General features: G+C 62.8%; 54 protein-coding genes and 1 pseudogene (1 of these 55 only partly in view). 32 read left to right on the plus strand and 23 right to left on the minus strand.

All coding sequences use genetic code 11. The features are described 5' to 3' along the window. Window positions 1-233 precede the first annotated feature (233 nt). The 3 genes from V8Z78_RS24410 to V8Z78_RS24420 all read left to right on the plus strand — a co-directional run bounded on the left by V8Z78_RS24410 (window position 234) and on the right by V8Z78_RS24420 (window position 3,007). Window positions 234-1,115 carry a LysR family transcriptional regulator gene (locus tag V8Z78_RS24410; RefSeq protein WP_349732313.1) on the plus strand — a complete coding sequence of 294 codons (882 nt, stop codon included), beginning with the start codon at window positions 234-236 and terminating at the stop codon, window positions 1,113-1,115. 92 nt (window positions 1,116-1,207) lie between these two features. Next, window positions 1,208-1,918, plus strand: a complete 711-nt coding sequence (locus V8Z78_RS24415) for a DsbA family oxidoreductase (protein ID WP_046460299.1) — start codon at window positions 1,208-1,210, stop codon at window positions 1,916-1,918. A 60-nt stretch (window positions 1,919-1,978) separates the two neighbouring features. Then, window positions 1,979-3,007 (plus strand): cyclase family protein, encoded by a 1,029-nt coding sequence (locus V8Z78_RS24420; protein WP_349732314.1) that lies wholly within the window; start codon window positions 1,979-1,981, stop codon window positions 3,005-3,007. A gap of 36 nt (window positions 3,008-3,043) precedes the next feature. Here the strand turns inward: V8Z78_RS24420 and V8Z78_RS24425 are convergent, their stop codons facing one another. Together V8Z78_RS24425 and V8Z78_RS24430 are read right to left on the minus strand one after the other, a co-directional pair. Then, the gene (locus V8Z78_RS24425; protein WP_349732315.1) at window positions 3,044-3,739 is read right to left on the minus strand and encodes an LrgB family protein; all 696 of its coding nucleotides are present in this window, start codon (window positions 3,737-3,739) and stop codon (window positions 3,044-3,046) included. Window positions 3,740-3,742: 3 nt separating this feature from the next. Next, complete coding sequence (locus V8Z78_RS24430) at window positions 3,743-4,219, minus strand: CidA/LrgA family protein (RefSeq protein ID WP_349732316.1); 477 nt, start codon at window positions 4,217-4,219, stop codon at window positions 3,743-3,745. Window positions 4,220-4,296: 77 nt separating this feature from the next. Here V8Z78_RS24430 and V8Z78_RS24435 point away from each other — a divergent pair, with 77 nt between their 5' ends. Then, window positions 4,297-5,211, plus strand: coding sequence for a LysR family transcriptional regulator (locus tag V8Z78_RS24435; protein WP_012836732.1), 915 nt, complete (start codon window positions 4,297-4,299; stop codon window positions 5,209-5,211). 49 nt (window positions 5,212-5,260) lie between these two features. After that, window positions 5,261-5,932 (plus strand): pseudouridine synthase, encoded by a 672-nt coding sequence (locus V8Z78_RS24440; protein ID WP_349732317.1) that lies wholly within the window; start codon window positions 5,261-5,263, stop codon window positions 5,930-5,932. Here the strand turns inward: V8Z78_RS24440 and V8Z78_RS24445 are convergent. From V8Z78_RS24445 to V8Z78_RS24455, 3 genes are all read right to left on the minus strand, one after another. Next, on the minus strand, window positions 5,929-7,014 hold the full coding sequence (locus tag V8Z78_RS24445; RefSeq protein WP_349732318.1) for a hypothetical protein: 1,086 nt from the start codon (window positions 7,012-7,014) through the stop codon (window positions 5,929-5,931). The genes V8Z78_RS24440 and V8Z78_RS24445 overlap by 4 nt on opposite strands. 125 nt (window positions 7,015-7,139) lie before the next feature. Then, window positions 7,140-7,508: a DUF3761 domain-containing protein gene (locus V8Z78_RS24450; protein WP_349732319.1), complete on the minus strand. Its 369-nt coding sequence runs from the start codon at window positions 7,506-7,508 to the stop codon at window positions 7,140-7,142. A gap of 206 nt (window positions 7,509-7,714) precedes the next feature. Then, window positions 7,715-8,353 carry an MBL fold metallo-hydrolase gene (locus tag V8Z78_RS24455; RefSeq protein ID WP_034363356.1) on the minus strand — a complete coding sequence of 213 codons (639 nt, stop codon included), beginning with the start codon at window positions 8,351-8,353 and terminating at the stop codon, window positions 7,715-7,717. 342 nt (window positions 8,354-8,695) lie between these two features. Here V8Z78_RS24455 and V8Z78_RS24460 point away from each other — a divergent pair. Both V8Z78_RS24460 and pntB read left to right on the plus strand, forming a co-directional pair. Next, window positions 8,696-10,314, plus strand: a pseudogene (locus V8Z78_RS24460) (Re/Si-specific NAD(P)(+) transhydrogenase subunit alpha). Between the two features lie 27 nt (window positions 10,315-10,341). Then, on the plus strand, window positions 10,342-11,757 hold the full coding sequence (gene pntB, locus V8Z78_RS24465; RefSeq protein ID WP_314353200.1) for a Re/Si-specific NAD(P)(+) transhydrogenase subunit beta: 1,416 nt from the start codon (window positions 10,342-10,344) through the stop codon (window positions 11,755-11,757). Window positions 11,758-11,896: 139 nt separating this feature from the next. Here the strand turns inward: pntB and V8Z78_RS24470 are convergent, their stop codons facing one another. Continuing rightward, the gene (locus V8Z78_RS24470; protein WP_349732320.1) at window positions 11,897-12,523 is read right to left on the minus strand and encodes a LysE family translocator; all 627 of its coding nucleotides are present in this window, start codon (window positions 12,521-12,523) and stop codon (window positions 11,897-11,899) included. A 105-nt stretch (window positions 12,524-12,628) separates the two neighbouring features. On the opposite strand from V8Z78_RS24470, the gene V8Z78_RS24475 reads away from it, so the two are divergent. Next, window positions 12,629-13,084 (plus strand): Lrp/AsnC family transcriptional regulator, encoded by a 456-nt coding sequence (locus tag V8Z78_RS24475; RefSeq protein WP_349732321.1) that lies wholly within the window; start codon window positions 12,629-12,631, stop codon window positions 13,082-13,084. Between the two features lie 167 nt (window positions 13,085-13,251). Here the strand turns inward: V8Z78_RS24475 and azu are convergent, their stop codons facing one another. Both azu and V8Z78_RS24485 read right to left on the minus strand, forming a co-directional pair. After that, window positions 13,252-13,707 (minus strand): azurin, encoded by a 456-nt coding sequence (gene azu / locus V8Z78_RS24480; RefSeq protein WP_046460285.1) that lies wholly within the window; start codon window positions 13,705-13,707, stop codon window positions 13,252-13,254. A 211-nt stretch (window positions 13,708-13,918) separates the two neighbouring features. Next, window positions 13,919-14,722, minus strand: a complete 804-nt coding sequence (locus tag V8Z78_RS24485) for an exodeoxyribonuclease III (protein ID WP_003070367.1) — start codon at window positions 14,720-14,722, stop codon at window positions 13,919-13,921. A 10-nt stretch (window positions 14,723-14,732) separates the two neighbouring features. On the opposite strand from V8Z78_RS24485, the gene pyrE reads away from it, so the two are divergent. Both pyrE and V8Z78_RS24495 read left to right on the plus strand, forming a co-directional pair. After that, the gene (pyrE, locus tag V8Z78_RS24490; RefSeq protein WP_045839220.1) at window positions 14,733-15,434 is read left to right on the plus strand and encodes an orotate phosphoribosyltransferase; all 702 of its coding nucleotides are present in this window, start codon (window positions 14,733-14,735) and stop codon (window positions 15,432-15,434) included. Window positions 15,435-15,442: 8 nt separating this feature from the next. After that, complete coding sequence (locus tag V8Z78_RS24495; protein WP_003070372.1) at window positions 15,443-16,114, plus strand: hypothetical protein; 672 nt, start codon at window positions 15,443-15,445, stop codon at window positions 16,112-16,114. Window positions 16,115-16,125: 11 nt separating this feature from the next. Here V8Z78_RS24495 and V8Z78_RS24500 read toward each other — a convergent pair whose 3' ends face one another. From V8Z78_RS24500 to V8Z78_RS24520, 5 genes are all read right to left on the minus strand, one after another. Further along, window positions 16,126-16,479 (minus strand): hypothetical protein, encoded by a 354-nt coding sequence (locus V8Z78_RS24500; RefSeq protein WP_349732322.1) that lies wholly within the window; start codon window positions 16,477-16,479, stop codon window positions 16,126-16,128. Window positions 16,480-16,565: 86 nt separating this feature from the next. Next, window positions 16,566-16,784: a hypothetical protein gene (locus tag V8Z78_RS24505; RefSeq protein WP_280008064.1), complete on the minus strand. Its 219-nt coding sequence runs from the start codon at window positions 16,782-16,784 to the stop codon at window positions 16,566-16,568. A gap of 90 nt (window positions 16,785-16,874) precedes the next feature. Beyond that, complete coding sequence (locus V8Z78_RS24510; protein ID WP_223305602.1) at window positions 16,875-17,996, minus strand: HPP family protein; 1,122 nt, start codon at window positions 17,994-17,996, stop codon at window positions 16,875-16,877. A gap of 133 nt (window positions 17,997-18,129) precedes the next feature. Next, window positions 18,130-18,705 (minus strand): nitroreductase family protein, encoded by a 576-nt coding sequence (locus V8Z78_RS24515; RefSeq protein WP_279087830.1) that lies wholly within the window; start codon window positions 18,703-18,705, stop codon window positions 18,130-18,132. Between the two features lie 100 nt (window positions 18,706-18,805). Then, a complete protein-coding gene (locus V8Z78_RS24520; RefSeq protein ID WP_349732323.1) occupies window positions 18,806-19,843 on the minus strand; it encodes a hypothetical protein in 1,038 nt (345 codons plus the stop codon). A 276-nt stretch (window positions 19,844-20,119) separates the two neighbouring features. Between V8Z78_RS24520 and serA the strand changes: the two genes are divergently transcribed. From serA to V8Z78_RS24540, 4 genes are all read left to right on the plus strand, one after another. Next, window positions 20,120-21,349 (plus strand): phosphoglycerate dehydrogenase, encoded by a 1,230-nt coding sequence (gene serA, locus V8Z78_RS24525; RefSeq protein ID WP_349732324.1) that lies wholly within the window; start codon window positions 20,120-20,122, stop codon window positions 21,347-21,349. Between the two features lie 158 nt (window positions 21,350-21,507). Continuing rightward, window positions 21,508-23,508 carry an OPT family oligopeptide transporter gene (locus tag V8Z78_RS24530; protein ID WP_349732325.1) on the plus strand — a complete coding sequence of 667 codons (2,001 nt, stop codon included), beginning with the start codon at window positions 21,508-21,510 and terminating at the stop codon, window positions 23,506-23,508. Continuing rightward, complete coding sequence (locus V8Z78_RS24535) at window positions 23,505-24,329, plus strand: hypothetical protein (protein ID WP_046460289.1); 825 nt, start codon at window positions 23,505-23,507, stop codon at window positions 24,327-24,329. Before V8Z78_RS24530 ends, V8Z78_RS24535 begins: the two co-directional genes overlap by 4 nt. 121 nt (window positions 24,330-24,450) lie before the next feature. Then, a complete protein-coding gene (locus V8Z78_RS24540) occupies window positions 24,451-24,789 on the plus strand; it encodes a YegP family protein (protein ID WP_012836750.1) in 339 nt (112 codons plus the stop codon). A gap of 41 nt (window positions 24,790-24,830) precedes the next feature. Here V8Z78_RS24540 and V8Z78_RS24545 read toward each other — a convergent pair whose 3' ends face one another. From V8Z78_RS24545 to gatC, 5 genes are all read right to left on the minus strand, one after another. Continuing rightward, the gene (locus V8Z78_RS24545; protein ID WP_046460290.1) at window positions 24,831-25,643 is read right to left on the minus strand and encodes an alpha/beta hydrolase; all 813 of its coding nucleotides are present in this window, start codon (window positions 25,641-25,643) and stop codon (window positions 24,831-24,833) included. Window positions 25,644-26,708: 1,065 nt separating this feature from the next. Continuing rightward, a complete protein-coding gene (locus tag V8Z78_RS24550) occupies window positions 26,709-27,404 on the minus strand; it encodes a hypothetical protein (RefSeq protein WP_046460291.1) in 696 nt (231 codons plus the stop codon). 157 nt (window positions 27,405-27,561) lie between these two features. Then, window positions 27,562-29,019, minus strand: coding sequence for an Asp-tRNA(Asn)/Glu-tRNA(Gln) amidotransferase subunit GatB (gene gatB, locus V8Z78_RS24555; RefSeq protein WP_039050962.1), 1,458 nt, complete (start codon window positions 29,017-29,019; stop codon window positions 27,562-27,564). A gap of 150 nt (window positions 29,020-29,169) precedes the next feature. Beyond that, on the minus strand, window positions 29,170-30,660 hold the full coding sequence (gene gatA / locus V8Z78_RS24560) for an Asp-tRNA(Asn)/Glu-tRNA(Gln) amidotransferase subunit GatA (RefSeq protein ID WP_349732326.1): 1,491 nt from the start codon (window positions 30,658-30,660) through the stop codon (window positions 29,170-29,172). A 20-nt stretch (window positions 30,661-30,680) separates the two neighbouring features. Beyond that, window positions 30,681-30,980 (minus strand): Asp-tRNA(Asn)/Glu-tRNA(Gln) amidotransferase subunit GatC, encoded by a 300-nt coding sequence (gatC, locus tag V8Z78_RS24565; RefSeq protein WP_003070403.1) that lies wholly within the window; start codon window positions 30,978-30,980, stop codon window positions 30,681-30,683. A 212-nt stretch (window positions 30,981-31,192) separates the two neighbouring features. Here gatC and V8Z78_RS24570 point away from each other — a divergent pair, with 212 nt between their 5' ends. From V8Z78_RS24570 to mrdA, 4 genes are all read left to right on the plus strand, one after another. Next, window positions 31,193-32,236, plus strand: coding sequence for a rod shape-determining protein (locus tag V8Z78_RS24570; RefSeq protein ID WP_003059473.1), 1,044 nt, complete (start codon window positions 31,193-31,195; stop codon window positions 32,234-32,236). Window positions 32,237-32,401: 165 nt separating this feature from the next. After that, complete coding sequence (gene mreC / locus V8Z78_RS24575; protein WP_046460293.1) at window positions 32,402-33,427, plus strand: rod shape-determining protein MreC; 1,026 nt, start codon at window positions 32,402-32,404, stop codon at window positions 33,425-33,427. After that, the gene (gene mreD, locus V8Z78_RS24580; RefSeq protein ID WP_046460294.1) at window positions 33,424-33,942 is read left to right on the plus strand and encodes a rod shape-determining protein MreD; all 519 of its coding nucleotides are present in this window, start codon (window positions 33,424-33,426) and stop codon (window positions 33,940-33,942) included. The genes mreC and mreD overlap by 4 nt, the downstream gene beginning before the upstream one ends. A gap of 123 nt (window positions 33,943-34,065) precedes the next feature. Beyond that, complete coding sequence (mrdA, locus tag V8Z78_RS24585) at window positions 34,066-36,018, plus strand: penicillin-binding protein 2 (RefSeq protein ID WP_003070410.1); 1,953 nt, start codon at window positions 34,066-34,068, stop codon at window positions 36,016-36,018. Window positions 36,019-36,054: 36 nt separating this feature from the next. On the opposite strand, the gene V8Z78_RS24590 is transcribed toward mrdA, so the two are convergent. Continuing rightward, window positions 36,055-36,813 (minus strand): sulfite exporter TauE/SafE family protein, encoded by a 759-nt coding sequence (locus V8Z78_RS24590; protein WP_003074636.1) that lies wholly within the window; start codon window positions 36,811-36,813, stop codon window positions 36,055-36,057. Between the two features lie 572 nt (window positions 36,814-37,385). Beyond that, window positions 37,386-39,053 (minus strand): GMC family oxidoreductase, encoded by a 1,668-nt coding sequence (locus tag V8Z78_RS24595; protein WP_046460296.1) that lies wholly within the window; start codon window positions 39,051-39,053, stop codon window positions 37,386-37,388. A 312-nt stretch (window positions 39,054-39,365) separates the two neighbouring features. On the opposite strand from V8Z78_RS24595, the gene V8Z78_RS24600 reads away from it, so the two are divergent. From V8Z78_RS24600 to V8Z78_RS24620, 5 genes are all read left to right on the plus strand, one after another. Beyond that, on the plus strand, window positions 39,366-40,493 hold the full coding sequence (locus V8Z78_RS24600; protein WP_003070415.1) for an MlaE family ABC transporter permease: 1,128 nt from the start codon (window positions 39,366-39,368) through the stop codon (window positions 40,491-40,493). Between the two features lie 126 nt (window positions 40,494-40,619). Beyond that, a complete protein-coding gene (locus tag V8Z78_RS24605) occupies window positions 40,620-41,480 on the plus strand; it encodes an ABC transporter ATP-binding protein (protein WP_003070417.1) in 861 nt (286 codons plus the stop codon). Continuing rightward, entirely contained in the window at window positions 41,480-42,427 is a 948-nt protein-coding gene (locus tag V8Z78_RS24610; RefSeq protein WP_057094413.1) for an MlaD family protein, read from the plus strand. The genes V8Z78_RS24605 and V8Z78_RS24610 overlap by 1 nt, the downstream gene beginning before the upstream one ends. Window positions 42,428-42,533: 106 nt before the next feature. Then, window positions 42,534-43,217 (plus strand): ABC-type transport auxiliary lipoprotein family protein, encoded by a 684-nt coding sequence (locus tag V8Z78_RS24615; RefSeq protein ID WP_003070420.1) that lies wholly within the window; start codon window positions 42,534-42,536, stop codon window positions 43,215-43,217. A gap of 172 nt (window positions 43,218-43,389) precedes the next feature. Next, window positions 43,390-43,887 (plus strand): hemerythrin domain-containing protein, encoded by a 498-nt coding sequence (locus V8Z78_RS24620; RefSeq protein WP_003070423.1) that lies wholly within the window; start codon window positions 43,390-43,392, stop codon window positions 43,885-43,887. A 96-nt stretch (window positions 43,888-43,983) separates the two neighbouring features. On the opposite strand, the gene V8Z78_RS24625 is transcribed toward V8Z78_RS24620, so the two are convergent. Next, a complete protein-coding gene (locus tag V8Z78_RS24625) occupies window positions 43,984-44,631 on the minus strand; it encodes a MarC family protein (RefSeq protein WP_003059455.1) in 648 nt (215 codons plus the stop codon). A gap of 182 nt (window positions 44,632-44,813) precedes the next feature. Here V8Z78_RS24625 and V8Z78_RS24630 point away from each other — a divergent pair, with 182 nt between their 5' ends. Continuing rightward, entirely contained in the window at window positions 44,814-45,506 is a 693-nt protein-coding gene (locus V8Z78_RS24630; protein ID WP_349732327.1) for a dienelactone hydrolase family protein, read from the plus strand. Window positions 45,507-45,672: 166 nt separating this feature from the next. Here the strand turns inward: V8Z78_RS24630 and V8Z78_RS24635 are convergent, their stop codons facing one another. Continuing rightward, window positions 45,673-46,875, minus strand: coding sequence for a magnesium transporter CorA family protein (locus tag V8Z78_RS24635; RefSeq protein WP_349732328.1), 1,203 nt, complete (start codon window positions 46,873-46,875; stop codon window positions 45,673-45,675). Window positions 46,876-47,008: 133 nt separating this feature from the next. Beyond that, window positions 47,009-48,019 (minus strand): porphobilinogen synthase, encoded by a 1,011-nt coding sequence (gene hemB, locus V8Z78_RS24640; RefSeq protein WP_046460298.1) that lies wholly within the window; start codon window positions 48,017-48,019, stop codon window positions 47,009-47,011. 144 nt (window positions 48,020-48,163) lie between these two features. Here hemB and V8Z78_RS24645 point away from each other — a divergent pair, with 144 nt between their 5' ends. The 8 genes from V8Z78_RS24645 to fusA form a co-directional block, all read left to right on the plus strand. Beyond that, a complete protein-coding gene (locus V8Z78_RS24645; protein WP_003064013.1) occupies window positions 48,164-48,580 on the plus strand; it encodes a CopD family protein in 417 nt (138 codons plus the stop codon). Window positions 48,581-48,637: 57 nt separating this feature from the next. Then, window positions 48,638-49,735, plus strand: a complete 1,098-nt coding sequence (locus V8Z78_RS24650; RefSeq protein ID WP_034357922.1) for a VanZ family protein — start codon at window positions 48,638-48,640, stop codon at window positions 49,733-49,735. 11 nt (window positions 49,736-49,746) lie between these two features. Further along, entirely contained in the window at window positions 49,747-50,103 is a 357-nt protein-coding gene (locus V8Z78_RS24655; protein ID WP_003064010.1) for a (2Fe-2S) ferredoxin domain-containing protein, read from the plus strand. Between the two features lie 161 nt (window positions 50,104-50,264). After that, complete coding sequence (locus V8Z78_RS24660; RefSeq protein WP_003064008.1) at window positions 50,265-50,903, plus strand: alpha/beta hydrolase; 639 nt, start codon at window positions 50,265-50,267, stop codon at window positions 50,901-50,903. A 151-nt stretch (window positions 50,904-51,054) separates the two neighbouring features. Beyond that, window positions 51,055-52,227: a D-alanyl-D-alanine carboxypeptidase family protein gene (locus tag V8Z78_RS24665; protein ID WP_314353208.1), complete on the plus strand. Its 1,173-nt coding sequence runs from the start codon at window positions 51,055-51,057 to the stop codon at window positions 52,225-52,227. Window positions 52,228-52,465: 238 nt separating this feature from the next. Next, window positions 52,466-52,843: a 30S ribosomal protein S12 gene (gene rpsL, locus V8Z78_RS24670; protein WP_003059441.1), complete on the plus strand. Its 378-nt coding sequence runs from the start codon at window positions 52,466-52,468 to the stop codon at window positions 52,841-52,843. A 168-nt stretch (window positions 52,844-53,011) separates the two neighbouring features. Next, window positions 53,012-53,485, plus strand: a complete 474-nt coding sequence (gene rpsG, locus V8Z78_RS24675) for a 30S ribosomal protein S7 (RefSeq protein WP_003059438.1) — start codon at window positions 53,012-53,014, stop codon at window positions 53,483-53,485. A gap of 145 nt (window positions 53,486-53,630) precedes the next feature. Continuing rightward, window positions 53,631-54,975, plus strand: the 5' portion of a protein-coding gene (gene fusA / locus V8Z78_RS24680) for an elongation factor G (protein WP_003064006.1). Its footprint extends 764 nt past the window's final position; 1,345 of the gene's 2,109 nt are visible here — the first part of the coding sequence; its start codon is at window positions 53,631-53,633; its stop codon lies off the right edge, out of view.

The raw sequence follows: 54,975 nt of genomic DNA on the forward strand, positions 1-54,975 counted from the left end.
TTTGGCGGTCGCAAGGGCTCAAGCTACGGTCCGCGCGAGCAGGGCCGCTATGCCCAGGAGTTCTACACCACGGTGAAGACGGCCTATACGCTGGCGTGATGCTTGGGGCTGTTCAAGCAAGCTGCAAAACTTGAGCGGCCCATTTTTCAGAAGAAGAGCGAGCATGCCCGGGCCGCGTCGCCCCCGCAGCGAAAGCTGCTACGCTGCGGCCCAGTTTTTCGCTCTTCTCTTCCATGGATTCGCTCACCCCTTTGCGCGCCTTCAGGCGCATTGTCGAACTGGGCAGCATTGCCAGGGCCGCCGATGCACTCGATCTTTCCTCGGCGGCTCTCAGCAAGCAGTTGCGCGCGCTGGAGGCACAGCTGGGTGCGGTGCTGATCCAGCGCACCACACGCCGCATGAGCCTGACCGATACCGGCCGGGCCTATTACGCCGAATGCTGCCGGCTGCTGGATGGCTTTGACACGCTGGAGCAATCGGTACGTGCCCAGTCCCAGCAGGTGACGGGGCGGCTGCGCGTGAACGCGCCGCTGTCGTTTGCGCTGAGCACGCTGGCGCCGCTGCTGGCGCGCTTTATGCAGCGCCATCCGCAATTGCAGATTGACCTATCCATGGAAGACCGGCTGGTGGACGCCGTGGGCCAGGGCTTTGATGTCTCCATACGCCTGAGCGCCGAGCTCGCGGATTCATCGCTGATTGCGCGGCGCCTGGCCTCGCTGTCGCAAATGTTGTGCGCGTCGCCGGCCTATTTACAGCAACACGGCCGCCCGGCCAGCGTGGCTGCGCTGCGTGGCCATGCACTGCTGAACTACAGCCTGGCACAGGTTGACGACGGCCTGCAAGTTCCGAGCGAAGCACGAGCCAGCGTCAACAACAGCCTGATGTTGCGGGAGCTGCTGGTGGCTGGCATGGGCATTGGTGCACTGCCGTCCTTTCTGGCCCGGCCCGCCATCGCCCAGGGCCAGCTGGAGGCCTTGGCCCTGCAAGACTGGGCCGAGCAGCCGCGCCATGTCTACGTGGTCTACCCCACGCAACGCCACCTGCTGCCCAAGGTGCGCGCCTTTGTGGACTTTCTGGCCGAAGAGCTGCCTGCGGCCATGGGCGGGGATTCTTGACGCTGGATTAAGAGTTTCTCAAGCGCAGGCCTCTTACTCCTGCGAGGCCTGCGTCCTACGCTTGCTGTCCATCAGCCATGAAGGACACAAGCATGACGCAATGCCATGATTTTTCCTGCGCTCTGCCCGCGCAGGTTGCAGCCCATCCAGCCCCTGCCCCGGTCCTGTCCGCGGCAGTTGAGGCTGCTCCCACCATCGATTTCTTCCATGACGTGGTTTGCGGCTGGTGTTATGTGATGTCGCCGCGCCTGCGCCAGGTGGCCCGCGAGCTGGGCTTGCGCGTACGTCAGCGCAGCTTTGTGCTGCAAGCTTCCCGCGCCGAGATGGTGGCAAGGTTTGGTTCCATGGAGCAGGCCAAGCAGACCATTCTCGGGCACTGGGCGGCCTGCGCACGGCATGACGACACCCAGCGCATCGACATCGAAGGCATGCGCCGCGAAACCTTTGAGTATCCCAGCGGACTGGCCGGCGCACTGGCCTGCCAGGCCGCCCAGATTCTGGAGGGCGACGAGGCCCACTGGAATCTGTTCGATGCCATACAGCACGCCCATATGAGTGCCCATCGCAACATAGGCGACGCCGAGGTGCTGCTGGACATCGCCACGCACACCGGCTTCGAGCGCAATGCTTTTGCACGCTGCATGGAAAGCGCCGAGGCCTTGAACATGGTTCACCAGGACCTCGCCCTGGCCCGGCGCCTGGGCCTGCGCAGCATTCCCACCTTGATCGCCCAGGGCCTGCCACCGCTGCAGACCCAGCCTCTGAACATGCTGCGTGAACGGCTGCGCGTCCTGCTGGGCTAAGTCACTACCTTTCACTTTCTCACTAGCGCCGAAAGGCGCACCGCTTCCTAGGAAACACTCATGAACTTCTCTTTCCGCGCCCGTGTCCGGCGCTTGCCCACCCTGTTGCTCGTGATGGCAGCAGCGTTCTCCGGCCTGGCTCATGCCCACGGTGGCCACACGCTCCCGGCCGGTGCCGGCCAGGATGTGGGCACCAGCCCCTGGGGGCCGGGCGACGAGATCGGCCGCCTGAACCTGATAACGCCCGCCTCGCGCGCTGCCATCCTGCAGCGCATCACAGGCGGTCAGGTCTATGACCTCGCCACCGAGTACTACGTGGGCATGCCCAGCTGGCAGGACGCCGGCGATCCGCACTACCAGTTCTGGATGACGCACACGCCACGCGGCACCGTGGTGGACGACCCCATGAACGTGGGCAAGAACATGAACACCACGCGCAGCTACACGGGCACGGCGTTCTCCATGTACAGCCACACGGGCACGCACATCGACGCACTCAACCACTTCGGCATACGCGGCAGGATCTGGAACGGCTTCAGCGCAGACGAGCATCTGGGCGACCGGGGCTGGCAGCGTACAGGCATAGAGAAATTCCCGCCACTGGTGGCGCGCGGCGTGCTGATTGACGTGGCCGCGGCCAAGGGCCTGGACATGCTGCCCGACCAGTACCGGATCACCCGGCAGGACCTCAAGGACGCGCTGGCACGCCAGAACGTGACGCTGCAAAAGGGCGATGTCGTGCTGATTCGCACGGGGCGCATGAAGCTCTACGAGCAACCCCAGGCCTATATGGCCAAACCGCCAGGGCTGGGCCTGGATGCCGCACGCTTTCTGGCCGAGGATGCCGGCGCCATGATTGTCGGCGCCGACAACCTGAGCCTGGAGACTTTCCCCTCGGAAGTGGACGATGACTATGTGCCGCTGCACAGCTACCTATTGGCCCAGCAAGGCATTCCCATCATGGAATTGGTGGCCCTGGACGGGCTCTCGCGCGACAAGGTCTATGAGTTCGCCTTCATCGGAGGGCCGCTCAAGATCCGCGGCGGCGACGCCGCGCCGCTGCGCCCGATCGCCATTCCGGTGCGCTGAGGGCGGCGCTTGCCGGAGCCGCTACCTGAGCGCCGCTCAGAAAAACAATGTGCGCACCCAGGGGGCGGCCAGCACGTTCACGGCACCGGCAATCATCATCACCAGCGATGCCATCACGGCCTGCACCTCGCCGGCCTGGCGCGCCCTGGCCACGCCGCTGCCATGGGCAGCTCCGCCCCAGCTGGCGCCCGTGGCCAGCTTGCTGCGGATGCGGGGCAGCACACGCAGCACGGTCTCGCCCAGCAGCATGGCACTGACACCGGTCAGCAGCACGAACAGCGCAGCCAGATCGGTGGGGCCGCCCAGCACTTTCTCGGCCTCGATCGCAAACGGTGTCGTGATGCTGCGCACGGCCAGGCCTTTTTGCAGCGCCTCGGACAGGCCGAACATATCGGCAAACGCAATGGTGGTGGAGATGGAGACCAGGCTGGCCACTACCACGCCGGTGGCAATCGACATCCAGTGCTTGCGCAGCAGCTTGCGGTTCTCGTACAGCGGCAGTGCAAATGCCACCGTGGTGGGGCCCAGCAGCCAGACCAGCCAGTGGGTCTGGGCGATGTACTGCGGGTAGCTGACATGGGTCAGCAGCGACAGGCCGATCAGCACCATGGGGGTGGCGACTATGGGCATCAGCAGCGGGTGGGGATGTTTGCGATACAGGCGCTTGTTGACCCAGTAGCAGGCCACGGTGATCAGCAGCGACAGCAGGCCGATGACTTCATTCGACAGCATGGCTTATTCCTCATCCAGGGCGGCGGCATCGCGGCTGGACTTGCGCCTTGCCAGCCACAGCTCGAAGCGATAGACGCGATCGACTGCCAGTGCGGTCACGGCCATCACGCAGGCTGTGCTGGCCACGATGACGGCCAGAATGCGCAAGCCCTGGTGGCGGATCAGATCGGGGTACTCGGTGACCACCAGCATGGCGGGCACGAAGAACAGCAGCATCTCTGCCAGCAGCCAGTTGGTGCCGCCTTGCAGCCAGCGTGCTTTGACCAGGCCCGAAAAAAGGCCCACTGCCAGCAGGCCGAAACCGATCAGACCGGCCGGCATGCTCCAGCCGAAATGCTGGCGCAGCACATCCATGGCAATCCAGATGGCGCTGAGCAGGCACACTTGCAGCACGGCCTTGAGCAGTTGCCAGAGTGTCTGGGCAAAAGAATGGCTGTCGCCCTGGGCGCGAGGAGCGACAGCTTCCGTAATCTGTGACATGGGTGAAATTATAGGGTTTTCACCTATATTCATAAAATGACTTATTTTCATTTTTTCCATGCGTAAAAGGAATTGTCATGGACTTGCGCGCCCTGCGCTATTTCATCGAGGTTGTGCGCCAGAACGGCTTCACCCGCGCGGCCGAAACCCTGCATGTGACCCAGCCCACCATCAGCAAGATGGTCAAGGCGCTGGAAGATGAATTCGGTGGCCGTTTGCTGCTGCGCGAGGGGCGGGGCGTGCAGCTTACCGATGCCGGCCAGGTGGTCTATGACCGCGGGATGGAGATTCTCGAGCAGGCCCAGTTGCTGCGCCGCCAGGTGGCTGAGGTGGATCACATCACGCGCGGCGATCTGTCCCTGGGCATCATGCCCACCACGGGCCATTACATGGCGCCGGTGATCGCGCTGTTCCAGCAGCGCTATCCGGGTGTGAACCTTCAGGTCAACGAGCAGGGCGCGCGCGCCCAGTACCAGCTGATCCAGGAAGGCAAGCTGGACATGGCGCTGGGCCTGTTCGCGGCCCCCGATCCGGCGCTGGAGCGCTACACCGTGGCGCGCCAGAAGACGCGCGTGGTGCTGCCCGCCCAGCAGGTGACAGACCCGGGCCAGCCCATGCGCTGGAGCGATTTGCGCGAGCTGCCGTTTGTGCTCTACACCTCGGACTTTGCGCTGCACGAGCATGTGCTGCAGCAATGCGAGGCAGCGGGCTTCACGCCACAGGTCAAGCTGCAGACGCGCTACTGGGATTTCATAGGCCATCTGGTCGCGGCCCAGGTGGGCGTGGCCGTGATGTTCGAGCATGTCATCGCCCGCTACGACCCGCAGCGCGTGGCCAGCCGCCCGCTGGTGGAGCCCGAGATCCCCTGGGATGTGGCGCTGATGTGGCGGCCCGGCTACCTGTCGCGTGCGGCCCAGGCCTGGCTGAACTGCGTGCGTGAGGTGTATCCACAGCCGCTCCTCGGTGCTGCTTTCCCGGATTTTCAAAACTGATAGCTATTTTCCATTGTCCAGTAAGCGATGCAAGGCTTTTTGATGCTTGATGCCAGTCCAGGTCTTTGTTGCTAAGCTCGCTGCCATGCCCCGCCCGTTCTCTTCCAATCGCTCCAGCAACTTGCGCCGCAGCACCGTGGTGCGCCAGCCCGCGCCCCGGCCCGAGGTCACGTGTCTGCTGTGCTTTCACAAGCCCTATGGAGTGCTCAGCCAGTTCACGCCCGAGGGCAAGTGGCAGGGCCTCAAGGACTGGATCGATGTGCCCGGTGTCTATGTTGCGGGCCGGCTCGATGCCGACAGCGAAGGCCTGCTGCTGCTGACCAATGACGGTCAGTTACAGGCCCGCATTGCCGATCCGCGCCACAAGATGGAGAAGACCTACTGGGTGCAGGTCGAAGGCATCCCGGACGAGGCCGCTTTGCAGCGGCTGCGCGAGGGCGTGGAGTTGAGCGACGGCAAGACACTGCCCGCCAAGGCCCGCCTGATAGAACCCCAGCCCCTGATGTGGCCGCGCAACCCGCCGATTCGCGTGCGCCAGAACATTCCCGATTGCTGGATCGAGCTCATCATCCGCGAGGGCAGGAACCGCCAGGTGCGTCGCATGACGGCAGCCGTCGGCCATCCCACACTGCGCCTGGTGCGCATGGCCGTGGGGCCTTATTCGATCGAAGGGCTGGAGCCCGGCCAGTGGCTGGATGTGTTGCCGCTCAGTGGTTCCTAGCGCAAAGTATCGAGCCGTAGCAGCTCATCTTCATCTTCCGGCAAGGCCGCTGCCTGCCAGCGCGGCAGAGCCGGCCAGGGGCGAAAGCGACTCCAGCCCATTTGCACCTCCTGCAGATTGCCCCGCAGCAATTGAAGAGCGGTCGTCAGCTCGGATTGGCGAGTCCGCACGCATTCGCGCAGCGATTGCATGGCTTGCTGGCCACGCCCGAAAAAGCGCTGTCTGCCCAACCAGTCGGGGGACGGCTGACATTGGGCATAGGCCAGTGGCAGGCTGCTGGCCTCTCCTTCCACCACGGAAATCAGGGCCTGCAGATGCATGTTGAGTTGCTCCTGCGGCATCAGGCCCGCCAGTTGCAACTCCAGCGCATTGTTATGAAAACGATAGCGTGCGGGCAGGGCGGCGCTCAGGGTATAGCTGCCGCCGCTGCGCGAGCGGGCTCGGTGACTCAGGATGCGGCTGCCTTGCTCCAGCATCGGGCGGACCAACTGCAACAAGGCCTGCTGGTGCTCGGCATCGTTGTGCTTCAGGGGGATGCGCAACTGCGTGCTGTCATAGCCCCGCCATTGCTCGCGCCAGACCATCCAGCCCGCCGTATGCGGTACGAAGAAAATCAGAGTGATCAGGGACAGCATGGGCACAATGCCCGCTGCCAGCGACCAGGCCGCCCTGATCTCGGCAGCGGCAGCGGCCTCCTCACCCAGGCTGACGAGATTGCCGCTCAGCTTGATGAGGGTGGCAAGACTGATGGCAAAGACCAGACCACAGATCAGAGAAAGCTGCTCGGGCGAATAAAGGCTATCGGGCAGATGAATCAGTGTGGCCAGTGCGGCGGCGCATCCCAGCAGCACCACGGCTGAGGACAGCAGATAAAACAGGGCGCAAGGGGCCTGCTGCTGGACATCGAGAGCCGGGTTCTGCTCCAGCTCGCGCAGCAACTGCCTGCGGCGCCACCAGCGCAGCGGCTGCCAGAGCAGGGCGCTGACCGCCAGACCGGAGAGCATGCTGATGAACAGCGCCGAAAAAGCCCATAGCAGCAAGGCCGCCATCAGCAAGATACCCAGTCCGACCAACCAGTTCATGCCCGCGATTGTCCTTTTGAATTGATAGCTGCTTGTGTTTGATGGACAAGCAATCTAGCCTGTTGTGAATGAAAAATCGCGCTGCCTGCAATCGCAGATCAGCGCGATGGTTTGATGCTACAGGTTCAGCTGCAGCTCTTGTTGTTGGCGCCATGCATGCCGGCGGCCTTGGCATCGGCCTCGCTCATGTACTTGCCGTTCTTGGTGGTGCCGTAGAAACGGGTGCCGGGGCAGTGATAGATCTTGCTGTCCTCATTGGCCCAGACCTTGCCTGCACCGCCGCCAGGTGCGGCGGTCGCGGCCGGCTTGCCGCCTGCTGCAGCCTTGGCCGTGGCATCCTGATCAATGCCCTTGCGGCCCGAGCAAGCTCCCTTGGAGGACGCCGCGCTCATGGTGGAGCCATCCTTGCAGACAAAGGTCTGCATGTCCGTCTTGGCAGCGGCAGGGGTCGGCGCAGCCTTTGCTGCGGGTTCTGCCGCCGGCTTGGCGGGCATGGGTGCTGTTTTGGCGGCCGGTGCGGCAGGCGCCGCTGCCGGAGCCTGAGCAAGGCTCGCCCATGAGCTGCTGACCAGGGCTGAAGCCAGGCAAATTTTCCATAAATTGCGCATACGAACTCCCTCCAATAGATGTGATGTCACAAGGCGTGACAGGCGCATGCTGCTACGGAAGACCTGATTCCGCAAGCCTCGGCCGTCAGGCTTCAGGTTCCGCTGACATAGGGGTTCAGCTTGCGCTCGCGGCCAAAGCTGCTTTCCGGGCCATGCCCGGGGATGAAGATCGTCTGGTCGCCCATGGGCCACAGGCGCTGCACGATGGAGTCGATCAGCTGCTGATGATTGCCCTGCGGGAAGTCCGTGCGGCCTATGCTGCCGGCAAACAGCACATCGCCGACAAAGGCGCGGTCGATCTGCGGTGAGTGGAAGACCACATGGCCGGGCGTGTGACCTGGGCAGTGGCGCACGTTCAGCGTTTCCTGGCCGATGCTCACGGTGTCGCCGTCATGCAGCCAGCGCGTGGGCACAAAGGGGTCGGAGTGGGGAAAGCCGAACATGGCACCCTGCTGGGGCAGGCCGTCGATCCAGAACTGGTCGCCCTCATGCGGGCCGATGATGGGCAGCTCATACTTGGCCGCCAGCTCACTGGTGCCGCCCGCGTGGTCGATATGGGCGTGGGTGATCCAGATGGCCTTGAGATTCAGGCCCAGGCGTTCCACCTCCCACTCGATCTGCTCGAGATCTCCGCCCGGGTCGATGACGGCCGCGTCCATGGTCTGGTCGCACCAGACGAGAGAGCAGTTCTGTTGAAAGGCTGTGACGGGGACAGTGTGATATTGCAACATGGGTGACTTGTATTTTTCGGGCGTTTGCGTAGTCTCGCGGGCTGCGAACCCCGCAAGCATGACACGGCATGACACGCGCATCAAAAATGCCCGCTCAGATTCTGGCGTCATCCCTCATTTGAGCTAGCATGGATGCGAGTGCCCCATTTTGGTGCGGGCTGCTAAAACGTATTTGTGCTGCAAGGCAGCGGGCATTTGCTTCATGGGAGGCGGCCCGACACAGTTTCAAGATCGTTCAGGCCGTGCCAATGCCCATGCAATACAAGTTCCTCCCACGGGCAGGAATGGCAGGGGATGGGTCGGTCTGGAGGAAAACCGTTTTTAAACTCCAGGAGACTCTGCATGTCTACCTCTTCCAACCAGCCGAGCGGCGCTGGCGCCCAACGCATCGGCATCCCGCGGGAAACCTTCCCGTTGGAAAAGCGCGTGGCCACCGTGCCCGATGTGGTTGAAAAACTCATCAAGCTGGGTTTTTCGGTCGCCATCGAATCGGGCGCCGGCGATGCCGCCAACTTCAGCGATGACGCTTATCGCGCAGTGGGTGCGGAGGTGCTGCCCAACGCTGCTGCGCTCTGGGCTGCTGCCGACATCCTCTTCAAGGTGCGCCCGCCCACCCTGCAAGAAGTCGCGCTGATGCGCGAAGGCCAGATCCTGATCGACTTCATCTGGCCGGCCCAGAATCCCGATCTGATGCAGCAACTGGCTGCCAAAAAGGTGACGGTGCTGGCGATCGACTCGCTGCCCCGGACATTGAGCCGCGCGCAGAAGATGGATGCACTGACCTCCATGGCCGGTGTTTCGGGTTACCGCGCCGTGATCGAGGCCGCCAACGCCTTCGGCCGCTATTTCAACGGCCAGATCACGGCCGCAGGCAAGGTGCCGCCAGCCAAGGTCTTCATTGCCGGCGCAGGTGTGGCCGGTCTGTCGGCCATTGGCACGGCCGCCAATCTGGGCGCCATCGTGCGCGCCAACGACACGCGGGCCGAAGTGGCCGATCAGGTCACATCGCTGGGCGGTGAGTTTGTCAAGGTCGACTACGAAGAAGACGGCGGCGGCGGCGGCGGCTATGCCAAGGTGATGAGCGAGGGCTTCCAGGCTGCGCAGCGCCAGATGTATGCCCAGCAGGCCAGGGAGGCCGACATCATCATCACCACCGCGCTGATCCCCGGCAAACCGGCGCCCAAGCTGATCACGGCCGAGATGGTGCAGAGCATGAAGCCCGGCAGCGTGATCGTCGACATGGCAGCCGAGCAGGGCGGCAACTGCGAGCTGACCGTTCCCAACGAGGCCGTGGTGCACCACGGCGTGACCATCATCGGCTACACCGACCTCGCATCGCGCCTGGCCAAGCAATCGTCCACGCTGTACGCCACCAACCTGCTGCGCCTGACGGAAGAGCTGTGCAAGGCCAAGGATGGCGTGGCCGTGGTGAATATGCAAGACGATGCGATTCGCGGCCTGACCGTGGTCAAGGACGGCGAAATCACCTGGCCTGCCCCGCCCCTTGCCCAGGCGCCCAAGCCTGCCCCCAAACCGCCGCGGCCGTGGTGGAGCAGAAGAAAGGCGGCCATGGCCATGGCGCTGCCGGACCGCTGCCGGCCAAGACCTTGGCCATTATTTTTGCGATTGCCGCCCTGGCCTTCTGGTTCATCGGTGCCTATGCGCCAGCGGCCTTCCTGGGCCACTTCACGGTGTTCGTGCTGGCCTGCTTCATCGGCTACATGGTGGTGTGGAACGTGACGCCTGCCTTGCACACGCCGCTGATGAGCGTGACCAACGCCATCTCCAGCATCATCGCCATTGGCGCCCTGGTGCAGATTGCACCGCCGGGAACGGCGGGTACCGCTCGCCCTGATGACTTGATCCGCTGGCTGGCCTTTGCAGCGCTGGTGCTGACTGCCATCAATATGTTTGGCGGCTTTGCCGTGACACGTCGCATGCTGGCCATGTTCCGCAAATAAGAAGAACGAGCACAAGAGAGAAACACCATGTCCCAAAGTCTCGCAACGGTGGCCTATCTGGGGGCTGCCATTTTGTTCATTCTCAGCCTCGGTGGCCTGTCCAACCCCGAAACCTCACGCCGCGGCAATCTGTTCGGCATGGTCGGCATGGCGCTGGCCGTGCTGGCCACCGTGTTCGGCCCACGCGTCGATGCCGGCGGCATCGCCTGGATCGTCGGCGCGCTGGTGGTCGGTGGCGGTATCGGCCTGTATGCGGCCAAGGTCGTCAAGATGACCCAGATGCCCGAGCTGGTCGCCCTCATGCACAGCCTGGTCGGCCTGGCCGCCTGTCTGGTGGGCTTTGCCAGCTATGTCGATACCTCCATCGATCTGGCGGGTGCAGAAAAAGCCATTCACGAGGTGGAAATCTACGTGGGCATCCTGATCGGTGCCGTCACCTTCTCGGGCTCGCTGATAGCCTTCGGCAAGCTCAACGGCAGGATAGGCGGCAAGCCGCTGCTGCTGCCCGCACGCCACTGGCTCAATCTGCTCGCGCTGCTGGTGGTGATCTGGTTCGGGCGCGAGTTTCTGCATGCCCAAACCGTGGCTGACGGCATGTTGCCGCTGATCGTGATGAGCGTCATCGCCCTGCTGTTCGGCGTGCACATGGTCATGGCCATCGGTGGGGCCGACATGCCCGTGGTGGTGTCCATGCTCAACAGCTACTCGGGCTGGGCTGCTGCGGCCACCGGCTTCATGCTGGGCAATGACCTGCTGATCGTCACCGGCGCGCTGGTGGGCTCCTCGGGTGCCATCCTGAGCTACATCATGTGCCAGGCCATGAACCGCAACTTCATCAGCGTGATTGCGGGCGGCTTCGGCTCCGGCGCTCCCGCCAAGAAGGGTGATGCTTCTGCGGCTGCCGAGCCCCAGGGCGAAGTGGCACCCGTCAGTGCAGCCGAGACCGCCGAGATGCTGCGCGAGGCAAAAAGCGCCATCATCGTGCCCGGCTACGGCATGGCCGTGGCCCAGGCCCAGCACACCGTCAATGAAATCACCCGGACCCTGCGCGAGCAGGGTGTGGATGTGCGCTTTGCCATCCACCCGGTGGCGGGCCGCATGCCCGGCCACATGAACGTGCTGCTGGCCGAGGCCAAGGTGCCTTACGACATCGTGATGGAGATGGACGAGATCAACGAAGACTTCCCCGAGACCGATGTGGCCATCGTCATCGGCGCGAACGACATCGTCAATCCGGCAGCCCAGGACGATCCCGAGAGCCCCATCGCCGGCATGCCGGTGCTGGAAGTGTGGAAGGCCAAGACCTCGATCGTGATGAAGCGCTCCATGGCCTCCGGTTATGCGGGCGTGGACAATCCGCTGTTCTACAAGGACAACAACCGCATGCTGTTCGGCGATGCCAAGAAGATGCTGGACGAGGTGCTGGGGGCGCTGAAGAGCTGATGAGATGGAGTGGCCTCTGCTGAGGCGCTCTGCCCCCTCTGCCGCCTTGCTTTGCAATGCGGGAGCCCGGTGTCCCGGGTTGTGGCATATGCCTATTCTTGAAATGCCTGCGGTTTTTTGGCCGCAGGCATTTTTGCTGTCAGAGATGCTGAACGGCGATTTCACCGAGCAGCACGGCGGCAATCACCAGCATCAGCGTGCCCGACAGGCGCGAGACGGCAAGCGCGGCGGCGGGGCGCGAGCGCAGCACGCTTTGCGAGCCCCAGCCCACGCCGAAGTAGACCACGGCGCAACTGGCTGCATGGACGGCGCCCAGGGCCATGATCTGCGCAAACACCGGCCAGCCCTCGGCAGGCTGCACAAACTGCGGCAGCAAGGCAAGCAACAGCAACAGCTGCTTGGGATTGAGTCCGCTGACGCTGGCTCCCTTGACCGTCCAGTGCCAGCGCGTGCCGCTCTCGGCATCGCCGGCGCTGCCGATGGCTGCCGGGCTGCGCCACAGTCCCACGCCCATCCAGGCCAGGTAGAGCGCGCCGGTGGCCGTCAAGGCCGTGAGCAGGGCCGGGTTGCGCGCCACCAGGGCGCCAACGCCTGCCGCCACGGCCAGCGTGGCCAGCAGCGCACCGCAGGCCAGGCCCAGTGTTGCGGGCAGAACCAGCCGTCTGCCACGCAGACCGGCCGAGATCACATAGGCCCAGTCGGCCCCGGGCGTGAGCACCAGAAGAAAGGAGACTGCCCAGAAGGCGGTCAAGGCGGCGTAGGACACGAAATTCCCTCGAAAAGCGTTGATGCCGAGAGAATATGGAAGAGGAGAGAGAATGTGCTCTCAATATTCGCCGCCGATCGGCTTGAAATTGGAAGAAACTGCCTCGTGAACTCGCTGGATCGAAAAATTCTTGCTGCGCTCGAAAACAATGGCCGCCTCACGGTGACCGAGCTGGCCGAGCAGGTGGGCCTGAGCCTGTCGCCCTGCCACCGGCGTGTGCGTGCGCTGGAAGAATCGGGCGTGATTCGCGGCTACCGCGCCGAGCTGGACCCCGCGGCGCTGGGGCTGGATTTCTCGTCCCTGGTCTTTGTCACGCTCAAGGACAGCAAGTCCGTGCCTGCGTTCGAGGACGCCGTGGCCCGGCTCGACAATGTGGTGCAGGCTCAGCGCCTGTTCGGTGATCCCGACTATCTGTTGCAGGTCGTGGTGCGCGATCTGCCTGCCTACCAGCGACTTTATGACGAGCAGCTGACCCGGTTGCCCGGCTTGCTGCGCATGACTTCCACGCTGGTGATGAAGCATGTGGTGAGCAACAGACCGCTGACTTCGGCGATGGAATAAGCCATGAAAAAGCGCCTGTGATGCGAATCACAGGCGCTTTGATGTAGCCGATTCTGCTCCTGATTTCAGAGCTTATGGCGCTTGCTCATCAATGTTTTTCAGTTTGAATAACTTCAAAACTTATATGAGGAAAGCGCTGCAAGCTCCTGAATCGGGAGCGTCGGAACTCAGGAGCCCAGCTTGAGCGAGCCCTTCATGAGGGCCGAGTGACCAGGGAAGGAACAGAAGAAGGCATAGTCAGTGCCAGCCTTGAGCTTGCTCGCATCGATGTCGAACTTGGTAGTCTCGCCGCCACCGATCACCTTGGAGTGAGCCAGCACGCGTGCATCGCCGGCCTTCACATAGTCGGCGCCAGCACCAGCGGCCATGCCGTCGGTGATCACGGCCTGCATGTCGGTAGCGGTGCTGATCACGATGTTGTGGCCCATTGCGGTCTTGGGCATCTTGCCCACATGCTTGAGAGTCACGCTGAACTTCTTGCAGGACTTGGGCACATCGATGCTTTTGACATTGAACTGCATGGCATCGTTGCTTTCAACGACGGCTTCGCAGCCTGCCGCCATGGCGGGTGCGCTCAGGGCACCGACTGCACACAGGGCCAGGGTCATCAGAATCTTCTTCATTGGCTATTCCTTTTCCTAAAAGCGAAACGGGAACCGCTGTGGCCTTGTCGCCCTCCAGGTTCCGCAGTTCATTCTTTCGGAAACCTGCCCAGCCGGCTCAGTACAACTCATGCTCGCATGGGTTGTACTGTTGCACCTTGCGCTAACTCAATTCGCCGAGCATGCGTGCGTTCACTGCCTTGCAGGTCGCTGCCGGCGTTGCTTGCGCGCTTCAGATCGCCATGTCGTAACCAATGGTGATGGGCGCGTGGTCCGAGAACTTCTCGCCCTTGTAGATGGACTCGGTTCGCGCCAGGGCCGCGATCGCCGGTGTGGCCAGGTGGTAGTCCAGTCGCCATCCCACGTTGTTGGCATAGGCCTGGCCCCGATTGCTCCACCATGTATAGCAGGCATCCGTGGTGTCGGGCTGAAGCTGACGATAAACGTCGACCAGACCGCCGCTGGCCTCGGTCTTGTGCAGCAACTTGCTCATCCAGTCGCGCTCTTCGGGCAGGAAGCCGCTGTTTTTCTGGTTGCCGCGCCAGTTCTTCAGGTCTTCCTTCTGGTGCGCGATATTGATATCGCCGCAGAGCACGAAGTCGCGCTCTGCCTTGAGGTGCATCAGGTGGCTGTGCATCTTGGCGAGAAAGCGGAACTTGGCCTCCTGGCGCAACTCGCCCGAACTGCCGCTGGGAAAGTAGGCGCTGATGATGGAGAACTTGCGGCCGGGCGTGTCGAAGCGGGTTTCGACATAGCGGCCCTCGGCGTCGAACTCGTCGATATCGAAGCCCACGATCACATCGCTGGGCTCGTGGCGGGTGTAGACGCCCACGCCCGAGTAGCCCTTCTTCTCGGCAAAGTGGAAATAGCCCTTCATGCCGGCCAACACCTCGAAGCGCCCGGCCATATCCGAAGCCTGGGCCTTGATTTCCTGGACGCAAATACAATCCGGCGCAGTGGCTTCGATCCAGGCTTCGGCGCCTTTGGTCGTGGCAGAGCGGATACCGTTGAGGTTGAGGCTGGTTAATTTGAACAAGGATGAATCCATGGTGGTGAGTGAGAAGCCAATGGGCGGTGCAGACCGTCTGGCGCAGGATTTTGTGCAGTTTGCCGTCGATGCGGGCGTGCTGCGTTTTGGCGAATTCAAGACCAAGGCCGGGCGCATCAGCCCGTACTTCTTCAATGCCGGCCTGTTCGACGATGGCGCCAAGATGGCCCGTCTGTCCGAATTCTATGCAAAAGCCATTCTGGCCAGCGGCATGGAGTTTGATATGGTCTTCGGGCCTGCCTACAAGGGCATCCCTTTGGCAGCCACGGTGGCGGTGGAACTGGCACGCCAGGGCAAGAACGTACCCTTTGCCTACAACCGCAAGGAAGCCAAGGATCACGGCGAAGGCGGTACTTTGGTGGGCGCTCCCCTCAAGGGCCGCGTGCTCATCATTGACGACGTGATGTCGGCCGGTACGGCCGCGCGCGAGTCGATTGCTATCATCAAGGCGGCCGGTGCCGAGCCGCATGCCGTGGCCATCGCTCTGGATCGCCAGGAAATGGCGACGGAGAATGGCCAGGACGTGCCGCACAGCGCCGTGCAATATGTGCGCAATCAGCTGGGCATGCAGGTCTGTGCGATTGCCAAGCTGGCAGATCTGTTGCTTTATCTCGAGCAGCAGGGCGGGGATGCCGGGCGCGAGCATCATGAGCGCGTGCTGGCCTACCGTCAGCGTTATGGTGTTGAAGACAAGGAATAAACACGCAAATGAAGCAGGCCTTGCATGCAAAACTGAGTTTGTATGTGATAGCTACCGTCTGGGCAGGCGCCATGCCGGCTCAAGCCCAGGCCCCAGCCAATAGCGGCGGTATCTACGCCTGCACGGATGCCAATGGGCGGCGCATCACGGCCGACAGACCTATTGCCTCCTGCGTCGATCGCGAGCAGCGTGTGCTTGGTACCACGGGCGTCGAGTTGCGCCGCGTGGGCCCCACGCTGACCGATCAGGAGCGCAGTGCACAGGAGGCCAAGCGCCGCCAGGACCAGGCCGAGCAGCAACGCCTGCGTGAGGAGCGCTCGCGTGACCGTGCCATGCTGGCGCGCTTCCCCAATCAGGGCGTGCATGACGCCGCCAGAGCCGAGGCGATTGCCCAGGTCAACGATGTGATCGGCGTGGCCCAGCAGCGCCAGGTCGATCTCAAGGAACGCCGCCGCAAGCTCAATACCGAGCTGGAGTTCTATCAGAACGACCCGAAGAAGGCTCCCGCCAATCTGCGCCGTCAGCTGGACGACAACACGGAATCTCAGGCCGAGCAGCAGCGCTTCATCAAGCAGCAGGAAGAGGAAAAGCAGCGCATCAACCAGCGCTTCGATGCCGAGCTGCAGCAGCTGCGCAAGCTATGGGCTGATCTGCAGCCGGCCGCAACGCGCTCGCACTGACGGCTGTGCCTTCAGTCTTCGTGGCCGTCTTTGTGCATGGTCATGACGCGGCCCAGCAGCAGGGTCGCAATCCAGGCCACTCCAGCGATGATCAAGGGCATCTGCACCAGCAGCGGTGCCTGAGCCATGAGCATCAGCGCATCGGCTTGCCACAGCGCCCCATAACCCTTGAACAAGCCATAGGCCAGCCATAGCAGCAGGCCTGCGCTGGCAATGGCGGCCATGCTGCGCATATTGCGGCCGTCACGGCTGCCTGCGGGGATGCGAAGGGCGGTACGCCATAGCCAGCCCACGGCGGCCAGTACCAGCAGCACGCAGGCCGCAACGGACAGCGGCATCCACAACGAAAGAGGAATCAGCGACATGGCGCCGCACTTTAGCCCAGTTGATCCCTGAATGAAAAAGAAAATACCCACCGAAGTGGGCATGCATGAAGAGGCTTGTCAGCGGCTCAGTTTGCGCGCCAGACCACATGGTGGCCCGGCACGGACTGAATGCCCAGCACGGTGGCGTGGTGCGCGAGCAGCTCTTCGAAGGTCTTGGTGATTTCGCTGCCGGCAGTGCTGCCTTCATATTCCGTGGCCACCTGTGTCGCGGTAAAGGAACTGGCTCCAAAGCTTTGCACGATGTTGCGCAGCTTGTCGAGGTTGGGGGTGAACACGGCGTCCATGGCAGCAACTCCTTTTCGGGCAATCAAACCAGTACTGCCCATAGTTTATCCAGCAGTCCGTGTCAGGCAAGAGGGCCTTTGCCCGCATGGCTATTGATTGATGGAGAGCAAGGTGCGAATCACGTCGGAGCGCGTGATGACCCCGACCAGGGTTTTGCCGCGCAGCACGGCAATGAACTGAACGCTGTGCGATGCCAGCTCGTGCAGCAGATCGCCCATGGGTGTGTCTTCCTGCACGCTCATCTCTGGTGCGCGCATCAGTTCCTGGGCTACGGACTGCACTTTGGATGGCCGGCTGCGCAGGCGCTGCCAGAGGTTTTGCTGCTGGCGCGCGCGGTGATCCTGCCAGAGCCAGTCGAACAGGTCGGCGCGCAGCACGCGGCCAATCAGCTCACCTTGCGCATCGACCACGGGAAGGCTTTTGATCAGATGGCGGTGAAACAGCTCGGCGACCTCTTCGAGCGGAGTCTGCGGGCTGACGGTCAGGAGCTTGGCGGACATGACGGTGCCGCAGTTCACGCTGGACAGCCGGCGCTTGATGGCTTCCTCCTCGGCGGCGGCCAGCAGCTCGCCCAGGTCCTCGGGTGTCAGGTTGTAGCTTTGCTCGAAGCGCTGCAACAGCTGCTCCAGATCCTGCTCGCTCAGCGCCAGGCGCGTGGTGGGGCGCTGGGTCTTGGCCGCCTGGGGCGGCTGGTGCAGGTAGGGACGGCCGCAGGCACGATGGTAGAGCACGCCGACTGCAGCAAGAACGCCTGAGAGCACGGCCATGGGGATCAGCAGATGCCAGCCCAGCGGCGCCATCTGGGCCGCCGCCAGTACCGTCAGCAAGGCCACGGCGCCACCTGGCGGGTGCAGGGCACGCAGCAGCAGCATCAGGGCAATGGCTCCTGCCACGGCCAGCGCGGCCAGCGAGGTCTGGGACAGCGTGGGAAAGGCCCAGAGCAGCAGCAAGGTATAGAGAGCAGGCACGGTGTTGCCGACGACACAGTTCCAGGGCTGGGCCAGCGGGCTGCTGGGCACGGCGAACACCAGCACGGCCGTGGCGCCCAGCGGTGCGAACAGAAACAGGGTGTTGGGAAAGAAATGCTCGACCAGCCCCACCAGAATGCCGGCCAGAGCCAGGCCCAGGCCTGCGCCAATGCTGGCGCGGATCAGCTCTTTCCAAGAAGGGCGCGAGGCCACCGGCCCCAGGCGCTGCCACATTGTTTGCATGACGGACATAGGCTCAGGCTACGGGGCGCAAATTTGATAGCTGCTCCCGCAATGTTGTATTGATTAATGCGGCAATTCTGTCAAAAAAAGCTCCACAGGGTGAGCTGTGGAGCTTTGGCGGGATTGCTCCGCTTCAGGCGGTTGCGGAGGCTTGAACGGCTCCGGCACTCAGCATTTCGGTCAGCGGCTTGCGGTCAGAGGGCTGCTCGCGCTCGCGCAGATCGTCGGGCAGCGTGGAGGCATCGGCGCGGCGGCCCACGGCGATCACGCATTCGGGCACCAGATGCTCGGGCAGGTTCAGCACCTTGCGGGCTTCATCGGCAGAGAAGCCGCCCATGGCGTGCGTGGCCAGACCCATGGCATGGGCCTGCAGCGCCAGATAGCCCCAGGCACAGCCCGCATCGAAGCTGTGCTTGGCGGCGGAAGCCTGCCTGTCCGACAGCAGCACGATCAGCGCGCCGCCATTCAGGCACCAGCGGCGGTTGGCTTCGTTGGGGATCTGCGAGAACGCTTGCCAGTTCGTGTCATCGCGCAGGGCGTAGGCAAAGTGCCAGGGCTGCTTGTTGCTGGCCGAAGGCGCCCAGCGGGCGGCTTCCACCAGTTGCTCGATCTGGGCAGCGCTCAGTGCTTCAGGCACAAAGGCGCGCGGCGACATGCGCTCGACGAATTGCGCGTGGACGGGGACGGTACTGCTACGGGTGGTGCTCATGGTGATATCGCTGAACTGAAAAGAAAAGGGCCCGCCTGCTGTACAGCGGCGGGCCCGAAACCATAGCGCAAGCTCCGGCCTTTGTGCCGGAGCCGGGAGATCAGGACTTTTGACCCGATTGCGCGCCGATGCCGCGCAGATGGCGCTCCATACGGAACATCACCAGCGCCATCATCACCATCACCAGGCAGGAAATCAGCAGCGTGGCAAAAGCCGTGTCCATGCCCAGAAACTCCCACTTCTCCTCATCGGGGTTGTCGCCGCGCAGCTTGGCGGCCGTGCGGTCGAACGACAGTGTGTAGTTGGTCAGCAAGGTGTTGACGATCTGCGGAGCGGACTGCTGCTGCAGCTTCTTGGCCAGGCTTTCATTGCTCAGCACCTTCTCCAGCGCCACGGGCAGCCCCTTGATGTAGGCTGTGTACGAGCCCTCGCCATGCTCCATCTCGGCGGCCTGGGCACGGTCGTTGATTTCTGAGGCCAGGTTCACCGGATCCATCAGCATGGCGTCTTCGCCCGAAGCCTCGGCAGCTGCCGCAATCGCTGCATCGGCTGCAGCATCTGCGGCGGCTCTGGCCATGCGGTCCTCGCGGGTCAGCGAGATGCGGCGCGCCGTCCAGGCTGCATCCACTTCGGCAGCGGCCGCGTCGGCTGCCTCCTTGTCGCAGCAGGAGTTTTCACGTGCCTCGCGCATCTTGATCTGGCGGTTGACATCGTCGGCCGAGGGCAGGGCATCGCCCTTGAGCAGGGGGTGGATGGGATCCAGGCCCTGGCTGCTGTTTTCCGTTTCTACGCGTTTGCGCGCAGCCGTGTCCCGGTAGATGAAGCCACGCAGCAGGCCGTCGGCCTTGCGGAAATCAGGACGCAGGGCGGGGTCGGCCAGACGCTTTTCCATGGGCACGGCGTTGCCGAGGACGCTCAGGTCGCGGCCGGTTTCTTCTTCCATGTACTTGAGGTCGTAGGGCGCATCCTTCCAGTTCAGCGCCGTTGCGCCGGCAGTGGCGATATCGGGCTTCTTGGGCTTGTAGTGGTCCCAGATCCAGTGGCCCATGCCAAACAGCACAAAGATGGAAAAGGCGAGCAAGACAAGACGCAGAACTTGAATCAGCAAATCTTCTGCGCGGCGCAAGAGGGTCAGCATAGGCAGCAAATCCTTGTAAAAAGCATGAGTGGTCTGCACTTTCAACTATGAAATTGGAAGCGCGTGAATGATCGCGATTGTAGGAAGCGAATCGGAAAGTCGTAATTTGTTACAGCTGAGTCGACACATGCACGCTTCCGTCCCGCCCAGTGCTTGTTTTTGGGCCAGGGACGCCAGTGCGGCTCCTCTGCACTTCACGAAGGGGCGATGCACCCAGATCCTGTAACGGAATTACGAAACCGCTGTAATGGAGTTTTGATGGATCGAGGCTGGATCATGGGTAAGACGTCGCTGGATAAATCGAAGATCAAGTTTTTGCTGCTCGAGGGCATACATCCCTCTGCGCTCAAGGTGCTGCATGACGCGGGCTACACCAATGTGGAGGCACTGACCGGCGCGCTGGACGGCGAGGAGCTCAAGCGCAAGATTGCCGATGTGCACTTTGTCGGCATCCGCTCGCGCACCCAGCTCACGGCCGATGTGTTCGCGGCCGCGCAGAAGCTGGTGGCCGTGGGCTGCTTTTGCATCGGCACCAACCAGGTGGATCTCAACGCAGCGCGCGAGCGCGGTGTGGTGGTCTTCAACGCGCCTTACTCCAATACCCGTTCGGTGGCGGAGCTGGTGCTGGGCGAAGCCATTTTGCTGCTGCGCGGCATCCCCGAAAAGAATGCCGTCTCCCACCGCGGCGGCTGGAAGAAGAGCGCGGAGAATTCCTTCGAGATCCGCGGCAAGACGCTGGGCATCGTCGGCTATGGCTCCATCGGCACCCAGCTGTCGGTGCTGGCCGAAAGCCTGGGCATGAAGGTCATCTTCCACGACGCGGTGACCAAGCTGCCGCTGGGCAATGCCCAGCAGAGCAGCGGTCTCAACGAGCTGCTGGCCCAGTCCGACATCGTCACCCTGCATGTGCCCGAGCTGGCCTCCACCAACGGCATGATGGGAGCGGCGCAGATTGCCGCCATGAAGCCCGGCAGCATTCTCATCAATGCATCGCGCGGCACGGTGGTCGATATCGAGGCGCTGGCGGAGTCGCTGCAAAGCGGCAAGCTGCTGGGCGCGGCCATCGACGTCTTCCCCAAGGAGCCCAAGAGCAACAAGGACGAATTCCTGTCGCCGCTGCGCGGCATGGACAACGTCATCCTCACGCCGCATATCGGCGGCTCCACCATGGAGGCGCAGGCCAATATCGGTCTGGAAGTGGCGGAAAAGCTGGTCAAGTACAGCGACAACGGCACGACCACATCGGCCGTCAACTTCCCCGAAGTGGCGCTGCCCGAGCACCCCGGCAACAACCGCATCCTGCATGTGCACGAGAATCGCCCCGGCATTCTCTCTGCCATCAACCAGGTGTTTGCCGACAACGGCATCAATATCGCCGGTCAGTACCTGCGTACCGATGAAAAAGTGGGCTATGTGGTGATCGATATCGATGCCAAGTCCTCGGCGCTGGCGCTGGAAAAGCTCGCGCAGATTGCGGGCACCATCCGCTGCCGCGTGCTGTTCTGAAGCCTTGGCCGCTGAACGGAAAAGGAGACCTTGGTCTCCTTTTTTCATGGACCGGCCATTGGCAATGCCAGGAGCTGGCCCGAACGGCGCGCGACGGACATGGTGTTGCGCGCCGCTGATGCTAGGCTTGTGCCGTTACAGACCCTCCCGCTTGCACAATGAATACACCAATCAAGAGAGAGTTCACCTTTCGTGGCGTGCTGCTTGGCGCGCTCATCACCCTGGCGTTCACCGCCGCCAACGTCTATCTGGGGCTCAAGGTCGGGTTGACCTTTGCCTCGGCGATTCCCGCTGCCGTGATCTCCATGGCGCTGCTCTATCGCTTCAAGGATTCCAACATCCTTGAAAACAATCTGGTGCAGACCCAGGCCTCCGCGGCCGGCACCTTGTCTTCGGTCATCTTTGTGCTGCCGGCATTGCTCATGCTGGGGCTGTGGACGGGTTTCCCGTTCTGGCAGACGGCATTGATCTGCGCGGCCGGCGGCACGCTGGGCGTGCTCTACACCGTGCCCCTGCGCCGCGTGCTGGTGGTGCAGTCCGAGCTGCCCTATCCCGAAGGCGTGGCCGCTGCCGAGGTGTTGCGCGTAGGCGATGAGCAGCGCCATCTTCACGATCCGGAGAACCTGGGCAAACCGCGTAGTTCGGGCTTGCGCGAGCTGGGTTGGGGCACGGGGCTGGCTGCGCTGTTCGGCTTTTTCAGCGGCGGTCTGCGCCTGCTTGGCGATGCCTTCAATTTCTGGATTCCCGCAGGCAGCGTGGCCTTTCGCGTGGCGGCAGGCTTTTCGCCCGCCCTGCTGGCTGCCGGCTATCTGATGGGGGCGGCCGCAGGCATTGCCGTGCTTGCGGGGCTGGCGCTGTGCTGGGGCGTGGTCGTGCCCTGGCTGACGGCCCAGGCTTCTCCTGCGGCCGGCCAGGCGCTCTCCGAGCTGTCCACCCAGCTCTGGGGCAGCAAGGCCCGCTTTCTGGGGGCGGGCGTCATCGGCATCTCGGCGCTGTGGACCGTGGCCACGCTGGCCAAGCCCATTGTCCAGGCGATTCGCAACCAGCCTGCACGCAGCGTTGCCGAGAGCGGCGGTGGCGACGAAACCGACAAGGACATGCCGCGCAGCTGGATGCTGACGATAGGTGCCGCCGCCCTGGGCGTGCTGTTCCTGGTGGTCAATGACTTCATCGCCGGGCATATGCCCGATCTGGCCGCTGGCGCACGCTACGGCCTGGCGGCCTTGTGCGTGCTGTTCGCGGCCCTGTTCGGCTTTCTGGTGGCGGCGGCCTGCGGCTATATGGCCGGTCTGGTGGGCTCGTCGGCCAGTCCCATCTCGGGCATCGGCATCATCGCCACCCTGCTCATGGGCGTGGCCCTGCTGGCGCTGCATGCCCTGGTGCCTGCCTATGCCAGCGCCGTCGCGGGGCAGATGGGCATTGCGCTGGTGCTGTTCATGGTTTCAGCCGTTCTGGCCATGGCTGCGATCTCCAACGACAACCTGCAGGATCTCAAGACCGGCTATCTGGTGGGGGCCACGCCCTGGCGTCAGCAGATCGTGCTCATCATCGGCTGTCTGGTGGGCGCGCTGGTCATACCGCCCGTGCTGGATCTGCTCTACAACGCCTACGGTTTTGCCGGCAGCATGCCGCGTGCCGGCATGGACCCGAATCAGGCCCTGGCCGCGCCACAGGCCACGCTGATGATGCAGATTGCCAGCGGCATCTTCAAGGGCTCGCTGGACTGGAGCATGCTGGGTCTGGGCGTGGCCGTGGGCATTGCCGTCATCCTGATCGATCTGACCCTGCGCAAGAGCGGCAAGGGCGCGCTGCCGCCGCTGGCTGTGGGCCTGGGCATCTATCTGCCGCCCACCATAGGCCTGACGCTGACCATAGGCGCGGTGCTGGGCTGGTGCATTGCCAGAGCCATCAAGGCCTATGCGCAGCGCGGCGGCAAGGACTGGACGGCGGCGGCCGAGGAGCGAGGCCTGCTGCTGGCCTCCGGCTTGATCGTGGGCGAGAGCCTGATGGGCCTGCTGATTGCGGCACTCATAGGCTTCAGCGGCAAGGACGCACCGCTGGCCCTGGTTGGCGAAGGCTTTGCGCCCGCCATGTGGCTGGGCCTGGCCTATTTCGTGGGCCTGTGTGTGTTCTTTTATCGCCGGGTGCTGCGCAAATGAAGACAGGAGGATTCGACGGGGAACAGGCCGAATACCGCCAGGGCAACTTCGGATTCGCCCATGAATGGCTGCAGGAGTTCAAGACGCTGGACGAGGTGCTGGAGCGGCTGGACGCGCTGCGTGCCGCCGACCCTGCACATCGCTATCTGTGCACGCTGGACGATGTGAGTCAGTGCAGCTACACCAGCGGCCATGCGAGCCAGGATGAGCGCCTGTATCTGGACAGTCCCGACGACATGGACTGGGAGGACCCGGCGCAGGAGCAGGCCCTGACGCTGGCTTCGCTGCAGCACCGCGTGGCGCAGCTGCAGCGGCCCGAGCTGGTGCAGGACTGGGCGCAGGTCTGCGGCACGCTGCTGCTGGCTGCGGAGGACGTGGATGCCCTGCTGCAGGCCAACCGCAGGCCCGAGGTGCTGCTCGACGAGGTGGTCTATGTCCAGTGTCTGCCCGTGCCCGACGACGAGCTCATGATTGCGGGCCAGCCCAACGGCTATTTCAGCGCGGACTGGGACAGCTTCCAGAACCGCGCCGTCATTCGTCATCTTGCGGCGCAATATGGTTATCGCTTCTTCGGCATGGGCGCCGCCTGGATGGGATTTGTGCGCGCCAGCTTGCCCGATGCGGTGCTGGTCGATCGGCTGATAGAGGATTTGCGCATGCTCTACGGTCAGGGGCAGGACGAGGTGCGGGAACATGCGGGCTGGGCGCAGTTGGCGTCCGTGCTGCTATCACGGCGCACGCTGATGCTCGGCTATGCCGAGGGCTTGGCAGAAGGCCTGGGGCTTGATCAGCCGTCTTCTGAAAGCACTATGAAAAGCTGACAGGGTTGGATTCATGAACGCTGGAGCCGGTCATGAGATGTCCGGTTTCAGCGGTGATGGTTTTATAGTGTGCGGGCTACCCCCGCGGCGCAGGCCGCTTTTTGCAACCAAGGAGAAACCGATGGCAGGTCATTTCGAGTTGAGCAAGAGCAGCGATGGGCAGTTCCGGTTTGTGCTCAAGGCCGGCAACGGCGAGATCATTCTCACCAGCGAGCTGTACAAGACCCGGGCGGCGGCCGAGAACGGCATCGCCTCGGTGCAGACCAACAGCCCGCTGGCCGAGCGCTACGAGAAAAAGACCGCCAGCAATGGCAAGGAGCATTTCAACCTCAAGGCCGCCAACCACCAGGTCATAGGCAGCAGCCAGCTCTATGCCTCGGTGGCCTCGCGCGATGCGGGTATCGAGTCCGTCAGGAAAAACGGCGCGACGACGGTCGTCAAGGATTTGACTGGCACTTAACGCATCGCCGGACAGCACCTGCTGGGAGCGTCGGAGGCCTTTCAGGCCGCTTTGTGATGCCCGTCCACGAACTGCTCTATGGCGCTCCAGAAGCCGTTGGCGCGGAAGATGGTCGAGTGATTCGCCTGGGCGAATGCCTGCACCTGCACAGCCTTGTCCCTGAGGCTGTGCAGCAGGGCGTCGGTGCGCTCGGGCTGCACCACCTGATCGCGTCCGGCGCGCAGCACCAGAATCGGCCCATGGTAATTGCGCAGATGCGCGGCAGAGTCGAACGGGTCGCGCAGCAGCAGTTCCACAGGTAGCCAGCCATACATGCCGCGTACCGTGTTCAGAATGCTGTCGAAGGGCGTGACCAGCACCAACTGGTCCGGCTGGCGCAGGTCGGCCACGGCAGCCGCCACGCCCGTGCCCAGGCTGCGGCCGATCACGGTGATGGGTAGCTCGGGGTGCAGGCGCCTGACCTCATCGAACAAGGCTGCGGCATCGAGCTCCATCAGCTCTTGCGTGGGCTCGCCCTCGCTGGCGCCATAACCGCGGTAGGCCAGCATATAGATATCGCTGTGCGGCAGGCTGCGCGACAGCTGCTGGCGCCGGTGGGCAATGTTCTCGGCATTCCCTCCAAAGTAGATCACCGCATTGCGCGCCTTGCCATCCGCCGGGTGTAGCTGCCAGCCCCGCAGCAGCACATCGGCGCGTTGCAGCGAGAAATCGGTGCTCTCGGCCGCCACCTGCGTGCCGCCGCCCGGAAAAATCATCTGGCGCTGCTGCGCAAACATATAGCTGCAGATACAGATATAGACCGCCAGGCACAGGGCCAGCAGCCAGAGCAGGGGCTTGAGCAGCTTTGAGAGCATGGAGCGCAAAAGTATGAGGTTTGCGCCGGATTGTGCGCAGATTTGTGTGGGTTTGGTGTGCGCTTTACCTCGGCTTTATGTAAGCGGTGGTTTGAGGAATTGATAGCGGTTGGTGCTGGTGTTGTCTGTGCTTGGGGCTGGTTTGGCTCGTAATTCGACTTCAGCCCTTCTTCTGGATGACGGAGCTGTCTGCATGCCTGCTTTTTGGGCAAAGAGCCGGCCCCTGCTGCCAACGACCCCTTCGCTGCGTTTCACTTCGCTATGGGGCAACCTGCGCCGTCAAGCTCTTGGGGCTGTGCGGCAAAACTCACTGCGCGCTTGCAGCGCTTCGCTCAAACAGGTTGCCGTAAAAGTGATGACGATGCAGTTGCACTCTGCGGTGCAACTGTCAGCCTCAAGAACTTGCCGTCGCAGGCGTGGGCACAAGGGGCAATACTGGATACGGGATAGCTTCTTTGGAAAATTAATAGCTGCTACCGCAATACAGATAAGCGAAAGAAGCCAATTTCGTCATAACTCTCGCAGGCCGTCCGCACCCGCTTCCACCCGTGTGTCAGCGCCTGCGGCACGCGGTTCAGGCTGTGGGCAACGCTGCCGCAGGACAGCGTTGCATCGTGCTCTGACCTGCCGCCGCTTGTTTGAGCGAAGCGCTGCAAGCGCGCAGCGAGTTGGGCGGCACCGCAGTCTGAATGGCGTGACGCAGGTTTGCCCGGAGCGAAGCGCAGGGACGCAGACAGTCGGGTTTGTGTTCTTTGCTCACTTTCTTGCACAAGCAAGAAAGTGAGTCGCCAGCCGGGGCGAAATCCCGGCCTCTGTCGCTGGCGACAAAGCAATGCTTTTTTAATAGCTGTCAGTGCCTGAGGTGATCGGGTTGGAGGCCCATTTGGTTTGAAGCCTCTGTTTTAGCGACATGCCTGATTAGTGGACAGTGGGCGGGCCTCAGCCCGCCATGCCGACCTACTTTCTGCTACCGGTATGCCGGACCACCAGAAAGTAGGCAAAGAGCCAGCCCCTACTGCCCCCGTTCCTTCGGCTGCGCCTGCGAGGGGAGCAGACACCTAACTATCACGCCCCCGGCAAAAAATACCCCGCCTTATGCTGATTTCGCGAACTGCTCACGCACAACTTCAACCGCGCCTCCATGTACTGGCGCACTTCCGAGCGGTCGCACATCTGCGCCAAATCCTCCCAGTACAGCAGGCTGGTGAAAGAAGCCTTTGCAGACTCAGGGCCATCGCCCTCGGCCACAGCTTCTGCGTGCCTCGCAGGGGTGGGAACATAGATAGGTCCATTCACCGGGGCGTAGTGCTGCACCGGGCGGCCTGCGGCTTCTTCCTTGCGGCGCGAGGTCAGCACAAAGTAATGCTGGCATGCGTCCGCCAGATGGGGCTTCTTGTCGGCGTCGAAGACCTTGTCCAGGCGCTCCAGCCCTTTGGCCACATCGGCGGCGTAAGTCCAGTTGCTCAGGTATTTGGTCTCGATGAACAGAAAGACCTGGCGCGCAGGGTCTGAGATGAGCACATCGGCCAGCTTGCTGCGCAGGCGTTCGTGGCACAGGTAGGCGTGGGTGTCAAACGAGATATGGGGGCTTTGAATGCCCAGGTCTTCGCGGCCCGTGACTTCCTGGATGTAGCGGTTGAACTGGACGATGCGCTTGGCATAGCCGGCCGTGAATTCGTTGAAAAAGTAACCGGCAAAAAACTTGCTGCAGAGGTTGCGCTCTTTTTCGGATTCGATGAGTGAGGCGTTCGAGAAGATCACTGATTTTTTCCTGGGCAGGCGCCACAGGGCATGGGGACCGAGGACTGGGATGAGCTGCAAGTAATAAGGCCGCAGGCATATGCTGCCTGCGGCCCTGGAGCGTGCTCCCATTATCTGGGGGCAGAGGCACGCCTTGAGGGACGTGCTTGTAACAGAGTTAGGCCAGCTTGGCCTTGAGCAGCTCATTGACCTGGCCGGGGTTGGCCTTGCCCTTGGACGCCTTCATGACCTGACCGACCAGGGCGTTGAAGGCCTTGTCCTTGCCGGCGCGGTATTGCTCCACGTTGGCAGGGTTGGCAGCAATCACCTCGTTGATGATGGCTTCCAGTGCGCCGGTGTCGTTGGACTGCTTGAGGTCCTTGGCTTCGATGATGGCGTCCACATCGGAGCCTTCACCGGTCCACAGGGCTTCAAACACCTGCTTGGCCGAGTTGTTGCTGATGACATTGCCGTGGATACGGGCGATCAGGGTGCCCAGCTGCTCGGCGCTGACCTTGACCTGGTCCATGCCGATCTCTTCCATGTTCAGGCGGCGCGAGATCTCGCCCATGACCCAGTTGGACGCCAGCTTGGGCTGGCCGCAGGTCTTGGCGGCGGCTTCAAAGTAGGCGGCCATGGCCTGGCTTTGCGTCAGCGTGGTGGCGTCGTACTCGGGCAGGCTGTATTGCTCGACAAAGCGCGCGGCCATGGCGCGGGGCAGCTCGGGCATCTCGGCCTTGACCTGCTCCACCCATTCGGGCGCCACGACCAGCGGAGGCAGGTCGGGGTCGGGGAAGTAGCGGTAGTCGGCCGCGTCTTCCTTGGTGCGCATGGCGCGGGTCTCGCCCGTGTCGGGGTTGAACAGCACGGTCGCCTGCTGGATCTTGTGGCCGTCCTCGATCTGCTCGATCTGCCAGAGGATTTCGTAGTCGATGGCGATCTGCATATTCCTGAACGAGTTCAGGTTCTTGATCTCGCGGCGGGTGCCCAGCGGCTGGCCGGGCTTGCGCACGGAGACGTTGGCGTCGCAGCGGAACGAACCTTCCTGCATATTGCCGTCGCAGATGCCGATCCAGGTGACGATCTTGTGCAGCTCCTTGGCGTAGGCTACGGCTTCGGCGGTGGAGCGGATATCGGGCTCAGTCACGATTTCCAGCAGCGGCGTGCCGGCGCGGTTCAAATCGATGCCGGACTGGCCGATGAACTCGTCGTGCACGGACTTGCCGGCATCTTCCTCCAGGTGGGCGCGCACCAGGCGCACGGTCTTGAGGACGTTGTTCTTGCCTTCTTCCAGATAGAAGCTGACTTCACCGCCTTGCACCACGGGGATCTCGAACTGGGAGATCTGGTAGCCCTTGGGCAGGTCGGGGTAGAAGTAGTTCTTGCGCGCGAAGATGGAACGCGGCGCAATCGTCGAGCCCAGCGACAGGCCGAGCTTGATTGCGCATTCCACGGCCTTCTTGTTCATCACCGGCAGCGTGCCGGGCAGGGCCAGGTCCACGGCGCTGGCCTGGGTGTTGGGCTCGGCGCCGAAGGCGGTGCTGGCACGGCTGAAGATCTTGCTGTTGGTCGCCAGCTGGGTGTGGGTTTCGAAGCCGATGACGACTTCGTAGCCATTGATTAGTTTCACAGTCATGTTCTTGCTTCAAAAAGTGGGCTGTATCCATGGCGCCGCGCATGAAACCGGCGCGGCCCGATCCAGGGACAGCGAGCAAGGGCCGCCCCGCAGCGAGGCTGTCGTCCCCCTTGAGGGGGAAGGCGCGAAGCGACTCAGGGGGTGTTTCATTTAAATGCCGGCGGGGCTCTTCAGGTGGAAGTCTGTCGCTTGCTGGAAGCGGTGGGCCGCGTTCAGCAGTTTGGCTTCGCTGAAGTAGTTGCCAATCAGCTGCAGGCCCACGGGCATGCCGCCGTCGCCGAAGCCTGCGGGCAGGCTGAGACCGGGCAGGCCGGCCAGCGATGCGGGCAGGGTGAAGATGTCTGCCAGGTAGTTGCTGACCGGATCGGCCTTGCCGCCAATGGCCCAGGCCGTCGTCGGCGCGGCCGCGCCGGCGATGACGTCGCAGTCCTTGAAGGCGGCCTGGAAGTCGTCGGCAATCATGCGGCGGATCTTCTGTGCCTGCAGGTAGTAGGCATCGTAATAGCCTTCGGACAGCACATAGGCGCCGATCATGATGCGGCGCTTGACCTCGTCACCAAAGCCTTCGGCGCGGGTCTTTTTGTACATGTCGTTGAGGTCTTCGTACTTGGCGGCGCGATGGCCGAACTTCACGCCGTCAAAGCGCGACAGATTGGACGAAGCCTCGGCCGGAGCCAGGATGTAGTACACGGGCACGGACAGTTCGGTGCGCGGCAGGCTCACGGGCACCAGCTTGGCGCCCAGCTTTTCGTATTCCTTGAGCGCTGCGTCGACGGCTGCGCGGACATCGTCGGACAGGCCTTCACCAAAGAACTCGGCGGGCACGCCGATGCGCAGGTCTTCGATCGAGTCACCCAGGCGGGCAGCGAAGTCCTCGGCCGGGTAGTCCAGGCTGGTGGAGTCGCGGTCCAGATCGGGGCCGCACATCTCGGAGAGCAGCAGCGCGCAATCTTCGGCACTGCGGCCCATGGGGCCGGCCTGGTCGAGGCTGGAGGCAAAGGCGATCATGCCGTAGCGGCTGGCGCGGCCATAGGTGGGCTTGATGCCGGTGATGCCGCAGAACGAGGCGGGCTGGCGGATGGAGCCGCCGGTGTCGGTGCCGGTCACGGCCGGGGCCAGACGCGCGGCCACGGCAGCGGCCGAGCCGCCCGAGGAGCCGCCGGGCACGCGCTCGTTGTTCCAGGGGTTGCGCACGGGCTGTGCCGCGTCAAAGCCCACGGGGGCCACGGCCGAGTTCTCGTTGGCGCCGCCCATGGCGAATTCGTCGCAGTTGAGCTTGCCCAGGGTGACCACGCCGGACTCCGCCAGCTTGCGCACCACGGTGGCGTCAAACGGCGATTGGTAGCCCTCCAGCATCTTGCTGGCGGCGGTGGTGGGGAAGTCCTTGGTGACGAAGATGTCCTTGTGCGCAATGGGCACGCCGGCCAGCTTGCCGCCCTTGCCTTCGGCGATCAGGGCGTCGGCCGCCTTGGCCTGGGCCAGGGTGGCATCTTCATTGATGGCGACAAAAGCGCCCAGGTTCTGGTGCTGCTTGGCGCGGGCCAGGAAATGCTGGGCGGCTTCGGTGGCAGAGACCTGCTTGGCGCGCAGCTGCGCGGCCAGCTCGGCCACGCTCAATTGGTGGAGTTCGGTTTGGCTCATGTTCTTGTGGTTCCGCGCGTTTATTCGATGACCTTGGGCACGAGGAAGTAACCCTTTTCGGCTGCAGGGGCGTTCTGCATGTTGGCGTCGCGGTTATTGCCCTCACTTACCAAATCGTCACGTAGCCGTAAGGCGACGTCCTGGATGGCTGCCACCGGATGTGACAGAGGGCTGACGCCCGAAGTATCCACAGCCTGCATTTTTTCGACGATGCCGAAAAAGTTGTTTAGTTGCGCGAGCATGCGCTTACTTTCGTCTTGTGACAGTTCAAGGCGGGCCAAGTTGGCGATGCGCGCAATGTCTTGATCGTTCAATGCCATAGAAATTATTTAACAGGGCCGCCGCGTGTAAAGCAGTGTTTCTAACCCTGACAGTAGAAGTTATTCACAGGGGATACGGTATTATCTCGGCTTTGCCGCAATACCTCCGTTCGGCTGGTCATTGTGCAAAAAATGCCCACCACCCAGACTCCATTACCTTACATCCCGGCGACGGCCAGCCGATGCGCAAGCCGTGCCTGAGAGGACCCTGAATGTTCGGAGCTTTCCGTCGGTACTTCTCCACCGACCTTGCCATTGACCTTGGCACAGCTAACACCCTGATTTTCGCCCGAGACAAGGGCATTGTTCTGGACGAACCTTCGGTGGTTGCGATCCGTCACGAAGGCGGCCCCCACGGCAAGAAGGTGATTCAGGCTGTCGGCCGCGAAGCCAAGGCCATGCTGGGCAAGGTGCCCGGCAACATCGAAGCCATTCGCCCCATGAAGGACGGCGTGATCGCCGACTTCGTGATTACCGAGCAGATGATCAAGCAGTTCATCAAGATGGTGCATCCGCGCTCGGTGCTGACGCCCAGCCCCCGCATCATCATCTGCGTGCCCTGTGGCTCCACCCAGGTCGAGCGCCGCGCCATCAAGGACGCTGCCGAAGCTGCGGGCGCCACGGCCGTGTACCTGATCGAAGAACCCATGGCTGCCGGCATCGGCGCGGGCCTGCCCGTTTCCGAAGCCTCCGGCTCCATGGTGGTGGACATCGGCGGCGGTACGACCGAAGTGGGCGTGATCTCGCTGGGCGGCATGGTCTACAAGGGCTCCGTGCGCGTGGGTGGCGACAAGTTCGACGAGTCCATCATCAGCTATATCCGCCGCAACTACGGCATGCTGATCGGCGAGCCGACGGCAGAACTGATCAAGAAGCAGATCGGCTCGGCTTTCCCCGGCTCCGAAGTCAAGGAACTGGAAGTCAAGGGCCGCAACCTGTCCGAAGGCGTGCCGCGCAGCTTCACCATCTCTTCCAACGAAGTGCTGGAAGCGCTGACCGACCCCCTGAATCAGATCGTTTCCGCCGTGAAGAATGCGCTGGAGCAGACGCCTCCCGAGCTGGGCGCCGACATTGCCGAGCGCGGCATGATGCTGACCGGCGGCGGTGCGCTGCTGCGCGATCTGGATCGTCTGCTGGCCGAAGAGACGGGTCTGCCCGTGCTGGTGGCCGAGGAGCCGCTGACCTGCGTGGTGCGCGGTTGCGGCATGGCGCTGGAGACCATGGATCGCCAGGGCAGCATCTTCACCAGCGATTAATCGCTGTGCAATGTGGTGTTTTGCGGCACGCGGCATAGTGCGCGTACCGCAGCCACTTCCATGAACAGGGCCTGAGTCCGTGATACGCCTGCATACCGCGCTCTCTTTTTGCATTCCTTCTGATCCGGGAGGCCGTGCGCATGCGGCCATGCCGCGGGAGCACGCATGAGCCTGGACACCCTGGACCACCGCGCTCCATCACTGTTCAAGCAACAGGCCTCGCGCACTTCCCAGCTTGCCCTCTACAGCGCCTTGGCGCTGTTTTTGATGGTGGCCGACGCGCGCTTCAAGATCACCACGCCGGTGCGCGCGGCCTTGTCGGTGGCGCTGTCGCCCGTGCAATGGTTGGTGGCCCAGCCCGTGCTGGCCTATCAGAACGCCAGCCGCTATGCCGAGGTGCAGCAGCAGGCCGTGGCCCGCGAGGATGCTGCGCGCAAGGAGCTGGTCGTCATGGCTCAGCGCGCCGAGCTGGCCGACGAGTTGATCAAGGAGAACGAGCATCTGCGCTCCATGCTGGAGTTGCGTGAGCGCTCGTTGACGCCGGGGCAGGTGGCCGAGGTGGTCTATGACAGTCCTGACCCCTATACGCGCCGCGTGGTGATCGACAAGGGGCAGGCGGACAATATTGCGCCGGGCTCGCCCGTGCTCGATGAAAAAGGCGTGATAGGTCAGGTCACGCGCGTCTATCCGACGCGTGCCGAGGTCACGCTGCTCATCGATCGCGATCAGGCCATTCCCGTTTTCAACCCGCGCACTGGCGCGCGCAGCGTCGCCTATGGCGATGCATCCTCGACCCGCGCCGGCGGATTGGAGCTGCGCTTCATGCCTAGCAACGCCGATGTACAGGTGGGCGATCTGCTCACCACCAGCGGTATTGACGGGCTTTATCCCACGGGCCTGCCCGTGGCCAAGGTGGTGACCGTGGACCGCCGTGCCGACTCGGCCTTTACCCGCATCTACTGCGAGCCCGTGGGCCGTGTGCAGGGCGTGCGCCATGTGATGGTGCTCAAGCCCCAGGGCCGTACCGAGCATCCCGAGGCCGCCAATATGCAGGCCCAGGCCGATGCCGAGAAGGCCGACCGGGCTGCCAAGGCACGTGGCAAAAAGGAGGCGGCCGCTGCCGAAAAGGAGAAGGCCGCCGTTGAGAAGGCGGGGACCAAGGCCGCCAAGCCTGCAAAGGATCCCGCATGATCATGCCGCGCGGCCAGCAGCTGTTGCTGCCGGTCAATCCTCTGTTCATCGTCGTCACCCTGGTGGTAGGCCTGGCCGTCAACATGCTTCCGCTGGGCCGCATCGTCTGGCTGCCGGACATGTTGCTGCTGCTGCTGGCCTTCTGGAGTCTGAATCAGCCGCAGCGCGTGGGCCTGGGTATTGCCTTTGTGCTGGGGCTGATCATGGATGTGGACCGGGCCTCGCTGCTGGGCCAGCATGCCCTGGCCTATACCTTGCTGGTTTTCGTGACGGGCTGGATGAGTCGCCGCCTGCTCTGGTTCTCGAGCCCTGTGCAGGCCCTGCACCTGTTGCCGGTGTTTGCTGCGGCGCACGGCATTCAGGTTCTGCTGCGTGTGGCGACGGGAGGTATCTTCCCCGGGCTGGAGTTTCTGATAGCTCCAGTGATCGAGACCTTGCTGTGGCCTGTGGTCAGCGCTTTGCTGCTGGCGCCGCAGCGCCGTGCGCCGGACAGCGATGAAAACCGGCCTCTGTAGATGAAAGCCCCCTTGAGTCGCTGCGCGCCTTTCCCCCTCTCGCTTCGCGGGGGGGGGACGACTGCCTCGCTGCGGGGCGGCCCTTGCTTGCAGTCACTGGCTTGGCGTGCGGGGAGCCTGCGCATGATGGAGATTCGCAACACTGAAGTCGAGCTGCAGCGCTTCCGGATGCGTGCAGTCGTCATGGGCTGCGTGGTGTTCCTGGCGTTCTGTCTGCTGGTCTGGCGTCTGCTGGTGCTGCAGGTCGAGCGCCATGAGGAATTTGCCGAGCGGGCCGAGAGCAATCGCACGGCGGTGGTGCCCATCGTGCCCAACCGGGGCCAGATCCTGGACCGCAACGGCGTGGTGCTGGCGACCAATTACTCGGCCTATACGCTGGAGATCACACGCTCCAAGGTCGAGGATCTGGACGAGACCATCGAAGGGCTGTCCGGGGTCATAGAGATCACGCCGCGCGACCGCCGCAAGTTCAAGCGGCTCATGGATGACTCCAAGAGCTTTGAGTCGATTCCGATCCGCTCGCGCCTGACGGATGAGGAAGTCGCCAAATTCGCGGCTCAGCGTTATCGCTTTCCGGGCGTGGATATCAAGGCCCGCCTGTTCCGCACCTACCCGCTCAAGGAAACCGGCAGCCATTTGATCGGATACATCGGTCGTATCAACCAAAGAGAAAAAGAAGAGATCGACGACTCCGACGATGCGGCCAACTACCGTGGCACCGAGGTCATGGGCAAGCTGGGGGCCGAAAAGAGCTATGAGTTGCAGCTGCACGGTCAGACCGGCTGGGAGGAAATGGAAACCTCGGCTGGCGGCCATGCCGTGCGCCGCCTGGGCAGTCGCCCTGCCACGCCGGGACACAGCCTGCAGCTATCGGTGGACATCAAGCTGCAGAAGATGGTGGAAGACCTCTACGGCAACCGCCGCGGCGTGGCCATCGCCATGGATCCGCGCAACGGCGAGGTGCTGGCCATGGTCAGCAAGCCGACCTACGACCCCAATCTCTTTGTCGACGGCATCGACCAGGAAAGCTGGAAGGCACTCAACGAATCGCTGGACCGCCCTTTGCTCAACCGTTCCATGCGCGGCACCTATCCCGTGGGCTCGACCTACAAGCCCTTTATGGGCCTGGCGGGCATAGAGACCGGCAAGCGCACGCCGGGCACGGTGATCCAGGACGGTGGCTCCTGGACTTTCGGCGGCCACACCTTCCGTTCCGGCCATGCGCTGGGCCCGGTGGATCTGGCGCGCGCCATCCAGCATTCCAGCAACGTCTATTTCTACACGCTGGCCAACGAGATGGGCGTGGATGCGATCCACGACTTCATGAAGCCGCTGGGCTTTGGTCAGATCACCGGCATCGACCTGCCCGGCGAGGTGCGCGGCGTGCTGCCCAGCAAGGAGTGGAAGCGCAAGACCTACAAGCGCGCAGCCCAGCAGCAATGGTTTGCAGGCGAGACGATTTCTCTGGGTATCGGCCAGGGCTACAACAACTTCACCATCCTCCAGCTCTCGCATGCGCTGGCCACGCTGGTCAACAACGGCATGAGCTTCACGCCCCATGTGGGCAAGGAGCTGATCGACTCCGTCACCGGTACGCGCACGGCCATTGTTCAGCCGGCACCCGTCAATCTGGGCTACAAGCAGAGCAATGTCGATGCCGTCAAGCGCGGCATGGTCGGAGTGGTGACCGGCGGCACGGGCCGTGGCGTCTTCGGCAGTGCCAGCTATCTGTCGGGCGGCAAGACCGGCACGGCCCAGGCAGTGAGCGTGGGCCAGAAGGAAAAGTACAACGCTGCGCGTCTGGCCGAGTACCAGCGCGACCACTCGCTCTATATCGCCTACGGCCCGGCCGAAGCGCCCAGGATTGCCGTGGCCGTGATTGTGGAGAATGCTGGCTTCGGTGCAGCGGCTGCCGCGCCTATCGCACGCCGCATACTGGACTACTGGCTGGTGGGCAACTATCCCAGCGAGGCTGATATCGCTGCCGTGCGCCAGGGCAAGGCAGGCGCACCGATCGGCACGCCGCGTCGTGTGGAAGATATCTCGGTGCTGTCCGACGACGAAACAGCACCTTGATAAATTGATAGCTGTTAACGCTTGCTGTGTAATGGTTTAACGCAGAAAAGCGTCGTAACCTGTCTTCAGAATCAGCAGGCTGACCACGCCGATGAAAATCGTGCGCACAAAGCCCGTGCCGTGGCGCAAGGCCATCCAGGTGCCAAGCATGCTGCCCAGCACATTGGCCACGGCCAGCGGAATTGCAAAGTGCCACCAGACATGGCCCTTGAGAGTGAATAGCAGCAGTGCCGCGGCGTTGGAGGCCAGGTTCAGCAGCTTGGCGCTGGCCGAGGCGTTGAGGAAGTCATAGCCCAGCAGGCGCACGAACAGGAACACGAAGAAGCTGCCTGTGCCCGGGCCGAAGAAGCCGTCGTAGAAACCGATCAGCAGGCCGATGGCGCTGGCGGTCAGCATCTCGGTGCGGCCTGCCAGGCGCGGCTCGTGGTCGCGGCCCAGCTCTTTTTTGGCCAGGGTGTAGCCCAGCACGCCCAGCAGGATGAAGGGCAGCAGCTTGCGCAGAAAATCGGGCGAAATCAATGTGACAGCCCAGGCTCCGAGAAAAGCTCCCACCAGCGTCGTGCCGATGGCGGGTAGCAGCGTGGCCCAGGTGATATGCACACGCTTGCTGTACTGCCAGGCGGAAATGGCCGTGCCCCAGACGGCGGCACTCTTGTTGGTTCCAAACAGCGTGGCAGGCGTGGTGGTGGGAAAGGCTGCAAACATGGCCGGCACCAGAATCAGTCCGCCGCCTCCCACGATGGCGTCAACAAACCCGGCCAGGGCCGAGGCGAGGGAAACAAGAATCCATTCCATGGAGCAAATGCCTGCAATTGGTGCATGCCGTGAGCAACGCGCGTTGCCGCTGGGCGGCGCTGCCGGAGGCGGGATGAAGAAGCCAGGGGAGAGCGGGCTTGAATGCCCGAGGATGGCGCCGGCATTGTCGCACCGCAGCCTCAAGCTTGTGCGCAGGCATAAAAAAAGCGCCCACTGTGGGGCGCTTTTGAACGCATCTTTGATGCTTTTATATGTATTGGTCTGGTTGTGTCGAGTTGTCTCCTCGGCCCTCCATGCTGCTTCGTGGAGCAGCGAGAGTGACGAGAATGTAAGGGCTGCACCTGTGTGGTGCATTGGGGAATTCCCTTGGGTTATATCAAAAACGTCTGACAAATGAATCAGAAAGTTTCGTGACATCCTTGTGAGTTTTGAGATATTTCAAAAACAATAGCGTCATATGCTTATAAGCAAAAGATCTCTGAGGACTTTGCTTCATGGGGAATGATGCCGCGCGGGATTCTTTCGCTAGTACAGACTTTGCGCTCCAGAGCGAATTTCGGGCGCTGACGGGCTTGTCGCAGTGAATCGCTCGGCTTTCGAGCGGCCGTTTTTCAGGTCGCGTCACGAATCCACTGCGCCGCCTTCTCGGCCATCATCAGCGTCGGGCTGTTGGTATTGCCGCTGGTGATGGTGGGCATGGCGCCGGCATCGACCACGCGCAGACCCTGCACGCCTCGCACCTTGAAACGGCTGTCCAGGACTGCCATCGGGTCGTCGGCGCGTCCCATCTTGGTCGTGCCCACGGGGTGGAAGATGGTGGTGGCGATATCACCGGCCAGACGCGCCAACTCCTCGTCGCTCTGGTATTGAGCACCGGGCTTGAACTCTTCGGGTTGGAAGCGCGCAAGCGCCGGCTGGCTGACGATGCGCCGCGTGACGCGCAGGCTGTCTGCCGCCACCTGCCGGTCTTCTTGCGTGGAGAGGTAATGGGGTGCGATGGCCGGAGCCTGGCGGAAATCCGCGCTTTGCAGTTGCACCGTGCCGCGGCTGCTGGGGTTGAGGTTGCAGACGCTGGCGGTGAAGGCGGCAAAGTCGTGCAGCGGCTCGCCAAAGGCATCCAGCGACAGCGGTTGCACGTGATATTCCAGATTGGGGTGGGCCAATGCCGGATTGCTGCGTGTAAAGGCACCGAGTTGCGAAGGCGCCATGCTCATGGGGCCGCTGCGCTTGAGTGCGTATTCCAGGGCGATGGCCGCCTTGCCCCAGAGACTGCCGGCCATGGTGTTGAGCGTCTGGGCGTTCTGCACCTTGTAGACGGAGCGGATTTGTAAATGGTCCTGCAGATTGGCGCCCACGCCGGGCAGATCGCGGCGCACAGCCATCCCATGGCGCTGCAGCAATTCGCCGGGGCCTATGCCCGACAGCTGCAGGATATGCGGCGAGTTGACCGCACCCGCGCAGAGCAGCACCTCGCGCCCGGCCTGCACAGTCACCATCTCCTCTCCGGTCCAGACTTCGGCGCCGGTGCAGCGCTGGCTGCCGTCCGGCAGATCTTCCAGAATCAGCCGGCGCACCTGGGCGCGGGTCCACATCTCGAAGTTGGGTCGGCCATAGCAGGTGGGGCGCAGAAAGGCCTTGGCGGTGTTCCAGCGCAGGCCCGATTTCTGATTGACCTCGAAGTAGCCTACGCCCTCGTTGCAGCCGCGGTTGAAGTCGTCGGTGGCCGGGATGCCGGCCTGCTGCGCGGCCTGGGCAAAGGCGTCGAGTATGTCCCAGCGCAGACGTTGCTTCTCCACGCGCCACTCGCCGCTGCCGCCGGTGCTCTTGCTGCCGTGCAGGCGCATGAACTCTTCGCTGGCGCTGCCGCCGGCGTCGAGACGCCAATGGTCTTCATGCTGTTTGAAAGCCGGCAGGACCTGCTCCCAGCGCCAGGTGTCGTCGCCGGTGAGCTCGGCCCATTGCTCATAGTCGCGGGCCTGGCCGCGCATATAGATCATGCCGTTGATGCTGGAGCAGCCGCCCAGTGTCTTGCCGCGCGGATAGCGCAGGCTGCGACCGTTGAGGCCGGGGTCGGGCTCGGTCTGATAGAGCCAGTCGGTGCGCGGGTTGCCTATGCAATAGAGATAGCCGACGGGGATGTGGATCCAGTGGTAGTCATCCTTGCCGCCGGCTTCGATCAGCAGAATCCGGTGATTCTTGTTGCGGGTGAGACGGTTGCACAGCAGCGAACCTGCTGTGCCGCCGCCGATGACGATGTAGTCGAACTGGGTATCACTCATGGGCAGATCAAAAGGCCGGTACAGCTAGGCGCAGAGGCCAGAGCATCAGGCAGTCATGGGCAAAAAGGCTGGTTCATTAGGTGTGATGAGCTTGCGGGTGTCGATAGGGAAAGCGCTCGCATACTCCTGTTTTGGAAGCTGTCGGCGCAGTGCTGGTTTTGACTTTCGCGGATTTTTGATAAAAATTGCAACGCTATCATTGCGTGGCATGCGGCAGCGGCCTACGTGCTGCGTTTGGCATGCTCCTCGCTTGGCGCGTTATGCTGGCCCCTGCGGTCAGCCCGTCTCCCCCATGTCCTAGGAAGCTTTTCTTTGCCCAGCTCAGACCAACTACCTCAATGCCCGCTGCAGTCCCGCGAAGGTCAGCAATGGGCCGTGCCTGCGGGCCGCTGGAGTGCCGCCGAGCTGGGCGACCGCCATATCTGGCGTCGGCTGGCGCCGCAGATCAGGGCCGTGCCCAAGGGCGCGGCCTGGGATTTGCAGCAAATGGTCTGGTTCGACCATATCGGTGCCCAGTTGCTGTGGGAGCAATGGGGCAAGGCCTGGCCGGCCCAACTGCTGACGACCAAGACCCAGCGCTCCATGCTGGAGCGTGTGGCCAGGTTCAGCGAAGTGCCCGAGTCCAAGCCCGAGCCCTCGGGATGGATGTGCGAGGTCAATCGGCTGGGTCAGATGGTGATCGATGCCTGCGGGCACTTTTCCAACTTGATCCAGCTGGTCGGCCAGTTGCTGCTGGACTGCCTGCGCCTGCTGCGCAACCCGCTTCGCGGCCCCTGGCGCGATATTTCGGGCCATCTCTATGCAACGGGAGCGACAGCCTTGCCGATCACGGCGCTGGTCGGCTTTCTGATCGGCGTGGTGCTGGCCTATCTGATGGCGCTGCAGCTGCGTCAGTTCGGGGCCGAATCCTTTATTGTCAACATTCTTGGCATTTCGCTGATCCGCGAGCTCGGGCCGCTGCTGGCGGCGATTCTGGTGGCGGGGCGCAGCGGCTCGGCCATCACGGCGCAGATCGGCGTGATGCGCGTGACCGAGGAGCTCGACGCCATGCAGGTCATGGGCATTTCCCAGGGTTACCGGCTGGTGCTGCCGCGTGCGCTGGCGCTGGCCGTGTCCATGCCGCTGGTGGCGCTGTGGACCATTCTTGCGGCACTGGCTGGCGGCATGGTCGCGGCGGACCTGACCATGGACATCACGCCCTCCTATTTCGTGCAAAGCCTGCCTGCGGCCGTGAAGGTCGGCAATCTGGTGCTGGCCATGGGCAAGTCTGTGGTGTTTGGCGTGCTGATTGCCTTGATCGGCTGCCATTGGGGCCTGAAGGTAGAGCCCAATACCCAGAGCCTGGGTCGCGGCACCACGGCGGCGGTGGTGTCATCCATCACCATGGTCATCATCGTGGATGCCATCTTTGCCATCCTCTTCAGAAACGTGGGCTTTTAGGATGAACTACCCCCTGTGCGGCTTCGCCGCTTCCCCCCAAGGGGACGACACCTTCGCTGCGGGGCGGCCCTTGCTCGGCGTTTCTGGCTTGGGTCGCGCAAGCCTCGTGCAGCGGGGGGCACGCCAATGACAGAGGTGATGCACAACCGCCGTATCGAGGGTGCCGTGGGCGATTACGCGCCGCCGCAGGATGTGAAGCCCCTGGTGCAGGCAGTGGACCTGTGGACCGAGTTCGGCGAGGGCGAGTCGCGCTTTGCCGTGCACCAGGACTTGAACTTCGATGTCTACCCGGGCGAGATTCTGGCCCTGGTGGGCGGCTCCGGCACGGGCAAGACGGTGCTGCTGCGCCAGATACTGGGGCTGCTTTCGCCATCGCGCGGCACGGTGACCGTGGATGGCCGGCCCTCGCGCGAAGTTATCAGCGGCGAGCTGGCGGCGAGTCAGGTGGGCATGCTGTTCCAGCAGGGGGCGCTGTATTCGGCCTTCAACGTGCTCGACAACATCGCGTTTGCGCTGCGTGAGCAGGGCACCTTGCCCGATGCCGTGGTGCGCGATGCGGCCATGGTCAAGCTGCAGATGGTGGGCCTCAAGCCCGAGCATGCCTCGCGCATGCCTGCGGACCTGTCGGGCGGCATGATCAAGCGTGTGGCGCTGGCGCGCGCGCTGATGATGGATCCGCCGCTGCTGCTGCTCGACGAACCCACAGCGGGGCTGGACCCCAAGGGCTCGGACGAGTTCTGCGAACTGCTGCGCGATATTCATGCAGAGCTGGGCCTGACCGTGATCATGGTCACCCACGATCTGGATACGCTGTTCGCGCTGTCCACACGAGTGGCCGTGCTGGCCGAGAAAAAAGTGCTGTTCACCGGGGCTCCGCGCGACGTGGCCCGGATCAAGCACCCGTTTATTGAACATTTCTTCCAGGGAGAGCGTGGCCGCCGTGCCATGGCCCCGGTGCAAGGCGGCGTGGCCGCAGAGGAAAGCTGATGGAAAACAAGTCCCATGCCATGGCTGCCGGCATCTTCGTGCTGGTGGTGGCGACCCTGCTGGCAGGGCTGGCCGTCTGGCTGACGCGCGACAACCGCGAATACCAGCTCTATGAAATGTCCACCAAGGACGGAGTCAGCGGCCTGCAGCCCCAGGCCACGGTGCGCTACAAGGGCGTGCCCGTGGGCAAGGTGGTGCGCATCGGTTTTGATCCGCAGATTTCCGGCAATGTGCTGATTCGCATTGCCGTGGGCGAGGACACGCCGGTCACGCCGGCCACCTACGCCCAGCTCGGCTATCAGGGAGTGACGGGGCTGGCCCATATCCAGCTCGACGATGACAGCAAGTCTTCGCAACCGCTCAAGCCCGGGCCCAGCGGCCTGCCGCGCTTGCCCATGAAGTCATCGCCGCTGAACATGCTGGCCGACCAGGGGCCGGTGCTGCTGGAGCGGGTTGACGAAATTTCACGCCGCCTCAATTCCATGCTGGGTGAGGACAACCAGAGGCGGGTGAGCGTGGCGCTCGACAATATCGCTGCCGCATCCGGCGGGATCAAGGATCTGGCCGAGACCATGAACAAGACGGCCAAGGACTTTCCACAGATCACGGCAGATGCGCACCAGACCCTGCAGTCCCTTACCAAGGCCGGCAATGCCGCCACGGGCGTGGCGACCGATCTGCAGCAGACCGTGCGCAAGGTCAATGCCCCCGATGGCCCGCTGCAGCAGATTGCCGAGGGCACGCAGGCCCTGTCGCAGGCGGCCGAGTCGCTGGGGCGCAGCACCTTGCCGCGCATGAACGGCGCGGCCGACGATGTCTCGCGCGCCGCGCGCAGCATGGGCGCGGCCGCGGGCCGCTTCAATGACAACCCGCAATCCGTCATCTACGGCCAGGGAATGGGCTTGCCAGGCCCCGGCGAGCCCGGTTTCGTGGCTCCGGCCAAGTGAAGAAGCAACAAGGACACGACTTGCGCCAATTCGGATCGGGCAGGCAGCTTTTCGATGGAAATGCCTGCTACTCATTCTGACTGGCCTAAGTCCCAAAGGAATCAATATGGCAGACACAAAGATTTCACTCACCGGCCGCGGAGCATGGCGATTGCTGGGCGCTTCTTCCCTGGTACTGGCGCTCGCCGCCTGCTCGGGCCTGCCCACGGCACCCACGCAACCGGTGCGATATGACCTGGGCATGGCCGACCTGGCAGTGCCGGCCGCGAATGCGGCCGCACCCTCCGTGGCGCCGGTACCGCTGGTGCTGGCCGAAGTCCAGGCGCCGGGGTTGCCCGAGGGCCTGACGGCCATGTTCTACCGTCTGAACTACAGCGACAGCCAGCAACTGCGTGCCTACCAGAACGCGCGCTGGAGCCTGCCTCCCGCTCAGATGGTGGAGCAGCGCCTGCGCATGCGCCTGGGGCTGGAGCGCCCCGTGCTTTCGGGCAAGGATAATGTCCGCCCCCTGCAGGCCGACAAGCGCTCGATTGCGCAGCTGCGCGTGACGGTGGACGAGTTCAGCCAGGTCTTCGACAACGCCAGCAACAGCCGTGCGTTGCTGCGCCTGAGCGCCAGCCTGATCGGTGCCGGCGAGAGTGCAGGCAACCAGTTGCTGGGCCAGAAGGTGTTCACGGTCGAAGTTCCGGCGGCCTCGGCCGACGCAGCCGGCGGTGCCCAGGCCATGGCACGCGCCGTGGACGAGGCGGCTGCCCAGCTCAGCCGCTGGTTGCAGGGTTACGGGCGCTAGGGCCCGACCAGTCCCAGGCATTTCCGCTCCCAAAGCCCTGCCATGCAGGGCTTTGTTGATTCCGGGCAAGTCCTGCTTACTCGCGGGCAGCTGCTTTGCTGATGTGGGTCAATGGCCGGGCCGGGCCTTGTTCTTAAGCTGCCAGTTCCTCAACCTCGCACAAGGAACTGCCATGGCCAGCCTCGAATGGAATGCCGCTCTCATCCTGGATTTTCCCGTCATGGACGCGGTGCATGAAGAGTTCGTCACCCTGCTGGCCCAGGTGGAAGCTGCGGGCGACGAGCAGCTGTGCGCGCTCTGGGACGAGCTGATTGCCCATACCCAGCAGCACTTCGATCAGGAAGACCGCTGGATGCAGACCACGGGCTTTGCCACGGGCAACTGCCACAGCCAGCAGCACAAGGTGGTGCTGGCCGTGCTGCGCGAGGGGGCGGTCAAGGGCGGGCAGGGCGATCTGGCCACGATCCGCCATATGGCGGCCGAGCTGGGTCCGTGGTTCAGCCACCATGCGCAGAACATGGATGCCGCCCTGGCCCTGCACATGCGCCGCGCGGGCTTTGACCCGGTGACCGGCGCGGTGCTGGTGCCCGAGGCTTTGCCTGCAGAGCCGATCACCGGCTGTGGTGGTGCCTGTGGTGAAGCTGAAAAAATGGAAGTGGTAACTGCCTGAAACTGGCACGCGATAAGGCGAGAGACAGCGAGCAAGAGCCGCCGCGCAGCGAAGCTGCCGTCCCCCTTGGGGGAAGCGGCGCAGCCGCTCAGGGGGTCAAGGATATATTGCCGGCGAGGCCAGGATGGGGAAGATCTTGATCAGGCCTCCCGCCATCACCTCGATGGCCAGCGCTGCCAGAATCAGGCCCATGAGCCGGGTCATCACATTGATGCCGGTCTTGCCCAGCACACGGGCAATCGGGTGGGCCAATGAAAAGCAGACCATGATGGCAGCGGCCACCACCACGCCATAACCGACCAGTGCCACATGCTGCCAGATGGTGCGCGCCTGATCGGCATAGATCACCACGGTGGACATGGCGGCAGGCCCGGTCAGCAGCGGAATGGTCAGCGGCACGACGGCAATGCTGTTGCCCTCGGCGGCCTTCTCGACGCCGGCTGCCAGCGTGGCATTGTTGGGGCGGTCTTCGGCGGGGCGGGCGTTGAGCATGTTCATCGCGCTGATCAGCAGCAGCAGGCCGCCGCCGACTTGAAAGCTTTGCAGCGAGATATTGAAGAACTGCAGAATCTGCAGTCCCAGCAGGGCGCAGACCGCAATCACGCAGAAGGCGGCAAAGGCGGCGGTGCGAATCGTCTGCCAGCGCTGCTCGGCGTCGAAGCCGGCCGTGTAGTGGATGAAGAACGGGACGATGGCCAGCGGGTTGATGATGGCGACCAGGGTGATCAGCGGCTTGATATCCATTACAGCTCGCCTCCTGGCATGGGGGGCTTCTTGCGACTGCCGGCCTTTTGTGGGGCTGAGATAGCTTGCATCAACACTCCTGTGAAAAAATGGCCGAATCATCGACGCGGCATCAGCCATTACAGCATTGCTGGCGGCCGCGTCGCGGATTTCCCTTTTGAACCATGTTAAGGAGCTTCGCAATGGGCAGCTTTGTTGAACTGACAGCCGTGGATGGCGCAAAAACCCCGGCTTATGTGGCCATGCCCGAGGGCCAGGCACGCGGTGCCATCGTGGTACTGCAGGAGATCTTCGGCGTGAATTCGCATATCCGCTCCGTGGCAGACCGCTACGCAGCCCAGGGCTATGTGGCCGTGGCGCCCGCCATGTTTGCCCGCGTCAAGCCCGATGTGGAGCTGGGTTATAGCGAAGAAGACATGAAGGCCGGCTTTGCGCTCAAGACCGCAGTGGAAGCCCTGCCCGAGCCTGGCGCGCTTCGCGATGTGGAAGCGGCCGTGGCCCATGCGGCGACTCTGGTGCCTGGCGGCAAGATCGGCGTGGTGGGCTTTTGCTGGGGCGGCCTCATGACCTGGCGCTCGGCCTGCAATCTGGCCAGCGTCTCGGCTGCAGTCTGCTACTACGGCGGCGGCATGACGGGCGAACTGGAAGCCAGCCGTCTGGCGCTGTGCCCGGTGCTGGCCCATTTCGGCAGCAAGGATCACTACATCTCGCTGGAGTCCGTCGAAGCCTTCAAGAAGGCCCAGTCCAAGGTGGAAGTCCATGTCTATGAAGCCGACCATGGCTTCAACTGCGACCAGCGCGGCTCCTACAACGAAGCCGCTGCAGCGTTGGCAGGTGAGCGCACTCTGGCCTTCTTCGCCCAGCATCTGGGTTGATATAAAAAACCATAGCTGCTTGTGCTTGATATATAAGCGCAAGCAACTGTTTTTATCTAAAGTCCGTTGCCGCTGGGCGGTCCCCCATCAGAGACATCAAGCAAGCGCCGCCGCGCAGCGAGGATGTCGTCCCCCTTGGGGGAAGGCGCGGAAGCGCCTCAGGGGGTCATTCTTTTTCTTCGCTTTCCAGATAGCGGCGGCGCCAGAAATAGGCCACCAGCACCACGGTGATGATCACCATGGCCACCAGGGCCCAGATGAAGCCGTCCTTTTTGTGAACGAAGGGGATGAACTCGAAGTTCATGCCGAAGATGCCAGCAATCAGGTTCAGCGGCAGAAAGATGGCCGTCACCGTGGTCAGCGTGCGCATGATGTCGTTGGCGCGGTTGCTCTGCGCCGAAAAGTGCATCTGCACAGCGGTCTCGGCGCTTTGCTCCATGCGGTGAATATGGTGGGTCACACGCTCTATATGTTCGAGCACGTCGCGCGAGCGCACGCGCAGCAGTTCGCGTTCATGTTGGCGCGCGGGGGTGTGCTCTGGCGGCCAGCCCTCCAGTGCCTCGGTCCAGTCCTGCACGGCGGCGCGCTGGTCTTCGCAGATTTCATCCAGCTGGTGCAGCGCCAGGCGTACATCGAGCACGCTGGCCCAGTTGCTGAAGCGTTTGTTGGGCTTGAGCAGTGCCATCTGCCAGTGATCGATCTGGCGCGTCAGCGTACGGCGCAGATCCAGATAGCCGTCCACCATGCCGTTGACCATGCGCAGCATCAGGTCCGCAGGCTCCACGGGCATCTTGCTGCTGACCTGGCGACCGTCAGTCTTGGCGGGGCCGGAAATCAGGCGCTGCCAGAAGTTTTCCAGTACAAAGCAGCCGTCGGGATGCACGGACAGCAGGATCTGGTCATACAGCGCAAAGCCCACGGGCTGGGTTTCCACGCGTTGCAGCACCGGCGCTTCGCGCTGGCCGCTGTGGGCCGGGTTGTGCGATGGAGGCGGGGCGCTGGATGCCGCACTGCCGGTGCCTGTCATCACTGCAGGCAGGCCTGGCGGTGAGGCCGCGGCTGACGCGGGCGAGGCGTGGTTGCCGCTGAGCGGCGGCAGATGGGCGTTGGCCAGGCGCCGGAACACCAGCACGTCGTACACCGAGGTGTAGTCGTAATTGGAAGGGATTGCCGGATTCAACAGGTCGGAGACATGCAGGTCCACGAGCGCGGAGCCGCCCAGCCTGGTCAGCATGGTCTGAATGGACGGCAGTTGAGCCTCCAGTTCCGAGCGTGTGCAGGAGACCCAGTAAAACCCCGTTGTTGCCGCCTGCGTTGGCAGTCCGTCAACAGGCTGGGCATAGAGGGGAGAGATATGCAGCACGCGCATGGGAATAGGCAGTCTCGATGTCAGTGCAAAAAGCAGATGTAAAAACGGCCCATGCAAGCTGCACGGGCCGTCAGATCATGCCTGAAATGCTCTCAGGCGCAAGCATGACCTGCGCTGACAGCTATCAATTTTGTTACAGTCCGCGCAGCTTCTTGGCGGCATCGATGGCAAAGTAGGTCAGGATGCCGTCGGCGCCCGCGCGCTTGAAAGCCAGCAGGGCTTCCATCATCACGGCATCGTGATCGAGCCAGCCGTTGGCGGCTGCAGCCTTGAGCATGGCGTATTCGCCGGACACCTGGTAGGCGAAGGTCGGCACCTTGAACTCGTCCTTGACGCGGCGCACCACGTCCAGATACGGCATGCCGGGCTTGACCATGACCATGTCCGCGCCTTCGGCGATGTCCTGAGCCACCTCGCGCAGGGCTTCGTCGGTGTTGGCAGGGTCCATCTGGTAGACATTCTTGTCGGCCTTGCCCAGGGCGCCGCGTGTGCCCACGGCGTCGCGGAAGGGGCCGTAAAAAGCGCTGGCGTACTTGGCGCTATAGGCCATGATGCGGGTGTGAATATGGCCTTGCAACTCCAGGGCCTCGCGGATGGCGCCGATGCGACCGTCCATCATGTCGCTGGGGGCCACCATGTCCACACCGGCTTCGGCATGGGTCAGGGCCTGGCCGACCAGCACTTCCACGGTGTCATCGTTGATGATGTAGCCGCTCTCGTCGAGGATGCCGTCCTGGCCGTGGCTGGTGTAGGGGTCCAGGGCCACGTCGGTCATCACACCCAGCTGGGGGAATTCCTTTTTCAGCGCGCGCACCACGCGCGGGATCAGGCCGTCGGGGTTCAGGGCTTCCTTGCCGTCGGGGGTCTTGAGGCTGGATTCGATGGCGGGGAACAGCGCCAGGTAGGGAATCTCCAGCTTCACGCATTCCTCGGCCACGGGCAGCAGCAGGTCCAGGCTCAGGCGGTCCACGCCGGGCATGGAGGGCACGGCCTCGCGCTTGTTCTGACCTTCATGCACGAACACGGGGTAGATGAAGTCGTGCGGCGTCAGCACGCTCTCGCGCACCAGATTGCGGGTGAAAGCATCGCGGCGCAGGCGGCGCGGACGGTTCTGGGGAAAAGGAGTAGGGCTGGACAAATGCATGGGGAAAATTGTGCCCCATTCGTCATGGCTTGGCTTGCAGCTGCGTGACTATTCCATGACGGCCGGCGCGACTGGGCCCGAGCTCCGAGGTAAAGACGCGGCGCGCAGCGGCTGTGGCGCAGCGCAGGCCTTTACACTGGCTCCATGCTATGGGTCAAAGCCTTTCACATCGTTTTTGTCGCCAGCTGGTTTGCTGGTCTGTTCTACCTGCCGCGCATCTTTGTCAACATCGCCATGGTCACGCCGGGCTCGGTGGCCGAACGCGAGCGCCTGCTGCTGATGGCGCGCAAGCTGCTGCGCTTCACCACCATGCTGGCCGTGCCCGCGCTGGGACTGGGCCTGTGGCTGTGGCTGGGCTGGGGCTTCGCGGGCGGCTGGCTGCATGCCAAGCTGGCCGTGGTGCTGCTGGTCATCGGCTACCACCACAGCTGTGCCGTGCTGCTGCGCAAGCTGGCGGACAACACCTGTCATAAAAGCCATCGCTGGTTCCGTTTCTATAACGAAGTGCCGGTGCTGCTGCTGATCGCTGCCGTGATTCTGGTGGTGGTCAAGCCCTTCTGAATCTTGCGCTGAGAGTAGGAGGCGACTGTGTCCGATTCCGCGGTGCCGGTGATTTCCATGCGCCATACCTCGGCCTGGCCGCTGGCGCTGGTTTATGGGCTGCTCATTGTCTTTGCCAGCCTGTTCCCCTTCGACGGCTGGCGCGCCCAGGGCATAGATCCCAGCGTGTTCCTGTTCGCGAGGATTCCGCCGCCTTACTGGACCTGGTTCGACGTCAACACCAATATCGTCGGCTATGCGCCGCTGGGCTTTTTCCTGGCGCTGGCCCTGATGCGCTCGGGCCAGCCCAGGCTGGCCGTGCCACTGGCTTTTCTTGCCGGCACGCTGCTGTCGCTGTGCATGGAGTTTCTGCAGATCTATCTGCCGCGCCGCGTGCCGTCCAATCTGGATCTGGTGCTCAATGCCGGCGGCACCTTGATCGGTGCCCTGCTGGCTGCGCTGCTGGAGAGGCTGGGGGCTCTCTCGCGCTGGAGTGCATTTCGCAACCAGTGGCTGGGCGAGGGCGGTGCTGGCGTGCTGGTGCTGCTGGCGCTGTGGCCGTTTGCGCTGCTGTTTCCGGCGGCCGTGCCGTTTGGTCTGGGCCAGGTGCTGGAGCGCATCGACGACACCTTGCAGGACTGGCTGCTGAACACGCCGTTTGAAGACTGGCTGCCGCTGGGCGATTTCGCCATGACGCCGCTGTCGCTGGTGACGGAGATGCTATGCGTAATGCTGGGGCTGTGGATTCCCTGCCTGCTGGCCTACTGCGCCGTGCGTCATATGGGCCGCCGCGCGCTGGCCGGACTGCTTCTGGTGGCGGCAGGGGTGGGGGTGACAGCGCTGTCGGCCGCGTTGAGCTGGGGCCCGGCCCATGCCTGGGAGTGGGTGGATCTGCCGGTGCGCCTGGGTGTCTGGGGTGGGCTGGGCTTGGCCGTGATTGCATTGCCTGCCTCGCGCAGCATGTGCGCCGTGCTATTGCTACTGGTGCTGGTGCTGCATCTGAGCATCCTCAATCAGGCGCCGACGAACGTGTACTTCGCCCAGACCCTGCAGGCCTGGGAGCAAGGCCGTTTCATCCGCTTCTACGGTCTGGGCCAATGGCTGGGCTGGCTCTGGCCTTACGTGACACTGGCGTATGTAGTGATTCGACTCTCGCGCCGCCAACAGCCTGCCTAGAATGATCCACCATGAGCGACATCCAGAATCAAGACCAGGCCGGCGGCTACTACCAGCGTCATATCTTCTTTTGCCTGAACGAGCGTCCCAACGGTGAGGACTGCTGTGCTCTGCATGGCGCCAAGGCGGGCTTTGACCACTGCAAGCGCAAAGTCAAGGAAGAGGGGCTTGCCGGAAAGGGGTTGGTGCGTGTGAACAAGGCCGGCTGCCTGGATCGCTGCGCCGGCGGTCCCGTGGCCGTGGTCTACCCCGAAGCCGTCTGGTATACCTTCATCGACGACAGCGATATCGATGAAATCGTCGAATCCCATCTCAAGCACGGCAAGGTGGTCGAGCGCCTGGTGCTGCCCGAAAGCGTGGGGCGCTGATCTGGCTGCCTTGAGTCCTTTGGCCGTCCCGACAGGCTTGCGGCAAGGCGGCTCTTGCATGGTGCGGCCGACTTTGGGCTTGCTTTTTCAGGAACTTTAAGCGTTTTCAAGCGTCAGCCCAATTACAGCAAGCGCAAAAAGCTACAACTAGGATAGCAATCGTGAATTCCCAGACCGAACGACTGACGCTCACCGGCACCGCCGGTGCCATTGAGGCCCTGCGCGATGCGCCGCAACTGGTCGAAGGCCAGAGCCCCAAGGGCGTGGCCATCATCGCCCATCCGCATCCGCTGTTTGGCGGCACCATGGACAACAAGGTGGTCCAGACCCTGGCGCGTGCCTTTGTTCAGTGCGGCTACACGGTCGTGCGTTTCAACTTTCGCGGCGTGGGCGCTAGTGCCGGCGAGTATGACGCCGGCAAGGCCGAGCTGCAGGATTTGCTGGCCGTGGTGCAGCAGGTGGCTCCCGAAGGCCCTGTAGCTCTGGCCGGCTTTTCCTTCGGCGCTTTCGTCACCAGCCATGCGCTGGCCCAACTCTGGGGTACGGGCCGGGTGCAGAAGGCCGTGCTGGTCGGCACCGCCGCCAGTCGCTTCGAAGTGGCTCCCGTGCCTGCCGAGGCCCATGACCAGACCCTGGTGATCCACGGCGAGGCGGACGACACCGTCGAGCTGTCCGCCGTGATGGACTGGGCGCGCCCGCAGATACTGCCTGTTACCGTGATTCCGCAGGTCGGCCATTTCTTTCACGGACAATTGCCGCTGCTCAAGAGCCTGGTGGTGCGCCACCTGAAGTCCCTGTAAGAGCCATTTCCCACACCTTGACGCACGTGAATTGCTGCCCCGTCTTGGTTAACTCCCTTTTCATAGCGCCAGGCCGAGGTATATCCTTGGCTTTGGCCGTTTCCGACGGTAAATCACCGCGCTTACCTTTGCTTTAGCGAGAGTCCTCTTCATGAAGCCCATCTACTCCACACTGCGTGTTCTGGCCGTTGCTGCCGCAGTGGCGCCCGTGTTTGCCATGGCACAGGTGGCGGCCCCTGTTCCTCCCGAAATTGCTGCCCGCAACTATCTGCTGGTGGACGTCACTGCCGGCCAGGTGCTGGGCGCCAAGGACGTCGATGCTCCCGTCGAGCAGGCATCGCTGACCAAGCTGATGTCGGCCTATGTGGTGTTCGATGCCTTGCGCTCCAAGAAGATTACGCTGGAGCAGCGCATGCCCGTGAGCGAGCGCGCCTGGAAGATGCCCGGCTCGCGCATGTTCATCGACCCCAAGATGCAGGTGCCCGTCAATGACCTGCTCAGCGGCATGATCATCCAGTCCGGCAACGATGCCACCATGGCATTGGCCGAGGCCGTGGGCGGCACGGCCGAGAACTTCGTCAAGATGATGAATGACCAGGCCAAGGCCTTGGGCATGAAGAACACCAGCTACAAGAACCCCGAAGGACTGACCGAGCCCGGTCACCTGACGACGGCGCGTGATCTGTCCATACTGGCCCAGCGATTGATGCATGACTTCCCTGAGTACATGCACTACTACTCCACCAAGCAATACAGCTATCCCGGCACGCCTGCCTCCAACGGCAGCAACCGCAATGCCTTGCTGTTCCGCGATCCCACCGTGGACGGCCTGAAGACCGGCCATACCAATGCCGCCGGCTATTGCCTGGTGGCCACGGCCAAGCGTGACCTGCCCAATGTGGGTCAGCGCCGCCTGCTGTCCATCGTGCTGGGAACGGCCAGCGAAAAGGCGCGTGCCAACGAAAGCCAGAAGCTGTTGAACTGGGGTTACACCGCTTTCGATGCCGTCAAGCTGTTTGATTCCGATCAGCCCGTGGCCACTCCCGCCGTCTGGAAGGGCGCTGCCAATGCCGTCAAGATCGGCAAGGCCGACGGCGCCGTGGTGGTGACCGTGCCCTCGGGCACCGGCGGCAAGCTGACCACCGAGGTGGTGCGCCAGGATCCGCTGATTGCACCCATTGCCAAGGGGCAGTCCATGGGGGTGCTCAAGGTCAAGTCGGGTGCGGATGTGGTGGCCGAGGTGCCGCTGGTAGCGCTTGAGGCCGTCGAGCAGGCAGGCTTCTTCGGCCGTCTGTGGGACACCATCCGCCTCTGGATCAAGTAAGTTCCCGGGCCGGTAGGAGGTAGCTCCTGCCGGTGAGAGCACTTTGATGTGCCATGCAAAGCATCTTGCTGCCGGCAGGGCTATTGTCGGCGGGGAGTTGTGCTGATTTGCACAAGCTGGTACATTCGAGGGCTTTTCGGAATTTCCGAAGGGATTCACGTTTCCGCATCGGCATCTGTTGCTGCGGATAAACCTTTTGCTTTCACGAAGCAAATTCACGTTTAGGGACGTTTAATTAATGCCAACCATTAACCAACTCGTGCGTCAGGGCCGCACGGTCGAAGTTGTTAAATCCAAGAGCCCTGCTATGGAAAACTGCCCCCAACGCCGTGGCGTGTGCACTCGTGTGTACACCACCACTCCCAAGAAGCCTAACTCGGCTCTGCGTAAGGTGGCCAAGGTTCGTCTGACCAACGGTTTCGAAGTGATTTCGTACATCGGCGGTGAAGGCCACAACCTGCAAGAGCACAGCGTTGTGCTGGTGCGCGGTGGTCGTGTGAAGGACTTGCCCGGTGTGCGTTACCACATCGTGCGCGGTTCCCTGGACCTGCAAGGCGTCAAGGACCGTAAGCAAGCTCGCTCCAAGTACGGTGCCAAGAAGCCTAAGGCTAAGTAATCAGCCCTGGTTTTTTGAAAACAAACGGTGTTTGATTCGCCTGACTGGCGCGGTCAAACGTAGTGGCCCTGAGCACGAATGTTTTGTGCGGGTCGAGTAAGTGAGAGTTTTGAATAGCTCTCGCGGTATCTGAAAAGATGCCAACTGAAGCAAAGATAGAGGTAAAAAATGCCACGTCGTCGCGAAGTCCCCAAACGTGAAATCCTGCCGGATCCCAAGTTCGGCAATGTAGAGCTGTCCAAATTCATGAACGTGATCATGGAAGGCGGCAAGAAGGCGGTTGCTGAGCGCATCATTTACGGCGCTCTGGACCTGATCGAGAAGAAGCATCCCGGCAAGGACCCTCTGGAAGCTTTCGTTGTTGCCATCAACAACGTCAAGCCCATGGTTGAAGTGAAGTCCCGCCGTGTTGGCGGTGCCAACTACCAGGTGCCCGTGGAAGTGCGTCCCGTCCGTCGTCTGGCTCTGGCCATGCGCTGGATCAAGGAAGCCTCCCGCAAGCGTGGCGAGAAGTCCATGGCTCAACGCCTGGCCAACGAGCTGCTGGAAGCTACGGAAGGCCGTGGCGGCGCCATGAAGCGTCGTGACGAAGTGCACCGTATGGCCGAAGCCAACAAGGCCTTCAGCCACTTCCGCTTCTAATCGGAATCTCGCTCGAGATACAGGGCCGCATGCAAAAACTTGCTGCGGCCTTGTGTCGATTCTGAGCGCCCCCATATAGAGCTGCTGCCTCCTGCGCACAATGCGGGGCCGGCAGTACTCCCATACGATCAAGCAAGGATCCATCATGGCTCGCAAGACCCCCATTGAGCGCTATCGCAACATCGGTATTTCCGCTCACATTGACGCAGGTAAGACAACCACTACAGAACGTATCCTGTTCTATACCGGTGTGACCCACAAGCTGGGCGAAGTGCACGACGGCGCTGCCACCACCGACTGGATGGAGCAAGAGCAAGAGCGTGGTATCACCATCACTTCCGCTGCAGTGACCTGCTTCTGGAAGGGTATGGATCTGTCCTACCCAGAACACCGTTTCAACATCATCGACACCCCCGGTCACGTGGACTTCACGATTGAAGTGGAACGTTCCATGCGCGTGCTGGACGGTGCTTGCATGGTGTATTGCGCTGTGGGTGGCGTGCAGCCCCAGTCCGAAACCGTGTGGCGTCAGGCCAACAAGTACAAGGTGCCTCGTCTGGCCTTCGTGAACAAGATGGACCGTACCGGTGCCAACTTCTTCAAGGTCTATGAAGGCATGAAGACTCGCCTGAACGCGAACCCTGTGCCCGTGGTGATCCCAATCGGCGCTGAAGAAAACTTCCAGGGCGTGGTCGATCTGGTCAAGATGAAGGCCATCATCTGGGACGAAGCTTCCCAGGGCATGAAGTTCGAATACCAGGACATCCCCGCCGAGCTGGTGGAAACCGCCAACAAGTGGCGTGAAAACCTGGTGGAAGCCGCTGCCGAAGCTTCGGAAGAGCTGATGAACAAGTACCTGGAAGAAGGTACTCTGACTGAAGAAGAAGTGAAGCTCGGCGTGCGTACCCGTACCCTGGCCACCGAAATTCAGCCCATGCTGTGCGGCACCGCGTTCAAGAACAAGGGTGTGCAGCGCATGCTGGACGCCGTGATCGACTATCTGCCCGCTCCTGTGGACATTCCTGACGTTACCGGTACCGACCCCGATGACGAAGAGAAGAAGCTGAGCCGCAAGGCTGACGATGCTGAGAAGTTCTCGGCTCTGGCCTTCAAGCTGATGACCGACCCCTTCGTGGGCCAGCTGACTTTCGTGCGCGTGTACTCTGGCGTTCTGTCCAAGGGTGAGACCGTTCTGAATGCCGTCAAGGGCAAGAAGGAACGTATCGGCCGTATCGTGCAGATGATGGCCAACGATCGCGTGGAAGTGGAAGAAATCCGTGCTGGCGACATCGCTGCCTGCGTGGGCCTGAAGGACGTGACCACCGGTGAAACCCTGTGCGACATCGCTGCGCCTATCGTGCTGGAGCGCATGGTGTTCCCCGAGCCCGTGATTGCACAGGCTGTGGAACCCAAGTCCAAGACCGACCAGGAAAAGATGGGTATCGCTCTGTCGCGTCTGGCTGCAGAAGATCCTTCCTTCCGCGTGCGTA

Origin of the sequence: Comamonas sp. wu1-DMT (genome assembly GCF_040187805.1) — a bacterium.
GTDB lineage: Bacteria > Pseudomonadota > Gammaproteobacteria > Burkholderiales > Burkholderiaceae_C > Comamonas > Comamonas thiooxydans.

What these genes read in the sequence shown, in the direction of transcription:
- V8Z78_RS24410 (WP_349732313.1), top strand. Translation starts at nt 234, where the DNA reads ATGGATTCGCTCACCCCTTTGCGCGCCTTCAGGCGCATTGTCGAACTG.
- V8Z78_RS24415 (WP_046460299.1), top strand. Translation starts at nt 1,208, where the DNA reads ATGACGCAATGCCATGATTTTTCCTGCGCTCTGCCCGCGCAGGTTGCA.
- V8Z78_RS24420 (WP_349732314.1), top strand. Translation starts at nt 1,979, where the DNA reads ATGAACTTCTCTTTCCGCGCCCGTGTCCGGCGCTTGCCCACCCTGTTG.
- V8Z78_RS24425 (WP_349732315.1), bottom strand. Translation starts at nt 3,739, where the DNA reads ATGCTGTCGAATGAAGTCATCGGCCTGCTGTCGCTGCTGATCACCGTG.
- V8Z78_RS24430 (WP_349732316.1), bottom strand. Translation starts at nt 4,219, where the DNA reads ATGTCACAGATTACGGAAGCTGTCGCTCCTCGCGCCCAGGGCGACAGC.
- V8Z78_RS24435 (WP_012836732.1), top strand. Translation starts at nt 4,297, where the DNA reads ATGGACTTGCGCGCCCTGCGCTATTTCATCGAGGTTGTGCGCCAGAAC.
- V8Z78_RS24440 (WP_349732317.1), top strand. Translation starts at nt 5,261, where the DNA reads ATGCCAGTCCAGGTCTTTGTTGCTAAGCTCGCTGCCATGCCCCGCCCG.
- V8Z78_RS24445 (WP_349732318.1), bottom strand. Translation starts at nt 7,014, where the DNA reads ATGAACTGGTTGGTCGGACTGGGTATCTTGCTGATGGCGGCCTTGCTG.
- V8Z78_RS24450 (WP_349732319.1), bottom strand. Translation starts at nt 7,508, where the DNA reads ATGCCCGCCAAGCCGGCGGCAGAACCCGCAGCAAAGGCTGCGCCGACC.
- V8Z78_RS24455 (WP_034363356.1), bottom strand. Translation starts at nt 8,353, where the DNA reads ATGTTGCAATATCACACTGTCCCCGTCACAGCCTTTCAACAGAACTGC.
- pntB (WP_314353200.1), top strand. Translation starts at nt 10,342, where the DNA reads ATGTCCCAAAGTCTCGCAACGGTGGCCTATCTGGGGGCTGCCATTTTG.
- azu (WP_046460285.1), bottom strand. Translation starts at nt 13,707, where the DNA reads ATGAAGAAGATTCTGATGACCCTGGCCCTGTGTGCAGTCGGTGCCCTG.
- pyrE (WP_045839220.1), top strand. Translation starts at nt 14,733, where the DNA reads ATGGTGGTGAGTGAGAAGCCAATGGGCGGTGCAGACCGTCTGGCGCAG.
- V8Z78_RS24495 (WP_003070372.1), top strand. Translation starts at nt 15,443, where the DNA reads ATGAAGCAGGCCTTGCATGCAAAACTGAGTTTGTATGTGATAGCTACC.
- V8Z78_RS24500 (WP_349732322.1), bottom strand. Translation starts at nt 16,479, where the DNA reads ATGTCGCTGATTCCTCTTTCGTTGTGGATGCCGCTGTCCGTTGCGGCC.
- V8Z78_RS24505 (WP_280008064.1), bottom strand. Translation starts at nt 16,784, where the DNA reads ATGGACGCCGTGTTCACCCCCAACCTCGACAAGCTGCGCAACATCGTG.
- V8Z78_RS24510 (WP_223305602.1), bottom strand. Translation starts at nt 17,996, where the DNA reads ATGCAAACAATGTGGCAGCGCCTGGGGCCGGTGGCCTCGCGCCCTTCT.
- V8Z78_RS24515 (WP_279087830.1), bottom strand. Translation starts at nt 18,705, where the DNA reads ATGAGCACCACCCGTAGCAGTACCGTCCCCGTCCACGCGCAATTCGTC.
- V8Z78_RS24520 (WP_349732323.1), bottom strand. Translation starts at nt 19,843, where the DNA reads ATGCTGACCCTCTTGCGCCGCGCAGAAGATTTGCTGATTCAAGTTCTG.
- serA (WP_349732324.1), top strand. Translation starts at nt 20,120, where the DNA reads ATGGGTAAGACGTCGCTGGATAAATCGAAGATCAAGTTTTTGCTGCTC.
- V8Z78_RS24530 (WP_349732325.1), top strand. Translation starts at nt 21,508, where the DNA reads ATGAATACACCAATCAAGAGAGAGTTCACCTTTCGTGGCGTGCTGCTT.
- V8Z78_RS24535 (WP_046460289.1), top strand. Translation starts at nt 23,505, where the DNA reads ATGAAGACAGGAGGATTCGACGGGGAACAGGCCGAATACCGCCAGGGC.
- V8Z78_RS24540 (WP_012836750.1), top strand. Translation starts at nt 24,451, where the DNA reads ATGGCAGGTCATTTCGAGTTGAGCAAGAGCAGCGATGGGCAGTTCCGG.
- V8Z78_RS24545 (WP_046460290.1), bottom strand. Translation starts at nt 25,643, where the DNA reads ATGCTCTCAAAGCTGCTCAAGCCCCTGCTCTGGCTGCTGGCCCTGTGC.
- gatB (WP_039050962.1), bottom strand. Translation starts at nt 29,019, where the DNA reads ATGACTGTGAAACTAATCAATGGCTACGAAGTCGTCATCGGCTTCGAA.
- gatA (WP_349732326.1), bottom strand. Translation starts at nt 30,660, where the DNA reads ATGAGCCAAACCGAACTCCACCAATTGAGCGTGGCCGAGCTGGCCGCG.
- gatC (WP_003070403.1), bottom strand. Translation starts at nt 30,980, where the DNA reads ATGGCATTGAACGATCAAGACATTGCGCGCATCGCCAACTTGGCCCGC.
- V8Z78_RS24570 (WP_003059473.1), top strand. Translation starts at nt 31,193, where the DNA reads ATGTTCGGAGCTTTCCGTCGGTACTTCTCCACCGACCTTGCCATTGAC.
- mreC (WP_046460293.1), top strand. Translation starts at nt 32,402, where the DNA reads ATGAGCCTGGACACCCTGGACCACCGCGCTCCATCACTGTTCAAGCAA.
- mreD (WP_046460294.1), top strand. Translation starts at nt 33,424, where the DNA reads ATGATCATGCCGCGCGGCCAGCAGCTGTTGCTGCCGGTCAATCCTCTG.
- mrdA (WP_003070410.1), top strand. Translation starts at nt 34,066, where the DNA reads ATGATGGAGATTCGCAACACTGAAGTCGAGCTGCAGCGCTTCCGGATG.
- V8Z78_RS24590 (WP_003074636.1), bottom strand. Translation starts at nt 36,813, where the DNA reads ATGGAATGGATTCTTGTTTCCCTCGCCTCGGCCCTGGCCGGGTTTGTT.
- V8Z78_RS24595 (WP_046460296.1), bottom strand. Translation starts at nt 39,053, where the DNA reads ATGAGTGATACCCAGTTCGACTACATCGTCATCGGCGGCGGCACAGCA.
- V8Z78_RS24605 (WP_003070417.1), top strand. Translation starts at nt 40,620, where the DNA reads ATGACAGAGGTGATGCACAACCGCCGTATCGAGGGTGCCGTGGGCGAT.
- V8Z78_RS24610 (WP_057094413.1), top strand. Translation starts at nt 41,480, where the DNA reads ATGGAAAACAAGTCCCATGCCATGGCTGCCGGCATCTTCGTGCTGGTG.
- V8Z78_RS24615 (WP_003070420.1), top strand. Translation starts at nt 42,534, where the DNA reads ATGGCAGACACAAAGATTTCACTCACCGGCCGCGGAGCATGGCGATTG.
- V8Z78_RS24620 (WP_003070423.1), top strand. Translation starts at nt 43,390, where the DNA reads ATGGCCAGCCTCGAATGGAATGCCGCTCTCATCCTGGATTTTCCCGTC.
- V8Z78_RS24625 (WP_003059455.1), bottom strand. Translation starts at nt 44,631, where the DNA reads ATGGATATCAAGCCGCTGATCACCCTGGTCGCCATCATCAACCCGCTG.
- V8Z78_RS24630 (WP_349732327.1), top strand. Translation starts at nt 44,814, where the DNA reads ATGGGCAGCTTTGTTGAACTGACAGCCGTGGATGGCGCAAAAACCCCG.
- V8Z78_RS24635 (WP_349732328.1), bottom strand. Translation starts at nt 46,875, where the DNA reads ATGCGCGTGCTGCATATCTCTCCCCTCTATGCCCAGCCTGTTGACGGA.
- hemB (WP_046460298.1), bottom strand. Translation starts at nt 48,019, where the DNA reads ATGCATTTGTCCAGCCCTACTCCTTTTCCCCAGAACCGTCCGCGCCGC.
- V8Z78_RS24645 (WP_003064013.1), top strand. Translation starts at nt 48,164, where the DNA reads ATGCTATGGGTCAAAGCCTTTCACATCGTTTTTGTCGCCAGCTGGTTT.
- V8Z78_RS24650 (WP_034357922.1), top strand. Translation starts at nt 48,638, where the DNA reads ATGCGCCATACCTCGGCCTGGCCGCTGGCGCTGGTTTATGGGCTGCTC.
- V8Z78_RS24655 (WP_003064010.1), top strand. Translation starts at nt 49,747, where the DNA reads ATGAGCGACATCCAGAATCAAGACCAGGCCGGCGGCTACTACCAGCGT.
- V8Z78_RS24665 (WP_314353208.1), top strand. Translation starts at nt 51,055, where the DNA reads ATGAAGCCCATCTACTCCACACTGCGTGTTCTGGCCGTTGCTGCCGCA.
- rpsL (WP_003059441.1), top strand. Translation starts at nt 52,466, where the DNA reads ATGCCAACCATTAACCAACTCGTGCGTCAGGGCCGCACGGTCGAAGTT.
- rpsG (WP_003059438.1), top strand. Translation starts at nt 53,012, where the DNA reads ATGCCACGTCGTCGCGAAGTCCCCAAACGTGAAATCCTGCCGGATCCC.